General features: G+C 35.9%; 43 protein-coding genes. 18 read left to right on the plus strand and 25 right to left on the minus strand.

Annotated features, from left to right (window positions below):
* The 4 genes from QNJ66_RS23190 to QNJ66_RS23205 form a co-directional block, all read left to right on the plus strand.
* Positions 1–1,027, plus strand: a 1,027-nt coding sequence (locus QNJ66_RS23190) for a methyltransferase domain-containing protein (protein WP_300511011.1), incomplete at its 5' end; no start/stop codon positions are given.
* A 22-nt stretch (positions 1,028–1,049) separates the two neighbouring features.
* Positions 1,050–1,679, plus strand: coding sequence for an ureidoglycolate lyase (locus QNJ66_RS23195; protein WP_300511012.1), 630 nt, complete (start codon positions 1,050–1,052; stop codon positions 1,677–1,679).
* Positions 1,680–1,721: 42 nt separating this feature from the next.
* Positions 1,722–2,192, plus strand: coding sequence for an aspartate 1-decarboxylase (gene panD / locus QNJ66_RS23200; RefSeq protein ID WP_300511013.1), 471 nt, complete (start codon positions 1,722–1,724; stop codon positions 2,190–2,192).
* Positions 2,193–2,383: 191 nt separating this feature from the next.
* Complete coding sequence (locus tag QNJ66_RS23205; protein WP_300511014.1) at positions 2,384–3,022, plus strand: PKD domain-containing protein; 639 nt, start codon at positions 2,384–2,386, stop codon at positions 3,020–3,022.
* Positions 3,023–3,375: 353 nt separating this feature from the next.
* On the opposite strand, the gene QNJ66_RS23210 is transcribed toward QNJ66_RS23205, so the two are convergent.
* The 6 genes from QNJ66_RS23210 to cofG all read right to left on the minus strand — a co-directional run bounded on the left by QNJ66_RS23210 (position 3,376) and on the right by cofG (position 7,874).
* Positions 3,376–3,984: a Uma2 family endonuclease gene (locus QNJ66_RS23210; protein WP_300511015.1), complete on the minus strand. Its 609-nt coding sequence runs from the start codon at positions 3,982–3,984 to the stop codon at positions 3,376–3,378.
* Positions 3,985–4,074: 90 nt separating this feature from the next.
* Positions 4,075–4,614 carry a GIY-YIG nuclease family protein gene (locus QNJ66_RS23215; RefSeq protein ID WP_300511016.1) on the minus strand — a complete coding sequence of 180 codons (540 nt, stop codon included), beginning with the start codon at positions 4,612–4,614 and terminating at the stop codon, positions 4,075–4,077.
* Between the two features lie 49 nt (positions 4,615–4,663).
* A complete protein-coding gene (locus QNJ66_RS23220; protein ID WP_300511017.1) occupies positions 4,664–5,002 on the minus strand; it encodes a hypothetical protein in 339 nt (112 codons plus the stop codon).
* Positions 5,003–5,233: 231 nt separating this feature from the next.
* Positions 5,234–6,340 carry an alkene reductase gene (locus QNJ66_RS23225; RefSeq protein ID WP_300511018.1) on the minus strand — a complete coding sequence of 369 codons (1,107 nt, stop codon included), beginning with the start codon at positions 6,338–6,340 and terminating at the stop codon, positions 5,234–5,236.
* Positions 6,341–6,446: 106 nt separating this feature from the next.
* The gene (locus QNJ66_RS23230) at positions 6,447–6,842 is read right to left on the minus strand and encodes a DoxX family protein (RefSeq protein WP_366146314.1); all 396 of its coding nucleotides are present in this window, start codon (positions 6,840–6,842) and stop codon (positions 6,447–6,449) included.
* A gap of 57 nt (positions 6,843–6,899) precedes the next feature.
* Entirely contained in the window at positions 6,900–7,874 is a 975-nt protein-coding gene (cofG, locus tag QNJ66_RS23235; protein ID WP_300511020.1) for a 7,8-didemethyl-8-hydroxy-5-deazariboflavin synthase subunit CofG, read from the minus strand.
* A gap of 114 nt (positions 7,875–7,988) precedes the next feature.
* Between cofG and pipX the strand changes: the two genes are divergently transcribed.
* Positions 7,989–8,258: a transcriptional coactivator PipX gene (gene pipX / locus QNJ66_RS23240; RefSeq protein WP_300511021.1), complete on the plus strand. Its 270-nt coding sequence runs from the start codon at positions 7,989–7,991 to the stop codon at positions 8,256–8,258.
* A gap of 5 nt (positions 8,259–8,263) precedes the next feature.
* Positions 8,264–8,920: a YggS family pyridoxal phosphate-dependent enzyme gene (locus QNJ66_RS23245; protein ID WP_300511022.1), complete on the plus strand. Its 657-nt coding sequence runs from the start codon at positions 8,264–8,266 to the stop codon at positions 8,918–8,920.
* Here the strand turns inward: QNJ66_RS23245 and QNJ66_RS23250 are convergent.
* From QNJ66_RS23250 to QNJ66_RS23260, 3 genes are all read right to left on the minus strand, one after another.
* Positions 8,888–11,896: an FAD-binding and (Fe-S)-binding domain-containing protein gene (locus tag QNJ66_RS23250; protein ID WP_300511024.1), complete on the minus strand. Its 3,009-nt coding sequence runs from the start codon at positions 11,894–11,896 to the stop codon at positions 8,888–8,890. The genes QNJ66_RS23245 and QNJ66_RS23250 overlap by 33 nt on opposite strands.
* 361 nt (positions 11,897–12,257) lie before the next feature.
* Positions 12,258–12,551, minus strand: coding sequence for a hypothetical protein (locus tag QNJ66_RS23255; RefSeq protein ID WP_300511025.1), 294 nt, complete (start codon positions 12,549–12,551; stop codon positions 12,258–12,260).
* A 132-nt stretch (positions 12,552–12,683) separates the two neighbouring features.
* On the minus strand, positions 12,684–14,933 hold the full coding sequence (locus QNJ66_RS23260) for a ComEC/Rec2 family competence protein (protein ID WP_300511027.1): 2,250 nt from the start codon (positions 14,931–14,933) through the stop codon (positions 12,684–12,686).
* A 205-nt stretch (positions 14,934–15,138) separates the two neighbouring features.
* Between QNJ66_RS23260 and QNJ66_RS23265 the strand changes: the two genes are divergently transcribed.
* From QNJ66_RS23265 to QNJ66_RS23275, 3 genes are all read left to right on the plus strand, one after another.
* A complete protein-coding gene (locus tag QNJ66_RS23265) occupies positions 15,139–16,533 on the plus strand; it encodes a DICT sensory domain-containing protein (protein WP_300511029.1) in 1,395 nt (464 codons plus the stop codon).
* A gap of 133 nt (positions 16,534–16,666) precedes the next feature.
* On the plus strand, positions 16,667–17,005 hold the full coding sequence (locus tag QNJ66_RS23270; RefSeq protein WP_300511030.1) for a hypothetical protein: 339 nt from the start codon (positions 16,667–16,669) through the stop codon (positions 17,003–17,005).
* Positions 17,006–18,922, plus strand: coding sequence for an ABC-F family ATP-binding cassette domain-containing protein (locus QNJ66_RS23275; protein WP_300511031.1), 1,917 nt, complete (start codon positions 17,006–17,008; stop codon positions 18,920–18,922).
* An 11-nt stretch (positions 18,923–18,933) separates the two neighbouring features.
* On the opposite strand, the gene QNJ66_RS23280 is transcribed toward QNJ66_RS23275, so the two are convergent.
* On the minus strand, positions 18,934–22,167 hold the full coding sequence (locus QNJ66_RS23280; RefSeq protein WP_300511032.1) for a COR domain-containing protein: 3,234 nt from the start codon (positions 22,165–22,167) through the stop codon (positions 18,934–18,936).
* 333 nt (positions 22,168–22,500) lie between these two features.
* Positions 22,501–25,359: a phage baseplate assembly protein V gene (locus QNJ66_RS23285; RefSeq protein ID WP_300511033.1), complete on the minus strand. Its 2,859-nt coding sequence runs from the start codon at positions 25,357–25,359 to the stop codon at positions 22,501–22,503.
* A 306-nt stretch (positions 25,360–25,665) separates the two neighbouring features.
* On the opposite strand from QNJ66_RS23285, the gene QNJ66_RS23290 reads away from it, so the two are divergent.
* The 7 genes from QNJ66_RS23290 to QNJ66_RS23320 all read left to right on the plus strand — a co-directional run bounded on the left by QNJ66_RS23290 (position 25,666) and on the right by QNJ66_RS23320 (position 32,249).
* Entirely contained in the window at positions 25,666–27,171 is a 1,506-nt protein-coding gene (locus tag QNJ66_RS23290) for a hypothetical protein (RefSeq protein ID WP_300511034.1), read from the plus strand.
* Positions 27,172–27,686: 515 nt separating this feature from the next.
* Positions 27,687–28,322, plus strand: coding sequence for a hypothetical protein (locus QNJ66_RS23295; protein WP_300511035.1), 636 nt, complete (start codon positions 27,687–27,689; stop codon positions 28,320–28,322).
* Positions 28,322–29,674 (plus strand): phage portal protein, encoded by a 1,353-nt coding sequence (locus tag QNJ66_RS23300; RefSeq protein WP_300511036.1) that lies wholly within the window; start codon positions 28,322–28,324, stop codon positions 29,672–29,674. The genes QNJ66_RS23295 and QNJ66_RS23300 overlap by 1 nt, the downstream gene beginning before the upstream one ends.
* 14 nt (positions 29,675–29,688) lie before the next feature.
* Positions 29,689–29,895, plus strand: a complete 207-nt coding sequence (locus QNJ66_RS23305; RefSeq protein WP_300511037.1) for a hypothetical protein — start codon at positions 29,689–29,691, stop codon at positions 29,893–29,895.
* Positions 29,896–29,904: 9 nt separating this feature from the next.
* On the plus strand, positions 29,905–30,474 hold the full coding sequence (locus QNJ66_RS23310; protein WP_300511038.1) for a hypothetical protein: 570 nt from the start codon (positions 29,905–29,907) through the stop codon (positions 30,472–30,474).
* A 166-nt stretch (positions 30,475–30,640) separates the two neighbouring features.
* A complete protein-coding gene (locus QNJ66_RS23315; RefSeq protein ID WP_300511039.1) occupies positions 30,641–31,393 on the plus strand; it encodes a hypothetical protein in 753 nt (250 codons plus the stop codon).
* On the plus strand, positions 31,386–32,249 hold the full coding sequence (locus QNJ66_RS23320; RefSeq protein ID WP_300511040.1) for a hypothetical protein: 864 nt from the start codon (positions 31,386–31,388) through the stop codon (positions 32,247–32,249). Before QNJ66_RS23315 ends, QNJ66_RS23320 begins: the two co-directional genes overlap by 8 nt.
* Here the strand turns inward: QNJ66_RS23320 and QNJ66_RS23325 are convergent.
* From QNJ66_RS23325 to QNJ66_RS23345, 5 genes are all read right to left on the minus strand, one after another.
* Complete coding sequence (locus QNJ66_RS23325; RefSeq protein ID WP_300511041.1) at positions 32,246–32,461, minus strand: hypothetical protein; 216 nt, start codon at positions 32,459–32,461, stop codon at positions 32,246–32,248. The two genes, QNJ66_RS23320 and QNJ66_RS23325, sit on opposite strands and share 4 nt — an antisense overlap.
* Positions 32,462–32,469: 8 nt before the next feature.
* On the minus strand, positions 32,470–33,435 hold the full coding sequence (locus tag QNJ66_RS23330) for a hypothetical protein (protein ID WP_300511042.1): 966 nt from the start codon (positions 33,433–33,435) through the stop codon (positions 32,470–32,472).
* 1 nt (position 33,436) lies between these two features.
* Positions 33,437–34,942 carry a hypothetical protein gene (locus QNJ66_RS23335; RefSeq protein WP_300511043.1) on the minus strand — a complete coding sequence of 502 codons (1,506 nt, stop codon included), beginning with the start codon at positions 34,940–34,942 and terminating at the stop codon, positions 33,437–33,439.
* Positions 34,942–35,163 carry a hypothetical protein gene (locus tag QNJ66_RS23340; protein WP_300511044.1) on the minus strand — a complete coding sequence of 74 codons (222 nt, stop codon included), beginning with the start codon at positions 35,161–35,163 and terminating at the stop codon, positions 34,942–34,944. Before QNJ66_RS23340 ends, QNJ66_RS23335 begins: the two co-directional genes overlap by 1 nt.
* A 119-nt stretch (positions 35,164–35,282) precedes the next feature.
* Positions 35,283–35,588 carry an HNH endonuclease gene (locus QNJ66_RS23345; protein WP_300511045.1) on the minus strand — a complete coding sequence of 102 codons (306 nt, stop codon included), beginning with the start codon at positions 35,586–35,588 and terminating at the stop codon, positions 35,283–35,285.
* Positions 35,589–35,681: 93 nt separating this feature from the next.
* Between QNJ66_RS23345 and QNJ66_RS23350 the strand changes: the two genes are divergently transcribed.
* The gene (locus QNJ66_RS23350; protein WP_300511046.1) at positions 35,682–35,846 is read left to right on the plus strand and encodes a hypothetical protein; all 165 of its coding nucleotides are present in this window, start codon (positions 35,682–35,684) and stop codon (positions 35,844–35,846) included.
* A 203-nt stretch (positions 35,847–36,049) separates the two neighbouring features.
* Here the strand turns inward: QNJ66_RS23350 and QNJ66_RS23355 are convergent, their stop codons facing one another.
* The 8 genes from QNJ66_RS23355 to QNJ66_RS23390 all read right to left on the minus strand — a co-directional run bounded on the left by QNJ66_RS23355 (position 36,050) and on the right by QNJ66_RS23390 (position 45,241).
* A complete protein-coding gene (locus tag QNJ66_RS23355) occupies positions 36,050–36,961 on the minus strand; it encodes a formylglycine-generating enzyme family protein (RefSeq protein ID WP_300511047.1) in 912 nt (303 codons plus the stop codon).
* A gap of 479 nt (positions 36,962–37,440) precedes the next feature.
* A complete protein-coding gene (locus QNJ66_RS23360) occupies positions 37,441–37,716 on the minus strand; it encodes a hypothetical protein (RefSeq protein ID WP_300511048.1) in 276 nt (91 codons plus the stop codon).
* A gap of 3 nt (positions 37,717–37,719) precedes the next feature.
* Positions 37,720–38,085, minus strand: a complete 366-nt coding sequence (locus tag QNJ66_RS23365) for a four helix bundle protein (protein ID WP_300511049.1) — start codon at positions 38,083–38,085, stop codon at positions 37,720–37,722.
* Positions 38,086–38,123: 38 nt separating this feature from the next.
* Positions 38,124–38,771 (minus strand): reverse transcriptase domain-containing protein, encoded by a 648-nt coding sequence (locus tag QNJ66_RS23370; protein ID WP_300511050.1) that lies wholly within the window; start codon positions 38,769–38,771, stop codon positions 38,124–38,126.
* A 138-nt stretch (positions 38,772–38,909) separates the two neighbouring features.
* Positions 38,910–39,251, minus strand: coding sequence for a diversity-generating retroelement protein Avd (avd, locus tag QNJ66_RS23375; protein WP_300511051.1), 342 nt, complete (start codon positions 39,249–39,251; stop codon positions 38,910–38,912).
* A gap of 147 nt (positions 39,252–39,398) precedes the next feature.
* Positions 39,399–42,560 (minus strand): formylglycine-generating enzyme family protein, encoded by a 3,162-nt coding sequence (locus QNJ66_RS23380; RefSeq protein WP_300511052.1) that lies wholly within the window; start codon positions 42,558–42,560, stop codon positions 39,399–39,401.
* A 123-nt stretch (positions 42,561–42,683) separates the two neighbouring features.
* Complete coding sequence (locus QNJ66_RS23385; RefSeq protein WP_300511053.1) at positions 42,684–43,694, minus strand: MoxR family ATPase; 1,011 nt, start codon at positions 43,692–43,694, stop codon at positions 42,684–42,686.
* A gap of 29 nt (positions 43,695–43,723) precedes the next feature.
* Positions 43,724–45,241, minus strand: coding sequence for a hypothetical protein (locus QNJ66_RS23390; protein WP_300511054.1), 1,518 nt, complete (start codon positions 45,239–45,241; stop codon positions 43,724–43,726).
* 229 nt (positions 45,242–45,470) lie between these two features.
* Between QNJ66_RS23390 and QNJ66_RS23395 the strand changes: the two genes are divergently transcribed.
* Complete coding sequence (locus QNJ66_RS23395) at positions 45,471–45,698, plus strand: hypothetical protein (RefSeq protein ID WP_300511055.1); 228 nt, start codon at positions 45,471–45,473, stop codon at positions 45,696–45,698.
* A gap of 114 nt (positions 45,699–45,812) precedes the next feature.
* Here the strand turns inward: QNJ66_RS23395 and QNJ66_RS23400 are convergent.
* A partial coding sequence (locus QNJ66_RS23400) for a hypothetical protein (protein ID WP_366146313.1) occupies positions 45,813–46,832 on the minus strand: 1,020 nt, incomplete at its 5' end.

Genomic DNA, 46,832 nt, shown 5'->3' on the forward strand with positions numbered 1-46,832 from the left:
AGCTACAAACCTACCTTTTGCAGATAATTCTTTTACCCATGTTTGGAGTCAAGCCACAATTTATCATATTCAAGAACGGGAAAAAGCCTTACAAGAAATTCAGCGAGTTCTCCAAGAAGGGGGAACTTTTATTTTTGATGACTTGATCACACCGACTTCAGAAATTAGCCCATTAGGTCTTAAATATGTGTATGAAAGATTACTGTTTAAACCGAGTTTCAGCTTCGAGGGTTATGCCGATTTCTTGAGTCAATTAGGGTTATTAGTATCAGATAAAACTGAGTTAAGCGATCATCTCAACAAAAGCTATGAATTGTTATCAAAACTAGCTTTAGAAAAATATCCAGACTTAAGTGCGGCCTACAAAAAAATGTGTGAGGCTATTACTAAACGGGAGGTAGGATGGGCATTTTATCTATGTACAAAAGTTAGCGATCGCCTGGCTTGGATTTATGAAACCGACGATCAAGAAACCCTTCGCAATAAATATGATGCTTGGGCTACCATCTATGATAGTGAACTCGATGAACCCTATCGTTGTTCTCCCATTGAGTCTGCCCAAGCCTTAGCCCAAGTCTTACCCCAGAAAGACGCAACCATCCTCGATGCAGGTGCGGGGACAGGAATGGTGGGAGAAGCTCTGGCCGCTCTGGGATATACTCAAATTACTGGGGTTGATATTTCCGAGAAAATGCTGGAAATTGCTAAAAACAAGCAAGTTTACCAGAATCTATACCAAGGAAACTTGGGAGAGGACCTCACTTTTTTTGACAATGAAGGATTTGATGCTATTATCTCGGTGGGCGTGTTCACCTTTGGTCACGTCCATCCCCAGGCTTTAACTAAGCTATCGGGTTTATTAAAACCTCAAGGCTATTTTATCCTGACGGTGCGAAGCGACTATTACAACACCAATGAGTCCTTAAAACAGGTCTTAGATGGGTTGTCCTGGCGTTTAATTACCCAAAAGGAATTGAATATCTTTGAGAGCGAACCCGTGTGTGTTTTGGTTTGGCAAAAACCTTAACGGCTGCTATTTGGCAAAAATCATGGAAACAAAAGTTAACTACTATGAAGTTCCCTTGAAAAGACTGAACTCAGAAAATGCACAGGGTTTAGGGGTGGTTTTCCAGTCCTTAGACGAAGTGGAAATTGAGTTATGTCAGTGGCCAACCTTGGGCAAACGACCCATTGTATCTGGGAAGGGTTACGGGTCAGTCATCGAAGAAGACTTTACCGTCTATTGGCGAGGCTCTACCCAGTTTTCTGCCGGCCATCAAACTGCTCGCGGTGGGGCAACGGGGAAAATGCTCCTAGAACCCCAAACCCAGGAGAGAGCGGTGCTAGTGCATTGGCTCAGTGCGCATTTAGATGCTGGAGAAGCCTTTATTCCTAAAAATGGCCAACCGAGCATCTTCCTTTTAGCTCCTCCCAAAGAAGACGTCAGACCCGAAGATTTTGTTGCTCTCTATTCCGATGGTAGTTGTGGTATCGCTATGCATCCTGGAGTCTGGCATACCGCTCCGTTATCCCTGAGTCCAGAGGAAGTGGTTTATCGAAGAAAACAAGGCAGTATCTATGCAACAATAGATTGTCTGTTGTTGAAGGAGCAAAATATCCTACTTAAAATTCCCTTGAGACAACCGGAAGCTGTTCAAGCAACAGCAAAAGGATTTTAGATGTCAAAAATAGCAACTTTGAAAACAAAAAAAGGAGAATCTATGGCCACGATCAAACTAATGCACGCCAAGCTTCATCGAGTTCGTGTGACCGAAGCTAACCGTCACTATGTTGGCAGTGTCACCATTGACCAAGACTTGCTCAAACAAGTGGGAATTTTACCCTTAGAAGAAGTAGAAATCGTTAATATTGACAATGGAAATCGCTGGTCAACCTATGTATTGCCAGGAGAAGCGGGATCAGGACAAATTTGCCCCAATGGGGGTGGAGCTTTATTGTGTAAAGAGGGAGATATATTGATTATTTGGGCCAATGAAGAACGCGATCGCCTTGATGTTCTCCAGAATGGCCATGAAGCGCGGGTACTGATTGCCGATGAAAATAATAGCCCTCAAGAAGTTTTCTGCCAAACCTTAACCCCCAATGGGGAAACTGTGGAATATAACGGTTATCAAGCTATGGGCGACGAAGAAGCCATAAAAGCTAAGTTAGAAGGGATTTTGAAGGCTTAAAATCATCCCGAAAAGCCTGATTTATAGGTGGGCCAGTTGCCCACCTAACTCTGATGATTGAACGAATGCGCTTTCCTTCCCTAGTCTCAGCGTAGCGGACTAAAAAGGCCAAGAAAGGTAGCAAACGTAAAAAACAAAAGACAGGATTAAATCGTTCAATTCTTGATGTAGGAATTAGCAATTTAAAATCATTGATAAAAAGTAAAGTCAATGAAGCTGGTGGTTTTTATATCGAGGTTCCTACTTTGACCATTTCTGGAGATGATTCTGTTAACGAAGGTTCCCTTTATACTCTAACTTTGGGAGATGTAAATGACCCAGGAAATGATACAGTAACTAGCTACACTATTAACTGGGGTGATGGTAATATAGAAACGATTTTAGTTGAAAATCTCAACAATAATCGCACAGTAAATCATATTTATGAAGATGACAGTAACCCGACGATTATAGTTAGTTTGACAGATGAAGAAGGAACTTATAATAATGTGGCGAGTAAGTCTATAACTGTTAATAATATTGTTCCTACTTTAACCATTTCTGGAGATGATGCTATTAACGAAGGTTCGCTTTATACATTAACTTTAGGTGAGGTAAATGACCTAGGAAATGATGCAGTAACTAGCTACACTATTGACTGGGGTGATGGTAATATAGAAACTATTTTAGTTGGAGAACTTAATGAGAATCGCACTGTAACCTATACTTACGAAGATGACAGTAACCCAACAATTATAGTTAGTTTGACCGATGAAGATGGTACTTATAATAATGTGGCAAGTAAGTCTATAACAGTGAATAATATTGTTCCTATCAACAAAAATCGTTAACCTTTACTCCTGGACAAAACACTAAAACTATCAACATTCCTCTCCTTGAACCCCTAAGAGGTGATATTAATGGAGATGGTCAAGTTGACAGAACAGACTTTAGTTTATTATTAGCAACTCGTCGACAAGGGTACAATACTACTCAAAACATTACCAAAACATTCTCCCTTTCTTTAAGCAATGTTCAAGGTGCATCTCTAGTCAAGTCTTCTGGAGAAGTAACATTCTCTTATGACCCACGTGATTTGAATAATGATGGAAAAATCAGCTTGTTAGACATTAGATTATTAGGACAATTAATCTAATTGTTACTGGTTGAAGCAAAAATAATTGTTTCTAATGCGAACTATTTCTCAATCCCAAATCCGTTTTAAAGTAAGCGTAAATCTAGGTAAAACCGTTTCACCTGATAACGTCCTGGGATTTTCCAACACCTCAACTGCTTGGCCTATACGATAAATTTCCACCCGTTTATTGTGAGGATCAATTAACCATCCTAGTCTAGCCCCGTTTTCCATATACTCCTGCATCTTCTCACGCAGATCATTAAGACTGTCAGTCTCAGAGCGTAGTTCCAGTACAAAATCAGGACAAAGAGGTGCAAATCCTTTTCTTTGCTCAGGGGTCAAAGCGTCCCACCGTTCCTTCCGTATCCAAGATGCGTCCGGTGAGCGATTAGCCCCATTTGGTAACTCAAATCCTGTTGAGGAATCAAAGTATTCGCCAAGCTGCTCATTCGCTTCACCCCAAACGCCAAGTTGAGTGGCAATTTTCGCATTTCGTTTGCCTGATTCGCTACCTGTAGGTGGGTTCACAATAAGATGTCCGATTTTAGTACGTTCCAGTCTGAGATCACGATTGGCAGCAGCTAAAGCAGCAAACTGCTTTGGTGTTACGGTCAAAGCAATTTCATTGGGGATTTCAAGCAATAGGGATTTGGGTTGAAGAGGAGCAGGTATCATAGGAATTCACCTGACGGGATCTAAGTGACACTTCTATTCTACAAAACTCTATGTTTAGTTTTAAGAGTTCATTATAATTGATTCATATCTCTACTTCAAATCTAATAATCCCTGTTCTTTAAGTTTGGGATTAAAGCGTATTTTCATTGTATTTCCTCGTTGTTTTAAAGTTTCCTCAATATCAGCTTGGACTCTTCTAGAAACTATTTTTAATAGTTTAATTTGTGCTAATTCATCGCTATTTTTGTACGTTTCTTTTTCTTCTTCTGTCATATAAATTTTAGCGTCAATGGGTTGTGTCCATAGGTTCTGGTTTTCTTGATTATTGATGGATAAATCTCCATTCTCTTCAGTCCAGTTATTTTTTATTTCTTCTAAAATGGTTCGACTGGGACGGGTAATAATTTCAACTTTTAGCCAGTAACATTGCTGAGGTTGACGCACTAAATGTTGTTGTAAACTAGCATAAATATCACGGGAATACCCAATAAATCTTAATTGTTTATTCTCATCAAAAATGGCATAAACTCCGATTTTTTTCTCTAAGTTTTCGGAAATAACTCCATTTTCATCTAAGTAGGGTAAATAATTTAATGTGTTTAAACTAGGAATTTTAGTTTCAGTAATCATAGTTAATTCTCCAGACAATAATCAAGTAAAAGATAATTAAACCTCGTCGTTAACTACGGGGTTTAATGACACGATAAATAGCACAAAGACGACTGGGTTTAAAGATTTTCGCTTTGAACATAAAGTTAGGAGGAATATTAATAATAATATGCTCATCAGAATTATAATATTCCTCAAATTCCGCCGGCATTCCTTTTGGGGTTTGGGTACTGTAGGGAACGGGTTGAAATATTAATTCAGTAAATTCTATCGCTATTCCTTTATAGGATAATTGTTGAGAAATTTGTTTGAGAAATTCTGGATTTTTTAATGAGTTAAATAAGGTTTCTTTACTCTCTGGTATCAGGGTAAAATTAGTATCAAAATTTTCAATTATTTTTAGACCCATTATGATTTACATTTGGCTATATACTTGACTTTAGTTATCATACCTGAATGCCCTCAACCTTTTGCAAGCCCTAAAGCTATTTTTGTAATGAGACTTAACATTTAGGATTGGGATAAGACCCCGTCGTTAACGACGAGGTTTAAAAATATTTTAGGCGGGCAATTATTTTATATTTAATAATAGTTTTAAATGATTTGATAATTTGCCCACCACAGCATTTTAAACAATCAATTAACTATTTTGAGTTTCTTGGTAGGTAGGAAAATCAATATAACCTTCTGGCTCAAAAGAATACAAAACATTCGTATCAGCAGGGTCATTTAAAGACCAGTTATTAGCAAATCTTTCTACTAAGTCAGGGTTACTAATGAAAGGACGACCAAAGGCAATTAAGTCGGCATTTCCTGATTTAATTGTTTCATCTGCACTCTCTTTTGTATAACCACAATTTCCCATTAATAGCCCATTAAATACCTTTCTAAACTCGGATAATGTCATGGGTTCTCCCAATTCATGAAATCCGAACCCTAAACCATCTAAAAGATGAAGATACGCTAAATTATAACCATTCAATTGTTGGGCAACATAGATAAATAATTCTCTATATTCGGGAGACCCCATATCATTAAAAACACCATTAGGCGATAGTCTTACTCCTATTTTATTGGTAGGGAATACAGTAGCAACTGCTTCGATAATTTCTTGTAAAAAACGATAACGATTTTCAATACTTCCACCATATTTATCGGTTCTCTGGTTAGTTTTTGATTGTAAAAACTGATCAATTAAGTAACCATTAGCTGCATGAATTTCCACACCATCAAAACCAGCTTTTTTCGCCCTTTCAGAAGCCAAGCGATAATCTTCAACAATACGAGGTATTTCTTCGGTTTCTAAGGCGCGAGGAATTTCGTAAGGTTGTTTCCCAATAGGAGTATGAATATAGTCAGCATTGAGTTTAATAGCAGAAGCAGAAACGGGTAATTGATTATTTTCTTGAAAGCTACTATGGGATGCTCTTCCACAGTGCCAAAGTTGTAAAAAAATCGGGGTTTCTGTTTCATGAAGTGCTTGGGTTATTGGTTGCCAAGCTTCCATTTGTGCATCTGAATAAATGCCGGGACTATTTAACCAACCGCAACCTTGTGGAGAAATAACTGTTGCTTCAGTAATAATTAATCCTGCTGATTTTCTTTGGGTATAATATTGTTTCATGAGGTCATTAGGCATTCTTTCTTCTCCGGCCCTGGAACGGGTTAAAGGTGCCATAACTACTCGATTTTTTAGGGTAATATTACCGACTTGACAAGGACTCAATAATGTGTTTGATGCGGTCATTTTTTTCTTTAAATTAATGAATTAATTACCATCATAAATTTTAGCTCAAAATCTGTTGGTTTTATACAATTAAGGGACAATTAAATAATCGCCCCGATAACATAAATTAAATTTTTAGATAGTTTTCTAAACTAAATTTACCTGAACCAAAAGCAAGGATCATTAATAGTCCTCCCATTAATCCTAAGTTTTTAAAAAACGCGATTTCTTCTGCTGGTAAATTTCCATGAAAAATTAATGTAGCAGGGATTAAAAAGCCAATTAATAAACAAGCACCAATTTTAGATTTATATCCCAATAAAACGGAGAAACCTCCTAAGATTAAAACTAAAATAGTTGCCCATAGCAAAACTTCTGTTAAAGGTAATCCTTTGGAGGCCATATACGCTTGAGTTTGCGCTGGAGATAATAGTTTACTAACACCAGATTTAATAAAAATTGCCGACACAAATAAACGACCTAAAAGAGAAACATAACTTTGAAAAGTTGCTTGATTTAACATGGATAAATTACCAATATGTTGTATTTTATCTTTCATTTAAATTCTAACAACTTCTAATTAAATTGACAACATGGGCTGAAATTGAGGATTATTTATCCAGGTATTTACGACTTTTTGTAGAGAGGATGATAAGGAATTATAATAATGAGGATAGACGGGAAGACGGGGTACTAATTCCCATCCTTGAGACGCTAATAAATCAACCAAACCTTGATGAGATAAATGGGTATAGTCTGGGTTTACTTCATCTTTAGGACTTATTCCGCCTAAATCTCTGGTACCTGCTTCTAAACAGTCTAACAAACATCTGGGATCTGTGATTAAATTAGGAGGAATTTGTAGTGTAATAGAATTGGGTAAAATTTCTCTAGCTTTAGCAACCATTTTTGGTAACTTATGGATAGGAAAAGTTGATACTTCTAATGTTTGCTTGCTTCCTAGCTGATGAGGCTGTATAATAACCTCTTGGATATGATGCCATTTTTTGTGGATTTCTGCGATCACTTCTAATGTGTGCCAAGAATCTTCTTCTTTTTCCCCTATTCCTAAGAGAATACCTGTGGTGAAAGGAATTTTTAGTTGACCAGCCCATTCTAATTGTTGTAATCTTAATGAAGGTAATTTACTGGGGGAATGACGATGGACTGTTTCTAGTAGTTTTGGCGTGATTTGTTCTAGCATCAAACCCATAGACGCATTAACTTTTTTCAGGGTTTCCATTTCAGCAAAGCTTAAGATTCCGGCATTAGTATGGGGTAAAAAACCCATAGATAAAGCTAATTCACAGAGATTATAGATGTGTTGAAACCAAGCTTTTCTTCTGGGAGAATGGGGATGAACTTCACCACTTAAAATTAAAATTTCACAAACAGATTGATGTTGTAATTCTAGTAAGATACTTTGACTGTTTTCCACAGTTAACCAATTATCTTGATTAGGATCAACCCGAAAGTTACAATAGGTACAACGGTTAAAACATTCATAGGTGGGTACTAGGGTATAAGCTGGACTATAGGTAATTTGTTTTGTCATTTGTTTGTCTAATATCTAAATTAATAACAATTTTTCTCAATACTTTAGTATAATATACCTAGACTTAATGGCGTTTAGAGAGTTATTATTATCGTAACTTTTAAACTATCAAGAATGAGTAGCGAAACCTATTTTAATCATCCTATTTTCGGACTTCTTTATCGTGTTTGTCTCCTTGATGACGATCAAGAGTTGTTTACTACATTATACGCTCAACGGTTATTTTTTCTAGTTAAGATGATACCGAATAATACGGTTCTGGAACCGATTAGTCGTTCAGATGCTAGATTATTAGTGGAGAAACGTTTGCGTAATCTTCACCGTCTAGGACTCATACAAGAGTACAAAGACTTTCAAGCTATGTATAAACAAACTTTCCCTTAAATAATATGACAATTGCAGAAAATATTGATAAAATCTTGAGTAAAATTCCTTCTTCTGTTCGTTTGGTTGCTGTTAGTAAAAAAAAGTCAGTAACAGCAATTAAAGAAGCTTATAATTATGGTATTCGTGATTTTGCAGAAAGTCGCGTCCAAGAAGCACTTTTAAAGCAAGAAGAGTTACAAGAATATCAAGATATTTGCTGGCATTTTATCGGTCATATTCAAACAAATAAAGCTAAAAAAATACTAGAAAAATTTGATTATATTCATTCGGTTGATAGTCTAAAATTAGCAGAGTATTTAGATAAGTTAGCAGCTAAGAGTTCTATTTTTCCTCACGTTTGTCTACAGGTTAAACTATTACCTGATCTCAATAAGTATGGTTGGGAAATTATGGAACTTTGGCAAGATTTACCTAAATTAGAATCCTTAAACCATTTAAAAATTGAAGGATTAATGACCATTTTGCCTTTAGGATTATCTGAAAATGAATGTTTAGAGACTTTTGCGAAAACTAAGGAACTCGCTGTAACAATAACAGAAAAATCATCATTACAGTTAAAAGAATTATCTATGGGAATGTCTAATGATTATTTATTAGCAGTAGAAAAAGGTGCAACTATGATACGTTTAGGAACTATTATTTTTGGAGAAAGAAATTAGTTTATTTAATGCTTGAATGGGATGTTTTGCTTTCCATCCTGACAGTCTTTTCACTTGTGAACGACAGGAATATCCAGTGACTAAATAATAAGGTCTATCTTCAATATTTTCGGGTAAATGTTGTTGCCAACTACTTCTATAAATGTCTTTGGAATTATCATAATGCTCCCTTTCATGGCCGTACATTCCGGCCATTCCACAACAACCAACAGAGACTAAATTTAGACTAATTCCCATGTTTTTAAAAACCATTTGCCATTGCTTTTGTGAGTTAAAAACAAGGGACTTTTCATGACAATGTCCTAATAAATGATAAGGTTTAGTATGATTTATTTTTGGCAATATTTTATCTTGTTTAACTAAAAATTCTTGGATAAGTTGAACTTTCTTAAAAATGTTTTCATTCCTAGCAATTTTATCATATTCATCTCGATAAGTAAGAGTCATACTTGGTTCAATTCCAATCACAGGAATATCTAAATCTAAAACTGTTTTTAAGTGTTTTATATTTTGCTTCACTAAAGTTTTAAAAACCTTGATAAATCCTTTTAAATATAAAGGTTTTCCGTTGATAAAAAAGGGTAATATATAAACATTATAACCTAAATTTTTAAAGAATTTGTAAGTATCAACAACTAACTGTGATTCGTAGAAACTGGTAAACGCATCTTGTAATAAAATTATGCTATTTTTTCTTTCTTCTGTTGATAATTTTTTGATTTTTTCTAGATTCAATTCTATGGTTAATTCTTGTCGTAAAATGAGGGAACTTATAAGCGGAGGTTCAACTAATTTTACTCCTTTACCAATCAGTGATTTACTAAGAGGATTTTGCAGCAAATTATTAAACAAATTCGGTGCAAAAGATTGATAATAAGCTAATTGTTCTATGTTGGCCATCAAATAATCTCTGATAGGACGTAAATAACGACTATGATAACGTTCTAAAAATAGAGATTTTAAGCTAGGAATATCAACATGAATTGGACATTGACTAACACACCCTTTACAAGCAAGACATCCTTGCATCGCTTGATAAACATCATGGGAAAAATCTTCTTTTCCTTGCCATTTTTTTAAGGTGTGTAAAATTTTTCTAGGAATTGATAAATTATCTTTTTTAACCTCCAATTTTGACAGTAATCTTAACCATTCTCTTAATAACATTGCCCTTCCTTTTGGAGAGTGAATGCGATCACGGGTTTGTTTAGCAGAAGGACAAATAATTTCGTCAGGATTAAAGTTAAAACAAGCACCATTTCCATTACAATTAAAAGCTCCTTCATATTCCTTTCTAAACTGTTGAGATACTTGGCGATCAAACTGTCCCCTTAAGGTTGATTCTAGTTTAACAATTTCATCGGTACTGTTATAGGGTGTAACAATTTTTCCTGGGTTTAATTTATTATTAGGATCAAATGCTTGCTTAATTTTTCTTAAGTCTTGATACAGTTCTTCCCCAAAGAATAAAGGTGTGTATTCGCTACGAAAACCTTTACCGTGTTCTCCCCAAATAATCCCACCATATCTCCGAACTAAATTAACAACTTTATCCGATATTTCTCTAATCAATTTCTCATCTGTCGGCACTTTCATATCCAACGCCGGACGGACATGGAGACAACCTACATCCACATGACCAAAAATTGCATATTTAAGCTTATAACTGTTTAATAATGTTTTAAATTCACTGGCATAATTCGCTAAATTACTAGGAGAAACCGCAGTATCTTCTATAAAAGCAATAGGTTTTCGGTCACCTGGCATACTTCCTAATAAGGCTGCTCCTTTTTTTCTTAACAACCATAATTTCTTGATTTCGTCTAATTTATCAGTTTGATAATAGCCTAAAATGCCTGGGTTTTGTTTCTGTTGTAATTTTTCAATTAACGGACTTATTTGCTTTTCTATATCCTGATTATTATTGCCCATAAACTCAACTAAATTAATTGCTTGAGCTGAACCAATCAAGTTTTTAACCTCTTCAAAAATAGGATCATTTTTTGCTAATTCTAAAATTGTTTCATCCACTGTTTCGATAGCAACAGGAGCATAATTTAGTAACTGTGTAGCATTCTTTAAAGCAGCATCAAAATTTTGATAATGAATTGCTAATAATTTAGTATACTTAGGAATTTTGCTTAACTTTAATTTGGCCTCTGTAATAACACCTAATGTTCCTTCTGAACCGGCTAAAATTCGATTAATGTCAAAAAAATTTCTGGTTTCATCATAAACTTTAGCTAAGTTATAACCAGTCATAAATCTAGTTAATTTAGGGAATATTTTAGCAATCAATTCTGATTTTTTAGATACAATTGTATCTATTGTTTTATAAATGTCTCCTAATCTTCCTTCCTCTTGTTTTAAGCTGTTTAATCTTTCTACATTAACTTGAGAAGAATGTCCTAGAGTCCCATCAGATAGAACCCAATTTAATGCTAAAATATGATCACTTGTTTTCCCATAAATACGGGAACCTTTACCCGCAGCATCCGTATTAATCATCCCACCAATAGTTGCACGGTTACTGGGGGCAAGGGATGGGGCAAAAAAGAGATTGTGAGGGGCTAATATTTGGTTTAATTGGTCTAAAATAATACCAGGTTGCACCCTAACCCATTTTTCTTTTATATTCACTTCTAAGACTTGATTCATATACTTAGAACAGTCTATAATAATACTAGGAGAAAGTGACTGACCATTTGTGCCAGTTCCTCCCCCTCGAGGAGAAAAAGTAACCGATTTAAACTCAGTTTTATTAGCTAATTGAAAAATTTCTCTAATATCTTGAGTCGTACGAGGAAAAACAACTGCTTGGGGTAAAATTTGATAAATACTGTTATCAGTAGAAGCAATTAAACGGTTAGCCAAATCACCCTTAATATCTCCCGAAAAAGACGTTTTTTTTAAACTACGCAAAAAGTTAGCAATGGTTTTATGAATTGTTATTTCTGGTAATATTTTTGGAATCATTTTAATGAGTGATAGAACTACATATTATAGTTAGGAGAGTCCTGGTCATCTCGGAATTATAATTTAGGTTAGGAATGCGCGAATTTAGAATTAATGTTTTTTCATTGTTCATTATCCATTATTTAAAGAGATTACTCGTTACCTCGGAATGACAATTAAAGAGACAAAAATCCTACCAGAAAGTAATCGCCAAAACCACTACTTCAACACAGTTAAAAATATCTTTTGAAGAAACAGAAATATTAAAAATTATTTAATATTGCTGTTATGGCGATTAAATATAGTTCAAATCTGAAAGAAAATGTAAACTTAGTAAAAGTTGTCTCTTAATTAGTCTTAGAGATACTAGAAATATTTATACCTAAGACACGATATTTTTCCAACCCATTAACTTTTTACCCAGACGGAAAACAACGGCATTTCCTAACCCTAATGATTGAACCCCTTCAATCAAAGAAGGTTCCATATCTTTGAGAGAATCAAGTAAATGAGGACATTGGACAAAATCAAGGCAGATAACCGTTGAGTGATTCCAAGTTTCACGGAAAATTTGACATTGGGACGGGAGAAACCCGATATAGCTACGGAAGCGTTTAATGGCGGCTTTTTCTAGTTCGCTACTTGTACACTCGAAGGGTAGCTGTGAATTATTCATACAATCCTCAGATAATTTCAGGGAGATTTCCATACTTTTCTACGGTAACACTTTGGAAAGAGAAACATTGTGATTGTTTTAACTAATTTTTCTATTTGTTAAGATTTCAAAAGTATTTTAGGATACGGTAATTCAGGAACCTTCTTCTTGATTATTGAATAGGGGTTGAATTCCCTGATTTGGTATCCATTGAATTGCACCATCCTGCTGTATCCAGTACCATTGAAAGTTTTCTTTATTTAATTCTTTTTTAATAAAGTGGTGAAGAGAATTAGTAGAAATAATGACAACTTGGGGTTGATATTTTCTTAATAATTTTATCCAATCAGGTGAAAGTTTTTTTCCTGACCATAAAACAACATCGAGGGAGTGATTAAGATTAAGTGAAACCGATGGAGTTTCTTTTTTTTGTGCATCTATCCATAACCAGTATTTATCTTGTATTTGCCATTGTAGTATTCCTAATTCATGATCTATGGCTTTTATAATGGTTGATTCTTGTTCTACAGCTTGATGATTATTATTAAACTCTTTGTTATCCAACTCTTTGTTATCCAATAGATAATAAATATTATTGATTTTAATTTTATTTCTAATTATTGGTAAACCAAGTTTATCTTGATTATTAGCAATAATAACTCTGTCAATTTTGTTGATTCCTTGTTGAGATAAAAATGGTGAAATTTTGTATTTAATATCCTCTTCATTACCGATATTAATTAAAGTAACTCTGCCTCGATTTTGTATGACGATAATTGGTATTTCATTTCCTTTTAATACAGTAATTTTCAAAAAAGTAATATTTTTATAAATGATAGGAATAATAATCAAACTAATAATTACCAATGCCCCGATTTTCCAATATTTTTGTGATTTTTTATTTAGCCAAATTGTTAGCAAAATACTATAAATGATAACTAAAATAATCAAAGATATTTGTCCAACAGAAAAAGCACTAAGTTTTAATTGAGGTATTTGTTGAGCAGATTGTAATAAAATTTGCAGCGGCCAAAATAAAAATTTAGCTATGAATATTCCTAGATTAGGACTAATTAAGATAAAAATAGCACTAATAATTCCTCCAATAACTAATAACATAATCAAAGGAGTTGCCAAAATATTAAAAGGAATAATATAAAAACTAAAACTATGAAAAATATACATAATTAAAGGAGATGTCCAGATAGAAACAGCAACAGGCACCGCTATCATTCCAGCTAGTTTAGGCGGTAAAAAATCTAACTTTGTTTCAATCACAGGACTGGTTACTAATAAAGCAAAAGTTGCCAAAAAACTTAATTGAAACCCTAAGTCCCAGATCCATAATGGATTAATAAATAACAATAAAAATCCCGATACTAATAAAGCCCCTAAAGGATTAGTTTTTCTATCTAAAACTTGACCAATTAAAACAGAAAGTCCCATTAAAGTCGCCCGTAAAATAGAAGGTTTTATCCCAGTTAATCCCACATAAAACATTAAAATAATTACACCAATGATTAATTTTTTACTAGGAGATAAAGACTGAGTTATCCAAAAAATAATACCCAATAATAAAGCGACATGAAATCCTGACGCAGCTAAAACATGAGATAAACCAATATTAACAAATAAATCTCGAGTTTCTAGGGATAAATCAACCGCACTTCTCCCTAAAATCATGGAACTAATAACTAGGCCATTGTCCTTTCCTAAAGCATCCGTAAATCCGTTAATGATCCGATTTCTTATATTAGTCCATACCCACTGATTCTTGTCTCCTATAAAAACAATTTTTGCTCCTTTTAATCCTGCAAAAGAGCCTTTTTTTTCTAAATATTTTTTAAAGTTAAATGCACCTGGATTTTTGGGTGATCGCGGTTTATATAAATTCCCTTCAATGATCAAAGTTTGACCCCGAGAAATTAAAGTAACTTCCTGAGTTGGGAAAGTAACATATAATTTTCCTGTAACTGTTTTAAATGGGTCATTTTTGTCCTTAAAATTAACTTTTTGTGCTTGAAACCAAAACCTTTTACGATTATTATTTGTCGTTCTAGGTTCTGATAAAAGCTTTCCTAATACTTGAACCTGTTTCGGTCTAAAATTATCTTTAATCAAGTAACTAATATCAGTTGGTCTCGGAGAAGGGAGACGCAATTGAAAATAGATAACAGCGAAAAAAGCAACCAGAGAAACTAAAAACCAAAACCGTAATTGAGGACATCTTCGCCAACGATAATTTAAGAAAAAAAATAAACTAGGTGGAATAATACAAATTAAGGAAACAACTAAAGTCCATTGTTGCCAAGAAGGATTAGGATTAGGAAAATCCCACAATCCTGTTAGCAATAAACCCCCAACATAAGCTAAGATAAGAATAATATAACGCCAAGAATTCATGATAATTTTCTTATCCAATAAAATGAATAAATTAATAATTAACCAGCTTAAATGTGATCAGTGAATTAGAGATGATAAAAACCAGTAAAAAAAGGCTCAGTTGTGATAAGCTATAAAAAATTTTAACAAAACTCAGTCAAACAAGGCAATAATTGCCAAAATACGAGACAATATTAAAGTATAAAAAAAGAGCGATTATAAACAGATGAACCCTCCCACTACTTCAGAACTATCACTTTATCAACTAACCCAAAACAGCGACCCCGACTTAACCCCTGTAACTATCTCGGCCACTACCTTTCGGGAATGGGTTGATACTGCCGTTCAGTTTTTAATTGACCAAGAAATACAAGGGACAGTCTGGGCAAAATTACCACCCCATTCCCGTTGGTGGTCAACCCTAGAAACCTATTACCAAGAAGGAATTTCAGAGCAAATCTATCGTTGCAGCATTAGTCGTAGTGGTGGAAGCACAACCTCCCGTCATGGTTCTAGTGGCAGCTATTCATCTCAAGACGGTATAACCCCCATTGTACTCGAAACCAGTAGCCAACTCAGACGGGAGCATTTTTGTCTAATTCTCTCTCCTCAACTGTGTAGTCTAATTTTGGCACAAGAACAAATTACTGCCGAGGAAGACCCCCCATCAGGACTACTAGAACCAACTATTCTCAAAGTCATCTATAGTTTTAATCCTAACGTTATTGAAAAGGCATTAAGTACCATTAAACACCTAATTACCATAACAGACACTACTCCGGTGGAAGTTTTAGCTGATTCGATGTTACCTTTCCCTTTACCAAATCAAATCGATACCACCTTATTAACCAGGTTATGGTATCAATTTATGCCCCATATTTCTGCCGTTTCTCCTAACCGTCAGCAAGAAATATCTCAAACGTTTTCCACCAAAAGTTTCAGTTTAGGAGAGGAATTTCTTCAACCCCTAACCAGAGAATTGAGTACCCCTTTAACTAATATAAAAACTGCTCTTCAGTTGTTAGAATCTAAACAACATAAACGGGATATTAGACAAAGATATATTGACCTTTTAAAAAGAGAATGCGATCGTCAAAATACCTTACTTTTAGGATTACAAGAATTATTAGAACTTAATCAAAATTTAGAAGAATCTGAACCCACTGTTCACCTCGAAGAATTGGTTCCAGGAATTGTTAGTACCTATCAAGCGATCGCTGAAGAAAAAGGAATTAACTTAGGATATACTATCCCTCCTGGTTTCCCTGCTATTGCTTGTCCCAGTGGTTGGTTGAGACGCATTCTACAAAATATTATTCACAATAGTCTCAAATTTACTCCTGAAGGGGGACGCATTACCGTGCAAACGGACTTGAGATCAGAAGGGGTACAAATATCCGTGAGTGACACAGGAATGGGGATAGAAAGTAGCGATATTCCTAAACTTTTCGATAGTTTTTATCGGGGACGAAATAGCCTTAATTCATCGGTTGAAGGAGTGGGACTGGGATTAACTATTGTTAATTATCTAGTTGAACAATGTGGGGGAAAAATTGATATCATCTCTCAAGTAGGTAAAGGAACAATTGTTAAAGTAATCTTTCAAGAATCCACAGATTAAATTTCAGTTATCAGTGACCATTTATCAGTTAGAATAATAATAAATAATTGATTAATTGTTATTCTGAGTAACGAAGAATCTCTTTAGTTTCCTCACCACAACAACTAAACCTATAGCCATCGAAAAAACATAAATGAACCTAAAAGAACAAAGCAAAATTCTTAACCATCCGTCACTGGAATTGATCAGAAACCCAATTAAAATTTTATCTACTCTTTTAATTAGTTTAGCAATTTTATGGGAACTAGGAAATGTATACGCCAAACTCAATAACTGGGAAATATCTAGTAACCTAAACTGGATTTTTGTCTTAGATAGAATTGCTCTTATTAGTCATGCAATAGAAGGTATAATCGCAGCTTACTACGCTAGATTACAAAACAAAAATCCTCTACAGTATGGTATCTACATTTTTTTTACTGGAACTCCCGGTTTGCTAGAATTAAAAATAGGACAACAAGGAAGCGACTAAATGACCATTTTAACCTTACGATCAGTTAAAAAAGATTTCGGTATCAAAGAAATTTTAAAAGAGGCAACCTTTAGTTTAGAAGAAGGGGATAAAGTTGGTTTAATTGGTACTAATGGCTCAGGAAAATCCACCCTACTGAAAATTATAGCAGGATTGGAACCCATTGATGGAGGAGAACTATGGGTTAACTCTGGGACTAAAATTGTTTATCTACCCCAACAACCCAATTTAGACGAAAATCTAACTGTTTTAGAACAGGTTTTTGCTGACTGTGGGGAACAAATGGCATTAATTAAAGAGTACGAAGAAATCTCTCATAAATTAGCCCATAACCCCCAAGAAACTGATAGTTTAATGTCCCGTTTATCGGCAGTTACTCAAAAAATTGAAAGCTTAGACGCTTGGGCATTAGAAACCAACGCTAAAATTGTTTTAAGTCAATTAGGAATCGATAACTTTGAGGCAAAAATTGGCGATTTATCGGGAGGATATCGGAAAAGAATCGCCTTAGCGTCTGGATTATTATCAGAACCAGATGCCTTATTAATGGATGAACCTACCAACCATTTAGACGCTATGTCCGTAGAATGGTTACAAAGTTATTTAAACCGTTATTCTGGGGCATTATTATTAATTACCCATGATCGTTACTTCTTAGATAAAGTCACTAATCGTATCCTAGAAATTGATCGAGGTGACTTCTATGGTTATGCAGGAAATTACTCTTATTTTTTAGAAAAAAAAGCAGATGTAGAAGCCTCAGAAATTAGTAGTCAAAAGAAACGCGCAGGAGTATTAAGACGAGAATTAGAATGGTTAAAACGAGGACCAAAAGCCAGAAGTACCAAACAAAAAGCCCGTATTGATCGCATTCAAGATATGCAAAATAAAGAGTTTAGACAAACTCAAGGAAAAGTTGAAATTAGTACCGCTAGTCGTCGTATTGGTAAAAAAGTTATTGAACTAGAAAACATAAATAAAGCCTATAATAACCGTATTTTAATTGAAGATTTTACTTACATTTTTAGCCCTCAAGATAGGGTGGGAATTATTGGCAAAAATGGGGCCGGTAAGTCCACTTTAATGAATATTATCACAGGAAGAATTGACCCCGATTCAGGACAAGTAGATATTGGTCCAACCATTCATTTTGGTTATTTTGATCAGCACTCAGAAGATTTATTAGTTAATGAAGAACAGCGAGTTATTGATTATTTAAAAGACGTAGCCGAGTTAGTCAAAACGGCAGACGGTAGAGTTATTACTGCTTCTCAAATGTTAGAAAGATTCTTATTTCCTCCCAACCAACAATATGCACCAATTCATAAACTATCAGGAGGAGAAAAAAGAAGATTATTTCTATTACAAGTATTAATGAGTGCGCCCAATGTCTTAATATTAGACGAACCAACAAACGATTTAGATGTACAAACCTTAGCCGTTTTAGAGGAATATCTAGAAGAATTTAATGGCTGTGTTATTGTTGTTTCTCACGATCGCTACTTTTTAGACAGAACAGTTGACACTATTTTTGCCTTAGAAGAAGGAGGAAATATTAAACAATATCCTGGTAATTATTCAGTGTATCTAGACTATAAAAAAGCACAGGAAGAAAAAGAAAAAAATGAACAAAATAAAACAATTTCTCAAGATAATAAATCTTCAAAAACCATTAAAAATACTCAATCTAAACAGTCCAATAAACTCACATTTAAAGAAAAATATGAATATAAAGACCTAGAAGAAAATATACCCTTACTAGAAGCAGAAAAAGAAAAATTAGAAGCAGATTTATATAACAATCCTCCGACAGATTTTGCCCAAATGCAAACCCTAACTGAACGATTATCTAACTTAGTTGAAGAGATTGACACAGCGACAGAAAGATGGTTAGAATTAGCAGAAAAAGAGGGTTGACAAATAAGTTATTACTCATCTTGGAGATCATCAATAGCCGCAATAACGAAAGAAGCAGCAGGATGAGAAAGTAAAGAATCAAGTGCAGCAAGACTTCCTGCTTTGGCCGCACTAAGTAGTTTTTGGGTCAATGAAGAGTTCTGCTCAATCACATCGATAGCTTCGACTGCAAAAATTTTTTTCTCCTTCTTACTTTCACTAGGATAAGTTTCACTGAGTTGATCAAGAATCGTTTGAATTTGTTTAGCAGCTTCGGCAAGGTCTTGGGATGGTGCTTCGTTATATTGTTGTCCTATTGCTTGTGATTGATCATTAAGTGTGGTGTCAACCATCCCAACGGAGTCATTGAAAGTGTAGTTTTTAGTAGTGTTAGAAGCTTCAGGTTGATTAGTAGGATTAGACATATATTCTGCTTGTTGTAGATATACATTCTCAGCATTTATTATTGTAGTATCACCATTGCTAAGTTGTTCACTCGTTTGGAATGATTTCTTTTTATCTCGGTCTAATTCCTGTTGTAAGGCACTTTCAGCAATAGGTTTATTTTCTCTCAAATCTCGTTCAAAAGGTAAATTTACACCATCAATTAATCCACGAACATTGACCATTTCATAACTTAGCTGACATTCAACTTCCAATCGACCCCTATTTAACCGTCTATGCAAATCTTCCAAAGCATAAGCATAAGGTTCATCACTCCCATCACATAATGAGCAATTACAAGGCACTAGGGTTTTGTATTTTAGATATTCAAAAGAACGATGAATTTTCTCTAGTTCATAATTAACAACAGCTAATAGTTCTTTCTGGCGACTACCACTGATTCTTACCCTAATTTCCTTTTTATTATAATTTTCAATAACTTCAGCACGGGTTTGATTTTTCCATAGAACAACTCCACTTTTCCAAACTAATTGCTGCTTTTCAATCCAAGGATGTGTCTCAACAATGAAACGAGTTAAAATTCCTTTCGGCATGAAATCATATTCATAGCGTAAGATCAGATTATGAGAATTATCCCAGTGATATATTGGTGTATCCGAATTCAGTAGTTGTGGTGCGATATATTCTTGAGGACGGTTAGGGATAGGATAACAAAGCTTAAAACGCATCATTAATTGTAGTAATTCCTGTCTCATTGTTTCATATTGATTATCCTTCCAAATATCAGCTAAATCCCCTTGACTAAAACATCCTAAGTTGGCAAGAACAGCTTGATTATCTAATACTTGATAAACAGCAGTGGTTCCCCATTCAGGTTTGAGAATAATATAATGTTTGAGAGTTGGATCTTCTTGGAAATGGAGACAAATTCCTAGATCATGTAGATAACGACTCAACCTCAGCATATCTTGACGATCTCTTAGTTGATTGACTTGACAAAGTTGATAATATTCTTCCAGGGTTATATAGTTACGGGAATCATTTTCTAAAGCAGAACGAACTCTGACCCAAACTTTAGGTAAAGGAGAAGCATCACCAACATGAGGTAGATTAGTTATAGAAAATTCAATAGCTTTTTTAATCTCTTGTAAACCACGATTAGTAGCTAAATTAGTGGAAAAAACTTCTTTAAGATTAGGAAATTCAGAACGGAATTGAGGCGCATTAACTAAGCATTGACGGTCTTCTTTTTCATTTTTAATAATAAAAATCGGACTTTGACCACTGAGTAATTCAGCAACTTTAAGCCACCAATAAAAATTAGTATTTTCTTCACGAGTATCGGCAACTAACAGATAAAGAGAACGCTCAGTCAAGAAAAATTGATGAGTTTGATGATAGATTTCTTGTCCCCCAAAGTCCCAAATATTAACACGAAAGTCATGACCATTGGGGAGAGGTATTTTCCATTGAAGAACATCTATTCCTTCAGTAGACTTTTCCCGATCAACAAGCTCATAGTTTTCATCCAGAAGTTTTTTAGCTAAAGAAGTTTTTCCCGCGCCTCCTTGACCTATAATTAATAATTTAGCTTCATAAAGAGGTTCAGTTTCATTGGGATCTAGTATCCGAAAATAAAAATCAAGTATTTCTTTGACATCCCCAGGATCTTCCCATAATTCTTTTCCTCCTAAAATTTCAGGCGGAATAGGAACAGGATTATATCTTAAGTCTAATTGTTTGAGTTGTTTTAATTGTCCTATTTCTGCTGGTAAACTACTCAGTTGATTATCTGAGAGGTCAAGTTTTTGAAGAGTGGTTAATTGGACTATTCCTGCTGGTAAACTACTCAGTTGATTATATGAGAGGTCAAGTTTTTGAAGAGTGGTTAATTGGACTATTTCTGCTGGTAAACTACTCAGTTGATTATCTGAGAGGTCAAGTTTTTGAAGAGAGGTTAATTGTCCTACTTCTGCTGGTAAACTACTCAGTCTATTATATGAGAGGTAAAGTTCTTGAAGAGAGGTTAATTGTCCTACTTCTGCTGGTAAACTACTCAGTTTATTATCTGAGAGGTCAAGTTCTTGAAGAGAGGTTAATTGTCCTACTTCTGCTGGTAAACTACTCAGTTTATTATCTGAGAGGTCAAGTTTTTGAAGAGAGGTTAATTGTCCTACTTCTGCTGGTAAACTACTCAGTTTATTATCTGAGAGGTCAAATTTTTGAAGAGTGGTTAATTGGACTATTTCTGCTGGTAAACTACTCAGTTTATTATCTGAGAGGTAAAGTTCTTGAAGAGTGGTTAATTGTCCTATTTCTGCTGGTAAACTACTCAGTTTATTATATCTGAGGTCAAGTTTTTGAAGAGTGGTTAATTGTCCTATTTCTGCTGGTAAACTACTCAGTTTATTATATCTGAGGTCAAGTTTTTGAAGAGTGGTTAATTGTCCTATTTCTGCTGGTAAACTACTCAGTTGATTATATGAGAGGTTAAGTTGTTGAAGAGTGGTTAATTGGACTACTTCTGCTGGTAAACTACTCAGTTTATTAGATGAGAAGTTAAGTTTTTGAAAAGTGGTTAATTGGACTACTTCTGCTGGTAAACTACTCAGTTTATTCAATGAGAGGTCAAGTTGTTGAAGAGTGGTTAATTGTCCTATTTCTGCTGGTAAAGAAGTAAGATTATTACGTCCCCATTCTCTTGTTTCTTCATCCCATTTTCCCAAGATCAAAGTCTTGAGTTTAGTCAAGTTACCAATTTGTGGTGGTAACTCTCTTAACTCCAGTCCCGATAAGTCGAGTTCTTCCCACTCCTCTGTTGCTGCTTGCTCAATTAGACTCAGTAATTCGTTATTAGTCACAGTATCCTTCCCTGTTTTCTGGATTGCAGATTGTAGATTATCTCCACCACTGCTTTTTGTAGCAGATAATTAAATTCTAAACTCTTTGAACGGTATCGAGAAAAGGAAAAACGCAAGCAACTAAAGAAATCGGTTAAGGAGTTTCGCGTTGACAAAAAAGCATAGATGTGGTTGTGGAAGAAAAAGTATTAATTCACTTTGGGGAACGAAGTTCGTTTCCCAAAATAAATTTAGATGTAGTTCGATTTTTTGTGTTACAACGAATCCAATAGGGTTTCGATTCTTTTTTGTCGAGGATATATTCTTTTGCCATACTACAAGTCCATCTTGGATCTAAACAATAATTGGAACACCATTGCAGAAGCAACCACTCGGATTGACTTCAAAAGTTGTGATAGGAGTAAAAGTACCATTGACCCTAGTACCAACGGATAATTGAATTCTATCCCCCTCAATATTAAGTTCAGCAGCAGCCGACGATAAGCTATCCCCTCCAATCATCCGTAAATTTTTACCAAAGTCCATCAATGTTTCGTTAGAACTAATACGAAAAACGCGATCGCTAGGGACATCATCAGAAACAATCTCAAAATGTGGCCCATTAGCCGTTTTAACTTCAAAACGATCGCTTTTCGCTTTAACTGTAGTTCCAAACCCTATGCTTGCACCAGGCGATCGCAACATTGCCTCTTTAATGGTTAAAACAAGTTGTGAGCCTATATCTTGCTTACCACCAGGTGCGGACAAGGTGATCTCCTTCGGGGTCATTCGCTGGTACGTCCCTCCCCCTTTAGGGCAGCCGGCAGTTAAGTAAACTTCTTTCTGCTCTACCTTAATGCAGCTACCAGCATTACGCTTTCTGCCTGGGGATAACAACTCAATCATTTCTTGATCAATGACGACGGAACTACCCAACCCCCCACCAGCACCAGGGGCTTTGATCTCAACTTGCTTCGCATCCATCTTGACTGATGAGCCAATTCCTTTCTCGCCCCCTGGTGTTTGTAGTTTTAAATCCTCTTGAGTGACCTCAACTTTTGAACCCAGTCCGTGCTTCCCTAGTGGCCCTGCTAACACTATTTTCTTGCGATCGCCTTCTATCAAACCGCCATTATTGCCCCCTGTGGCAGACATCCTAAATCTGTCCTTATTGGCGAAGCTATTAGCTCCCTTGTAGCTAGGATTAATTTCGTCAATTAATTTGTTGAAATCCCCTGCTTTTTTCTCCCCAAAATTCCCATTCAGACTCCCAGTTATTTCTTTGATTAAGTTCGGAATAACCTCTTGCGAGACGTTGAGGATTAAAATGCTTATTTCCTGTCTCACGTTATCCATTAATACGTATTCAGGCTCTATTACCTTTGTCTCAAAATCACTGGTATCATAAAACTCTGAAATCACTTGGATATAAGATGGAATATTACTTAAATCAGGAACATCTACCACATCTTTTAAGCCGATCAAAGCCTGAATTAATAGCAATGTATCCTCAGCTTTTTCTTGCTGTCCTGTACTAAAATCGAAATCCTCAATTAGAGTATCTAGCAACTTGAATATTTCTAGCCCAAACTTCTCTTCTAAAAGTTTATTGTCTGCGATCGCCTTCAAGTTCCTGTCAATAAATGTATTAATCTCCCCCATAAATCCATTCACTTCATCCATAATATTTTCTATGAAAGTCATAACACCATCTAGACTTTCAATGAAGGTGTTAACCCCTAGCAATCCCGTGGGGGGTAGCACCCCTTCTAGTAGCTCTAAAATAGGCTGAGCGGAAGATTCTATCTCTTCAGGGATAAGTCGTTGTAGTGATTCTTCTAATCCCATTACCCCATCTAAATCCTCTAGATTCCTGATAAATTCAAGCCCAGGAATATCATCAATTCCAAAAGGTAATTGTAAGTCAGATATTGACCCAAAGGGGAGTTGATCAAATAAGTCAAAGGCAACTAAAGAAGATATAGAAGCAGCCCCACCTGGAATTAAAAGATCGGCGATCGCGTTAATATTGTCCTGTTCTGTTCCTTCTGCAAAAAAGTCTAAAAGTTGGTTTAATTTATCAACTAATGCTCCTGTATCCAAGTTCTTAATATCCAGTTCAGTTCCCTCTAATTCTTTGAGAAGAATGTTGTATAGTTCTTCCCCTTCTTTTCCTCTAACTCCTGTTTCTTTAAGAACGGTCAATAACCGCTCAATCTGACTATCTCGTATCATATCAATTTGCCCCATAACATCTTCCCCTAACTCTTGAGGGGAAAACCTTTCTCTTATCTTTTCAACATCTTTTTTCCCTTGAGGAACAACCGATAAGTTCTCGATAACCTTAAGGAGTAAATCGTTTAAATCTGAAATGAAAAGCCACGGTTGTTCTACTTCCGGCAAGATGTCTGCAATCTCAGTTAACTGTTCTATTAAAGTTTGTATCCTATTAAAAGCTCCCCCCAGATTTCTTTGTAATTGCTCAGCCAATTGACTGGATGGAGATGCTTGGCCAGTAGTCGTTAAACCGTTATGATCTAACCTAACCTCCGGCTGCCCTTTCCCCTTCATAAAAACTGCCCCATTGTCGCCCACGGTTATACTTCCTCCATCGGCGTTACGCACATCTGTTACTCCCTCTTTTGATATGGTTATGGAAGCCTTGGGGTTTCCTGTCGTTATATCCCCGTCAGGGCGAATCTGGGTAAATGCTCCTCCTCTGGTTTGGACTGTATAAGTTCCGTCGCTATCTGTGTATACAGTGGTTCCATTAGGGTAGGTTTTTACATGACGAATATTTTCATCGTCTGTCATTTCTATGATTTGATTTCTCGTATGGGTTCCATACACCTTGTTGCTAGGATCTGCTGTGGGAGAAGGACGACTTTTTCTGCTGTGTAAACAGGCGATCGCAACACATTGTGTCATGTCGTTGAAACAGGGAATAAGTAAAACTTGACTACCAACTTCAATCGGGAAATTTTGTCCTCCCGAGTCTCCTGATAAGACAAAAGGTACTGCTAATTCTACCCATCCATCCACTCCATTAGGTAATATTTCACCAGGGGCAATCTTGTCACAAATAACCTGAATTCTTCCTAGTTTTTCGGGATCATCCAATGATGCAATTCGTCCAATTAATGCAGAGAAAAAGTTTTCTATATAGCTATCAGGACTTTTTGGGTTAGTTATTTTTTCAAGTTGGTTAGCCATTTATGTTATTGATTGTTGTTAAAATCTAATTACTTTAATATTTTATATTGTTAATCTAAAAAGATAAAGTGTTGAATCTAAAGATAATGTCTTGATTTAATTGATACTAATTAACTTGAAAAAGCGAAAAGTAAGCTTGCAGAAATGTCTAGTTTACTGGGGGAAGATGACTGTGAAATCATAAGGGCAAACACAGCAATACATCTTCTAGAATCTATAAAATAGGTTAGTTTTATAACGCTAAAACATTTGTATTATGGAGTAATACAAGATATAATATAAGTATACTAAGCAGGTAAATTAGCTATGAAATTACAACAAATTCACAAACTGTTAAATCGCTTCAATCCGACTGCCGAATATGTGCAAATTTCTATTATTCCTCAAAAGGGAATGGTTTTGAAATATATGTCGGGAAAATATCAAGTTACCTCAACTTTAGACGTTGAAGTAGATGCGATCGCTCAAATGAAAGTATTGTCTTCTACTCTTAAAAAAGAAGCAGATACCTTTGCAGAAGAATTGCTTACAGAGGCAATACAAAAAGTCTCTTTAAATGAGAACATTCTGTCTTTTTCTAGTAAGAAAAAAAAGGTTTCAACCATAGAAGTTGAAATACCAGAGATGGAGTTTGAAACTCCCTATGAAGTCACGGCTGAACTAGACCAAAAGACTACTATACGGTTTGGTTATTTGCATCAAGTCTCTTGTAACAACAGCAAACTGCCTAAAGTTATTTTTGGGGAAATTGTTTCCGACACTCTGAAGTTTTATGGATGCAACGAAACAGAGGTTGCTATTATGAAGTTTGACCTTCTTAATACAAGTTTCGATCCAGATTCAGACTATTTGCATAATTTTGTTCTACCTTGTGATGTAGTTAGAAGAATTTTGGAGGAGAAAAAGCCTATTTCTATCAGCCTAAGTTCTTGGGATAAAATTAAGTTGGAAACCTCCAATCTTTCTATTGAAGTCCCAGTAGAATCTGCACATAAAGGGGTTCAAGTCAATAAAGATTTTACTGTGACCATTGATAACATCAAAGATGCGATCGCTGATTGTGGTACAGTACCCAAAAAAGTTTCAAAGACAAAAATTGAATCAATTATCAAAGAAATCGGTCGGGTTTGTGCGAAACAAAATCCGAGTTTTTATCTTACTTCAGACGCATCTGGACTCGGATGTGGATTCTGGGAAGACAGTTTGAAATATGTTGGGACAACTAAATCAGACAAGTCTAATGATCCCTTAAAAGTAGAGCTTTCTTTTCCTAAATCTAAGGCAATTCAAACCTTCTTTGAGGAAAAGAAAACAACTTTTTTCTTTCCTATGCCAGATTCAGCACAAGCATTTGTGTTAAGTGTACCTGAATGGGAAATATACTTGACTACGATTAAGAACGAAATGATTTATGATCGCCCAGTCGAGCCGGTTCCGATTATTTCTGTTCAAGAAGTCGAACCTATAGCTGGTGAAACTGAAGAACAGACAGAATTAAGAAAGATGGAGCAGTTTGCTCTTAACGTACAAGACGTGGTTCAAGAAGTTCATGAAGTCTATTGTGGTAGTGACGAAGCTGACGATGCAACAGCAGACATTTTAGAAGTTATTGAGTCTCAGCAAGAAAAGCTAGAAGAATTGGAATTGAAAAACGTTCTGACCGTCAATGACATCGAATCTGCTGTCCTGGCAATTAAAACAACATCAGGACAATATTTTCAATTTGTTTTAGGAGAACCTCAATCTTACCAAGTTCTTTTTCAACTTGGACAAGCAGAACTTGTCAACAGTGAAGTAGAAAAAGTCTCTTAAGAATAACGACACGCACAGAAATGTGCGTGTTTTTTGTTGTGTATAATCATTTTGAGCAACTTTTCTTGCTACCAAACTCCGAACATAAGGAAACCAGATCCGAACATTACCAACAAAAATAAGGGATTATTGGGGCTTAAATATCCTGCAATAAATCACGACATTAATAAGATTTTTCATAAGCAGCTATTTTATTCTATTGTTTATTGCGATCGCCCCCCAGATAAAAGAACATCGAATCTATTTCTTGAACCCACGCACATTTCTGTGCGTGGGTTTTTCTTTTGGGACACGAACTTCGCTTATCAAGATTTATCGTAAGTCTTGTTCAAGTCATCAACTACTTTGCCAGTCACTTTTGCATTAATACTTTTCACCGCTACAAGAATATCATCCAACTTAGATAAATAAGCTACTATGAGACACATCCAGACAAAGACCACAAAAACACAAAAAGAAGTTAGAATCGTAATAATCATAGCACTCTTAATATTCAAATATTTTAATTGTACCTTATGCCTAAATACCTCCCTACGGAACAGGCAGTTTCTAGGTTATCTTTAGATAAAATTGCCGTAGATACTTCGTATGAACTTGACAGCATCATTTCTCAAATAGAGCAAATTGTTGATGCTGAATTAGAGCAAAGTTTTGGACTAGAAGAATGTATTGATATTAGCCAGCCTAATTATGCAGGGGTTATTAAGTTAGAAAATAGTCCTGTTAAGACGGTTCTTACTGTAGAAAGGATTGTCTTCAAACAATTAAAGCAAACTCCAGAAGCGATCGCAGCAAGAAAGAACGGTGAAGAAACAGGGAATGATTATGTAACTGAAAATTTCACTTGGAATGAATCAAATCAGATTAAGGTACCCTCTCGTTGGAGTAAATACCGTATTGCTTACCTCGCCGGATATCCTGTTCCAGATGTTGTAATTAATGCTGTTTATGATATTCTGAAACTACATTTAATCAATAAGGAAAGTAGTTTAAATTGGTTGCATGAACCCACCAAGGATAAAACATCTTTATCTTTACCTGGGGGCATATCAGGAACAGCAAAATTAAGCGAAACTGGACATAAAACTCAGTTAGAACGCTTGCTGGCAACTGTTAAGAAAACTTATGGTAAAAACGGTTTTTATTTTTAATGGCACGTAGAAAAAGAAAAAAAAGAAGAAATACTGCTATTATTCCCAGAAATACGGAGTTGGCTTCGCCCAAAGAAACTCTTAGTTTTTTCGATACCGCATTAGTCCGGCACGTACAAACATTGCAAGAATTGAGTTTTAATTCTTGCAACTTTGAAGACGATCCTGAATGCCCTAAAAGGTTAACTCCAGAAGGATTAATTGCTCTAAGTCGCGATTTGTTGGTGAAACGGGCCGTTACGAAGATTGCTAAAGGGGTGGCCAAGATGCCTTGGATTATTAAGCCTCCTTCTGACGCTGATATCAAATCTCCTGAAGTCATAAAGACTATAAAAAAACTCACCAATAGCTTAGCTCAACCTTGGATTGGGACAGGTACTTCAACTTACTTTGGATATATTCAGTCTGTTGTGACTGATTTAGTCCAATTTGGAGAATCTGCATCAGAAAAAATCATGGATGATAAGGATGATCGCCTGTTTTGGCTTGCACCTTTCCCATACCATTTATGCCTATTCAATCGAGGTTGGCAGCCTCATAAAGCTGGTCTGTCCCCTATTCTTTGGAGTCCTCACCCAGACTTTCTAGAAAATTGTTTAATCTCTTCTGGAAACTATCCTCAAAGCAAAAGCAATTATCCCTTGGTTCCACATTACTATGGTGACACAGCCGTTGTTTACAATTCAGATTGTACTTCTTACAATATCGCTCCCGATTCTCCTTTACAAAGAGTTTATGACTTTTTGCTCCTCGGAGAATGGCACGACTTAGGCCGATTTAGAAGAAAGACAGTTCGGGATGCCACTAAGAAAGAGATAATCTCCCTATTAGGAGATATGACTGAGGAGAGATTCAAGGAATTTAAACAAGCATGGGAAGACAGGATTGAAAAACAGAAAAAACAGCCAATAGTCCGAGGGGAAGTTAAAGCTGTTAGTCTGGCAGGGAAAAATGATGCAGAGCTTTATCCCCAGTATACGGATTTTTTGATCGGTATAATTGGTCTTGGCTTCGATCTGTCAAGGCGAGATATGAACCTTATTGAACGTGACAATAGGGCAACAGCCGGAGTCGCAGCAACGGCAACCTTTCAGGACGCGATTCTTCCTTTTGCATTGGGGGTACAAGGGGTCATGAATCAACAAGTAGTGACTCCCTCTGCTCCTGGATATAAATATCAATTAGTTGACCTTGAACCTCGTTCTGAGAAAGAAGAAGCTGATCGCTCTACTACTTTGTACCAAGGTGGTATCATGACTCAAAATGAAGCTCGGGAAAGTGTTGGATTAGAACCTGTCCCAGATGGCGATCGCTTTTTTGATCAGCAAAATTATGCAGAAAATATTCAATAAAGAAAAGTAAACAAGTGGTCTATTTCAACAAATGTCGTGGGTATATTGGGCAATGGCCTTGCCCAAAAAAAGATAAATGTTATCGATATTTAGCTCCTGCTGATATATTTCAAGAATATTTAGATCCCACTCAAGAACCTTTTACCTCAAACGATGATGGTTGTCTCGCTTTTTGGGATGATCAAGATATTCCGCAAATATCAAAAGTTAATTATGAATAAGCGATCGCAATGACTAATTTAATTTTAGACCCGTCGCATACAGGGGGGTTAACTATTTCCCATCCTGACAAAATTGTTAATATTACAATACCTTTAAATGATGATGGAAGGTTCCCTATGATGTGGCAAACTATGATGGTCGTTCCCGAGGATGAAATGATTCATTTCATCCCAGAGTCTTCTGACGTGACTATTCAAGGATCAAATATTTTGACCCCAACTCAGATAGGGTTAGTTCAAAATCAAAACGGAGAAAATATTTGGAAGGTAACGGCCTTTGAAAAAGAATCAAGAACTAAAATTATTCAAGAAACTTTATCTGAAGATAAAACTTTAATTAGTGGCGATCCAACTTGGCAGTGTCTAACTCCTATCGCAGATGGAGTATCAGTTATTTTATCCAATACCCCCAACGACGAATTCATACTTTTGAATGGGAGTATTAATAGAAGTCTTAGTGTTAAAAAGTCAGACGGAACTTTGTTCTTTGATATGAACACAGATACTAAATTTGCTTGGCTTAAACGAGCAGATACAGAGTGGAAAATCTTGCTTTTACAAGGTTTTGTTACGAGCTAATTAAGGTTTAGTTATATGTATTAATATGGTTAATGGCTTAAAGTAAAAATGGTTATCTTTTTGATTGATTTTTCCAAAAGATAATCAAAAAGATAACAAATAAAGAGGGATAAAAGTTTAATAAATTCCCAATTGTAAAATCTTTTTCAGAAAAACTAATAATTCCATGTTTCGAGAATTAAACAGCCTCAATAAAAGCCCTTGGCTGGATGTTGATGACCATCTACTTTTGACTCTAACTCATTATCAAAAATGGCTAAAAGTGGACACTTCGCAAAAAGCCATTGATATCATACTTCCCATTACTCTCCCCGTAGGATTTTATGCGATCGTAGAAAATACTGGCTCTAATCGAGTTAACTTCAAGTTAGTTGTAAACGCAACCTATGAAGGGATTTTTGACTATATAGGACAACAAAATGGTGGAGTCCATATTTTGTATGAAGGAGGAGAAAACAATACTTGGCGATCGCATGGATTACAAGGGGAACTGACTCTAGACTCCTTGAGTGATGTCTTCGCGAACAAGCAGGTACTCCAACAAACCCCAGGGAATAAAATTTTTACTTATGTCCCTGGTTCTGGGTTTGTATTTTTGCCAGATGTCCCCTACAGTATCCCTAAAAATATTAATACTAATTACGCCATTGATCCGAAGGATCATGGCAAAGAGTTTTTGGTTGACACAACATCTGGACAAATTGATATTTTTGTTACTCATACCACAGATACGGGTATCATACCTGGTTGGACAGGAAGATTCAAGAATATAGGCTCCAACAAGGTTTTTTTTGATACAGTATCAGGTAACAATTTTGTTGGAAGTAACAGTCATTATTTGGAGCCAGGGAAGCACATTGATCTTCGATACTTAGATGAAGCTCAATGGGTATATTACGGAGACTTAACCGATGTTTAACTATCCAGTGGTTTTTGGGCAGAATCCATCAGGATCAGAATTGTATACTGTTTGGTATATCGACCCAGAAGGATCAATCCAGTATAGGTACTATGCGGAGCCTGTGCGTCTTGAGGTAGATAACAATACAATTACACCTATTCGACTGACTACAGGAGAATCCTTACCCAGTTTCTCTGGTAGTGGAGGGGGAGGTGGGTTTGGAAATGGTGGTAGTAGTATAGTTAGTGGGGGTAGTGGTGGGACAAGAGTTTGGCTTGATACAGGAGGGAATTGGGAAGGAATATTTACTAATATTCCCCCTATTGAATATTCAATCTTTTGTACACAATTAACTATTTTTGGAGGCCAGTCCATTGGGGTTCCTTACTATTTAAAGTTAGTAGGAGAAGCGTTAATGGTTGATTCCTCTAATGGGCAGATTGTTCGCCCTATCTTTTGGGGGACTGTGATAGAAGCACCTGGCCCATTTCGGGCGATCGCAGCTTATCCCGATGATAAACAAATCGTTACTTTTGTGAAGCATGGACTTCAAATTGATGTTGATTTATTGCCAACAGAAACAAAGTATATATCGAATACTTTCTTTTCAACGCCTCCATCTGGGACAGAAAGTTTGATTTTTGATAGCTATCCTTTAATTGTTACTGGAGATGATTATTTTCTAAAAGATATAAAAATACTTCATCAAACAATTTGGAGAAAGGATGAAAACGAAGAAACTAAGGTCGAAATAATTACGCCACCTTTATGCACAATGACTGTTAGAGATGGACTCGGAACAGTCATTGCAATTAGGCAATTTCTGGGCAGTCCAGAAATTCTTGTCAATAATGATGAGAGTCCCCCATATTAGGAAGGGGGAGGATCTCCGACATTATAAACTCCATCCACTTCTCCCCAAATTCTGTCTTCAAAATCTCCAAATAAGTCTACATCAACCCCTATTCCCTTCAGTAGATAACTTTGCCGTATTGACACACCTGAGATGTAGAAATCTCCTGTGTTTGAATTTGTGTCATTCTGTGATGCTTTCTGCTGTTTTGTTCTAATAATAATAGCTGACATAATGTCTCCTAAAACATATCTATTAACATAGCGTTATTCCCAATCCCTCCCCCTAACCAGACTCGTGTAATGCCGAAATTAGAACGCATTTCTGTCCATTGACCAATATCGACGTTATTGTGTCCTGATATGACAAAAGGATGATAACCTCTACGCCCTAAAGGGTTAGGGCATTCCTTGTTGCCTTTCATGAAAGTACCCCACTGTGAAGCTGTTCCTGCCTCGCCTTCGTAAAAAAACATAGGCAAAGCATCTGGATTATTAGTCAGCCTGTTAATCATGCCATGATATCCTCTGGAAAAGGGGTTTTGGTTTGAGACGGCATCGTAAGTCCCTCTTGGTTTGTGAACCATTAAATAGTCCATGCCGGTATGTAATCCGGCTGCATTCGCGTTGTTCTTAAAGGCAGAACTAACTGTAAATTCATCACCAGCACGAAACCAAATGTCATTAGTACCAAGATGCTTCATGACAAAATCTTCCATCGGCGCATCCCATCTGTTCAAACCGATGTACGCGCAATAAGCATCGCTTGGATGTGATTGAGTAAGAAAACCATAATGCCCCCCATCCATTGTTTCTACAGGAGAGGCAAAAGGACACCTAATGTAAAATCCTCCTGCATCCTCTTTACAACTAACCCATAAAAGAGATTCATTACCGTTATTATCGTAAGGAACCTTTTTGATCGGAGGAGATAATGTCGTGTTTGTCCCGTAAAAGTCGCCTTGGATATCAATGTTTCCAGATAGATCGTCAGAAAATTTTACCCAAGTTTTGTGGGTTGCATTGTTGGGACGAGTTCCTTCTGCTATCAAATAGTTTGCACTATTAATTTGATCATTGATTACCCATCCTCCATTTAATAGCGTTTGTGCTATGTGATTAAGAATTTCAGTTCCTGTTGTTACAGGGATGCCTGGATATCCAAACTCTCTTGTGCCATTGAGAAACTTATAGTTGTCAAATACCATTTTAATAACTCCCGTAGGTTTTAATAAGCCAATTTTCAGTAGAAACTGAGGCTTCAATCTCTGCTGCTTTTTCGGTTTTTTGGTCTAATCTTAATAGCGTATTGACGCTATTCTCTCCTTGTATTTCTTCAATAACAAGTCCATATTCACCATCACTATTATTAATGATATCCTTCTTAAATCCTGGAGTGTAAGGTGGAAGTTGTATTTTTTTATCTGCTCCGTTCGGATCTAGCATTTGCCTTTGTTTATCTGCAATTGTCAAAATCTTATCTTCATTTAAAATCTCCTCGTTGATTTCTCCTTGCCCAAAAACCTCGCTATTAAGTAATAGAATACCCCAGGTATTTGATGTTTTTATCAGTTGGTATAATTTTCCTAATCCAACCAATTTTAGCTCTGTCCCCGATAGATTAGTTACATTCCCTTGAACTTCTATTGTATGGTGATTAAGACTTAAATAAACATAATCCCCGTTGCTATAGGGGAGATCGTTGGACACGGTTAAAATTCTCGGGTCAGAATTACTAAAAAATAATATTTGTCCTTTGTCTTTTCCCTTTATTTCGTATTCATAGTTTTCCGCTAAAGTCCCATAAAATTCAATATTTCTGATAAAAAAAGTTCCGCCTTCTGTTGATTTATCGATGATTCTAAAATAACGATAATGCCCTTGATTAAAGGTCGGTGTGAGCGATCGCCAGTGATAGTTATCTTCTTGACTGCTTTCTTCATTTAGCAAGGGGAACCAGACTATTCCATTCATTGAAGCTTCTACAGATAAAAGTCTCTTGGTATTGACTTCAATTTTTATTAAGGAAGGAGACACTATTTTGTCTTCTTTTATCTCAATTTGAATATAATTCCCTTCTGCTGCTTGAAAAATAGAGCTAGACGTGGAGCGACTACTTAAATTTAATGGAGATGTTAAGGTAGTATTAGTGCTAACAGTAATCTTATTGCTTGATTGGGGATTGCTATAAGGAGTTGTATTCCCATCTGTTCCCAGATAGTAGAATATTCCGTTAGTATCTCCATCACTAACATAACCACTTAAGTCTGTTGTAGTACCTACAGACGGTTGTACAATTTCCGACTTTGCTCCTCCTCCCCCTCCACCAAAGGTGTCCAGCGTCCACTGATTATCCCCATAACTTCTGAGAACATATTTTTGTTCAGAGATTAAAGTACCAATACCGTTAAATTTTGTGATTTCTGCTAAATTTTCTGGTAAAACTTCTATGTTGCCTTGCCCCCTAAGAGCAAGGATCATGTAATCTCCGCTTTTAAAGTCCCCTGTATTGTTAGGAAGAAAAAAGTTTTTGGTGTCAGTATTAGTAAAGTTGATAATTCCATTCCTATTGGAAATATCTAAGATGTAATCGGTTGATTCCTCTTTTAAAGTTGGGGTAAAAATAGGTTGTCCGGCTGCTTCTGCTTGATCAATAAGATTGTTAGAATTGCGATCAAGTTGTTGTATTGGGTTGTAGTGAAATATTGTAGCCATCAATCAATTTTTAATAATGTGTCTGGAGACATATCAAAAGCTGAGCCTACTCGCGATCGCCTCAATAACGAGCGAAAAGCAAAAGGGTTTTTCTTGTTTTCAGCAAGAATTAAAGTTAGAGCGCGATTGTTAAATCGTACTTTGGTTCCTATTTCTGTAGCAGGGACAGGCTGCCCTTTACTGACAAGAGGAGATGATTGTATGGGGAAAATTGAAGCCATTTATTATTTAACGATTTTTTTTATGAGATTTATTATATATAAACATAATCAATTTTTTCAACAATGTTTCTAGGTGTCATTTCATTTATCATTTAATGTGTTCATATCTAGGGCAGTCTTTATACTCCTAAATCTAATTTTAACTGACCTGGACTAATATTTCCTCGTTTTCCTGTGTGCTTATGAAGATGACAAGCACTGCACAAAGCTATGAGGTTAGATAGATCGTTATTGGAAGGATCGTAATCGCTATGGTGTACAGTCAAGGTTAATTTAGCTTTTAGAGATTTGTCTTTTATGATGTGTTTAAGATAGTTGGGAGGGAAACATTCTAGCCCACACCGTTGACAAGTCCATTCAGCTTTTTCTTTAACCTCTAAGGCTATTTCCTCCCAATTATCAGGATATCTATCTCGGTTTCTCATTTTCAGGTTAAATGTAAATATTATTCTCTTAAAACTTATTCCTATTTTATCTTTTTTTGAGTAAAATGTATACAAAATAAAGAGGGAATCAATATGGAAATAAATTTAACATCGGAACAAATCCATTATTTAAAATTTTTAGTATTAAAAGGGATTGCTGATGCCAAACAAGCAGAAGAAAAGGATATCCAACACATATATGAGGAAATTCTTCTGGAGTTAGATAAGGGAGTTAAAGAAGGAAATCATCTCAATTAAAGTTGTTATAGCCGTACACAAATTAGTTAGGACATTTTTCATATCTTTAGGTCATTGCGAGGTACGAGAAATCTCTTTAACGTCGTAACCATAATGCGTACTGCTATAGTTTGAAGCAAAAATATAGCGACCCGCCTTTGGCGGGAAAACAAAGGGAAAAGGAGAAAATAGGATAGAGGGCAAGAGAGGAAGAGGGTAAAGGGTCATTGAGTTCTCCCGAACACACATACTACACGAAAACCGAGATCGTTGTTGAGGTTGCCGCGCCTATAGTTGTAGTAGCGGATCGCAGAACGGCAGTTATTAGGATTGTAGAGCCAAGAACCGCCCCGCAACACGGAATATGAATCATTTTGCTTATTTTTAGCTAAATATGAGGCTTCATGTTCCATCCAAGCACTGCCATCGGTAGGCGCACCTTCATAATTATCATGCCAGTCGTCGGCACACCATTCCCAGACTAACCCGTGCATATCACTCAGGCCGAAAGCATTAGCCACATCAAAATAGCCGACTGGGGTGGTTTGTTCTCGATACTCTCCTTTGGGACCTTTTCCATAAGCTCCATATTTTTCGTTTGTACCATTATAGTTAGCCAATTTTGTTGTGATGGTATCTCCAAAATGAAACGGTGGATAGGTTTCTTCGGCAGAAAGGTCTAGGGGTTTTGTCACTCCACGACAAGCATATTCCCATTGAGCTTCACTAGGGAGTCTATAGTCCCTTCCTGTGAGCTTAGAGAGTCGTTGACAGAATTCTACTGCTTCATACCAGTTAACTTGTTCAACCGGTCTAAGCCATCGATCTATACCTTCGTAAGGGTCTTTAAAACGAGAGGGATCTTCCTCTAAGTGGATGTTTACTTTTAAGTCTGTACGAAGAGCGATCACTTTCCATTGAGCTTGGGTGACAGGGTAACGTCCCATGAGAAAAGAGGAAAGGGTTACGTCATGTTGAGGTCTTTCATTATCACGACTACCTTCTTCATCTTCTGGTGCGCCCATTGTAAAGGTACCATCGGGGATTAAAGCCAGTTCAAGGGAAATATTATCAATATAATCTCGATAAAAGCGAAGTGTTTGACGGGGACGTTTAATTATTAGTTTTTCAGCCATAGACTCATCTCAAAAAGACGAATGAGGGTCGGGAAACTCTTCGGTTTTACCCTACCAAGATCCCCCACCCAGTTTTATTTTTGGATACCGTTACCAGCATCACAGGAGTCGGCTGAACTCTTCGGCGCACTCTTGACAGATTCCCACCTGCCAACTCTGACTATGAGGAGTTATCCCGAACACACATACTACCCGAAAACCGTTATTGTTGTTACGATTCTCGCGCCCGTTGATGTTGTTGTTGCGGTACGCAGAACGGCAGTTATTAGGATTGTTGTTCCAAGAACCGCCCCGCTTTTTGGAAGTCAGAAGTTTGAAGTTCCTCGCTCCGCTCCGGCTCTAGCGAACAGAAGTCAGAAGTGACTCACTACGTTCCGGCCTTGTTGCACAGAAGTAATAAATTCTTTTTGCCTTTTGCCTTTTGCCTTTTGCCTTCCCCTTCGGGGTCGCCTTCCCCTTCGGGGTCGCCTTCCCCTTCTTCAATTCCTTGTAAAAACAAGGGAATTGAATATCTGTTTTCTTAATCGCCAGGTGTCACCATGTTTCAAGTGAGCTTCCCAACTATTAAGCGATCGCTTGATATCTTGAATATCAATGTTACCTTGTGCATAGTTTTTTTGCAATTTTTTAAGCCGTTTTTTAGCACGGGTTAAGTTCTGGTTTCTAACTTTAATGTTGTTGGTAAAAATGCGAAATCCTAAAAAACTAGCCCCATGCGCCCTTCGGGAAGGCAAAAGGCAAAAGGCAAAAGGCAAAAATTAATTCTTTAAGTTATCTTTTCTAGTCACAATTGATTTAGCAATTATTTTAATTAACTGTTCACATTCATTAAGAATACTAGAAACTTTTTCTTCAGGAATTAATTCAGATTTAATTAATAGTTTTAGCCAGTATCTTGTTTCCCTTGCTTCCTTTAAAGCTATTGATTGTTTACTTATAAAATCTTTTCCACTTTCAGCCGATTGTGATTCTTCTATATTAGCTCCGATTGAAGTCCCTGATCTAAACAATTGAGAAGCTAATAAACGTGGAGTCCCAGGCTGTTGATCTAAATAGTTACATAATCTAGTAATCCTAACAGCAAATTTAAAAGTTCGTTCAGTGATTGGGATATAATTACTCATTGAATTAAACTCAAGAATTCTAACACTATTATAACTATTTATAAAAACTTTTTGCCTTTTGCCTTTTGCCTTTTGCCTTTGCCCAAAGGGCGTGGTAAACCATGTCTGCGTTGAATAGGGGTTAATAAATCATCTCCAGGAAAGTAATGGATAACTTGTTCTTGTTCATTACTGTTATCAATGATTTTATCAATTAACCAGAGGGTATCTTGACATTTAATTTTTCGTCTGATTAATTGTTTAAGAATTTGATGGTCAATACTAGGGAAATATTTTCTAATATCACATTGTAAAACATAACGACTGGAACGGGCAAAATCAGTAAATCTTCTTAAGGCTTTATGGGTTCCATATCCTTCTCTATTTGCATAAGTATCACTAATAAAGGTTCGCTCGAAAATAGGGACAATAATATTACATAAAGCATGGTGAACTACTCGATCTCGATAAGGTGCTGCGGAAATTAAGCGAGTTTTGATGTCTCTAAGGTGAAAAGTTCGATAACTTCCGGGTTGATAAGTTTTATCTTTTAGTTCTTGCTGTATTTTTAAGAGTTCTGTTTCTAAATTATAGTTAAATTGTAAAACATTATGTTGAAACCGTTTCCCTTTCTGCGCTTTTCTGGCTGCCAGGTAAATATTATCAAAGTCAATAATCTGAGGATATAAGTTACCGTAACGTTTCATGGTGATTATAGTTGATTTGCAAAAAATGATACACAATTTACTTCTTTTATTATTAGCACAGTGAGCAATTGTGCTGAGGAAGGAAGTATGCTGACACGACCTTATCTAAAACTTGTTTGAAACGACTATAATATAAATTTATTCTTTTTGACGTTGTTTTTTAATCCATCCTCCTAATTCTACACCAATTGAATCAATTTGCTTACTGATATACTGATAACGTTTGAGAGCAATTAATTGAAAATCTAATAACAATCTGGTTTGATGCCTTAAGATATCTAGTTGAACGTTTAAGTTAATCAGATGGTTTAATTTTCGGTTAGAATATTTAGCTTTGATTAAACCTTCTAATAAATCATACAACTGATTAATGATTCTGTCCCCTACGGTAAATTTGTGAACTTTGGGGAATCGCTCGATAATAGGTACATAATACTTGATTAGATCATAGGTCTTTTGAATAATTGATAATTCTTTCATTTTTTAAGGGTAAGGTTAATAAGTTGAGGCATTCATCATTAATGTCAACATACCTTGATATTTAAAAAATATGGCGATCCGCCGAAGGCGGAAAAAAGGGTAAAGGAGAAAATAGGATAGAGAGCAAGAGGGAAAGAGAGTAAAGGGTTAGAGAGTTCTCCCGAACACACATACTACACGAAAACCGTTATTGAGGTTGAGGTAGTCGCGCCTAAGGTCGTTGTCGCGGTACGCAGAACGGCAGTAATTAGGATTGCAGTACCAAGAACCGCCCCGCAGCACGGAATATGAATCATTATCGTCATTTTTGTTTAAATCTTCCATATTTTCGTCAGTCAAATTATCAGATTCGTCGTCATCAATCCAAGCACTACCATCAGTGGGTGCATATCCATAATTATCATGCCAGTCGTCAGCACACCATTCCCAGACGTTCCCGTGCATATCGTACAATCCAAAGGCATTGGCAGGGAATTGACCAACCGGGGTGGTTTCTTCTCTATAGTCACCCTTGGGTTCATCTGCATAAGTTTCAGAAGCATTATAATTGGCTAACTCTCCTGTGATGGTTTCTCCAAAGGAAAAAGGTTGACAATATTTACTGTTCCATTCTGAGATAGTTAACTGATGACTGATCACTGATGACTGATCACTGATAATTGCCCGACAAGCGTATTCCCATTGAGCTTCAGAGGGTAGCTGATAATCCCTTCCTGTGAGCTTAGAGAGCCGTTGACAGAATTCTACGGCTTCGTACCAGTTAACTTGTTCAACAGGTCTAAGCCATCTTTCTATGGTTTCTTGGTCTTTTTGATAAGGGTCTTTGAAATTAGAGGGTTCTTCGTCTAAGTCGATATTAACTTTTAAATCTGTTCGAGAGGCGATCGCTTTCCATTGGCCTTGAGTAATGGGATATTTACCCATGAAGAAGGGGGAAAGAGTGACATTATGTTGAGGCCGTTCATCGTCATATTCAGATTCACTTTCAGGGGAACCCATTGTAAAGGTGCCACCAGGGATAGCGACCATTTCGAGAATAACGTTATCCGTCAAGGTTTCGGTGAAGTAAGAGGCGGTATGAGTGGTGGTTTTGATGGTTTCACCACGACTGTTTACTGTGGGGGTTTGAAATGTCCATTGTTGTAATGGTTCTTCTTCTTCAGAAACAATGATGGCGGCTTTTGCTTCAAATTCAAAGGTTTCTAAGGAAGAAATTTCAAGAGTTGGAGGGTTTTGATATTGAGATTGTAAATGTTTTTGTAAAGTTTTTAGTTTATTTCGGGGAGAATCAACAAATAAGTTAGGGTTTTTAGCTTCAAATTTTCGATAAATTTTACTACTAAGACGATGGGATAAAGTATGATAATGAATCTTTAAATTTTCCGCAGCTTTTTGGATGGAATTTAGCCTATCTAATTCTGGAAGCAAAGCCGTTAAAGATTCAGTCTCTCGTCTAGTTAGTTGATGGTGTTCAGCAATTGTTTCTAAGAAAACTATCCAGTCACTTTTCTGTATATGTTCAGGTAAAATATCATCCCATGTCATTTGTTGCCCAGAGGCTTTTAGTGTTTCGGCTAATTGTTGGAATTCGTCTCCCAATTGACTAAATACTTCAGCCGATATTAAAGCAAAGGCACGAATTAAAGAACTGCCCTCTTTTTGTTTCAATTCTTGAGGATTTGTTAATAATAAAGCTTGAAAATCCCTGGTACTTAACCCAATTTTTTGAGCAATATAATCAGAGAGCTTGGCGATTACTTCAATAGCTCTTGTTTTCCCTAGTTCTTCAAGTAAAAGTTGTCTAATATTACTAATAAATTCAAATTCTAATTGATTAGTATTTACAAAAAAATTAAAAGGAGTTTTGGGTTGAAGAAGATTACTAAGGAGAACTTCGGCTATATCTGAAGGGGTTGAATAGGAAATTAATTCTTGTTGAATGAGACGAATAACTGATAAATTTATGGGAACTGCTGATAATTTTTTCATCAGTTCCCAAGCATAATAAGAAGCTGTATTTTCAAAAATTTTAATAGCTTTTTCTGCCTGAGTTTCTGAAGATGGTATATCAGAGAATGGGGAATTATTACTATTACCATTAGGCTCAATTTCAAGTAATCTTCCAGCACAAAAAGCATCATAATTACCATCAATTACTTGAGACCAAGCTGCGGTTGAATGAGGCGTTAAAGATAAAATAGGTAAAGAAAAATAATTAGATTCAATTTCTTGTTTAATATATTGATTAAAAGTATTTTTTACTTCTTTTTCTTCATATTCCATCTCTAATTTTATGGAGAGTAAATCAGGAAGGTTTCTCATTTTCCACTGTTTGGGTGGACGGCGGGGATATTCATTTTGTAATTGAACTCGCCATCCTTGACTTAAGGCGGTTCTGTGCCATAATTTTTCTGGAAAAGGTGAAAGCAGGGTGACAATTTGTTTAGTACCCCATTCTTTTAAGACTTTATTGTAACGACCTTCATACCATGCAGGGGAGGTACAATCACTAAAAAAGAGGATCAATCTTTCCCCTCTGGGATGATTTAAGTCTTTAGGAGATAAAGTCTGAACTTGACTAAAAAAAGGATTAATTTTAACTTTATTAACTGTTTCTTCCCATCCCATTCGATATAATTTTACGTCCCTAAATGCACCTAATCGTTCTAACCAATCCCTGACTTCACTAGCCATGTCTTTCCAGATTACCATTGAAGAACATTCTTCAATAATTAAAATGGCATCAAGAGCGCGAACTTTTTGGTGTTTATAGTTAGGAATAATAGTTAATTTTCTTTGTTTATTTGCTTTTTTAATTCCTAAACTATACTCTGATGTATCATTAATAGTACGTCTAATATCGAGTTCTTTTCGTGTTATATCCTCAATTTTTTTGATAAGTGGTTTTGCTAGTCTTCCTAACAATAATGTATTTCGTAAAAAAGCCGTATCAGGGGGAGAAATAGGTAAGCCTTTTATTTCATCCTTATATTCATCTTTATTTTGATTGGTTTCTTCTGAGTTATTTTCGGTTTCTTCTTGAGAATTTGCTGAAAGAGTAAGGGGTAAACTAGAAGGCAAAACAGTTGAAGATAATTGTTCAGGAATGGTGTTGGGAGTAAGGATTTTAGACTTTTCTTTTCGATTTCCATCAGACTCATCTTTTATATCAGTTCCTATGGGCTGTTTTTGATACCATAACCAAAGACTTTCTGCTATTTGATAACTATCTAAATCATATTTTTCTGCTTGGAAAGCAGTGATGATTTTTCCTAAATTTTCTAACGGTTTTGATGATGGTGATGTCATAAATTCACCTTTATCCAGAGGTGCATATCCTAGTTACAATAACAAACTTCTGCGCGATAGCGCGCCCTAGGTTGTAAGGAACTTCTGTTCGCTAGAGCCGGAACAACGTTTACGGAACTTAATTTAAAAGTCCCCAGTTTCGGTTAATGGTGTAAATAAAAGATTCATCAAGCGTTCTTTTTCTTGTTTAGTTGGTTTTCTTTGTTCTCCTGATAACATAAAAACAGCGTTTAATAGTTGATCGGTGGCTAATTCTTTTTTATCATCATCTCGTAATTCTAAAAATTTAGCAATTAAAGTTTCAATGTCTTTATGTAACTTCTTTTTGGGATCTAATTGAAAGTGAGACTGTATGATTTTTGTTAATTGTGTCCTTTCAGGTTGTTTCATAGTTAAGGACAAACACCTACGCTTAAAAGGAATAGGAAAATCTCGTTCTGCATTACTGGTCATAATAACAATAGGAAATTGACGACAAATAATTTCACCTCTAGGAACTTGCTTCCAATCTCCATCATGGGTTTGAACTTCAACTATCTCCTGGATTCTGTTTTTTTCTTCCTGATTTTTGTTTTTTTTATTTTTCACTAATCTAGATAATTCAGGAATCTCAAACTTTCCTTCCTCAAATAAATTTAACAAATCATTGGGTAAATCCATATCACTTTTATCGATTTCATCAATTAATAAGACACGAGGTTTATCACTAGGATACATAGCGGTTCCTAATGCACCTAAACGAATATAATGACCAATATCGGGCTGAGCATTTTCTAGTTGAGCATCTTGTAAACGAGCGATCGCATCATAGTAATAGAGTCCGTCTTGTAGGGTAGTACGGGTATTAATCGGCCAGACTAATACTTCTTCTAACTCCAATTCATAGGCGATGGCATAAGCAAGGGAAGTTTTCCCTGTCCCGGGTTTTCCGGTAAGAAGAATAGGACGACGTAAATGTATGGCAGCGTTGACGGTTTCAATCACGTTATCATCAGTAATAACAAAGGATGTTCCTTTTTCATTACTCTGTTGTTGTTGATGATTAGAAAAGCGTCGCCAAGGAGGGGTATCTGGCCATTCAGGTACCGAATGGGGTTTAGTTTTATTACCGTGAAAAATTTTCCATGAACACATAAAGATTACTCTCAATAAAGAATTAAGTATTACTGACTCAGATGACCAGAAGTTAAAGAAACAAAAGGAGGAATTAGATTAGGATCTTCCCACAATAATGATAGGTGATGACCTAAGTTTTCGAGATCGTCATCGTCGTCTGAATCAATTTTTCTTCTATCTCCAATTATTTCTGGAAGGTTCTGAACATTTCCCTCACAGTTTAGGACAAGGTTATTAATCTCTTGAGAATGGTCTTCATATTTTTGATCATATCGTGACCAAATAGCAATAGGAATTCCAAGCTTTAGTAGTTTTAAAAACAAAGGATTCAAATCTACTGAGTTAGATCGACATAAATTTTTCCAAGTTTTTCCTTCATCTGAAGGATTAAATTGTTGCTTAACTAGATTCCATTTATCATCCCATTGTTTTTTACATTTTGTCTGAAGATATCCAGGGTTTAAACGGTCAATACATCGAACACGAATTTGATATAAATCCTTGAGTGTAGAATCATCACCAAAAAATTCGCATTGCCAACAATCGAAGTTGGTTGATAATAATTCCTTTTCACAAAAAAAATAAATTGTCAAAACACTTCTTATATTAATAGGAATTTGAGAAGTTATTTCAATTAATTGAGTTAAAAGAGGTTTAATTTCTTCAATTGAATAATATTCTTTTTGTTGTTTTTGTTCTGTTTTTTTATTTTTATACTCTTGTATTTCTTTATTCAAATGGATATAATCCTCCTTCGTAGGAGGATAAGGAACATCAGGTAAAAAATGGGCATCTTCTATTGCATACTGACCACTATTAATTGATTTATTATCACTCGCTTTTATTTTTAAAATTAGACAGTGTTCTGTATAAGTCAAGGTAGTAGATATATTAGAAGTATGTACCATATCTATTCTTTCTGGTCTAATAGGGTTAACTGTCCAATCCTGAAACTCCTCTTCAGAAATAGTGAATACCTGTTTTAGCTCTTCTATGATAGTTTCAAACCAATTTCTTATATATCTTTCAACTCGCTTATCTTGAGCAATAGAAGTCAAAAGATGAATTATTGTTGATGTTTCCTGATCAATCAACAATTCAAAAATTTTTTCAAGGTTTTTATTATATATTTTCTTTGATGCTTCTTTATTTAATTCATTTAATTCTAACCAGTAAACTTTTATCAGTTCGGCATAGTTATCTTTTTGTTCAACCTCCCATTGCTTAATCTCATTCTCTAACTTGTTTAAAATTCCTAATTTTAGATTATTAATTTGTAGGAGATTAGCTAAAGGGGCTGATTGTTCCTCTTTATTATATTGTTTATAGTAAGAGTCAAGAATTGAAACCAAATTTCTTTTTCCAACTTTTATCGAACTTCCATATTTTTTTCTTAGTGCATTTGTTAAAACAGGGTAAACTTTTTTGCTCATGTTCTTCTTTATATTAGTAAGATTCATATAGATTTTTTCATTATTTAAAATTTCCTCATAGGTTTGTCCTTTTAAAACTCCTTTGATTATTTCTCTTTGGTGAGTTTTTAAACATTCCTTTTCTTGTTTCATCAAAGCATCAATAAATTCTAAATATTGTTCATTAGTCATTTTTAATTAGTTTTTTTCTCAACATAAAAATTTATTAAGTAACGACTTCACCTAAAGATACTTTGAGATACTTAAGAATACTTTTGAAAATTGACTACCGAAAGATACCTAAAGAAACTGACATTAAACAAGATTATTTTTAGGATAAAAGTGTCATGAAAAATAGATAACGACAACAGGAGTTCAGACTATGTTTAATCTCTTTTCTAAAAAGAAATCTCTCAACGAGAACTTAGAAAAACCAGCGTTTTCGGCCACAACGACAATAAGCATTAACCTTTCCACCAAAGTGTTAATGACCATTCTGGGAATCATCGCAACTTTCTTAGGAGTGGGTTCGACTTTAAATCCCCAACAAATTTTACCTCAACCACCAGAGATTCAGATTGAGAGTCGAGTGGAGTTAGAGAAGCAATAAAAACTCACTAACTCTCAATCAATCTCAAACGAGAACTAAAAGTAAATTTTACACGGCTCAAAGGAAGTCGTGTTTTTTCTTGTTAACTATAGTAAATCAATATAGTCTGATTATTTAATCATCTTCTTCAATAAACGTTAATAACCTCTCCTCAAACTCGGTCAACCAAGGCCGGTCTATTCTCCCTAAACTAGCCAATACAGCTTTAGCAGTATCCTCCATCTCAGGATCATACAATTTTGAGAGGCGATCGCATAATTTCCGCACCTCCTGCTGCTGCTCATTGGAATAAGGTAACTCCTTTAGATTCTCAGGTTTCACTTGATAATTGCCGTCCCATAAGCGGACAGTACAAGAAAAGTCATGGACTTCGGTGATAACGCACCAACACCCTCCTTTACCCCGTAAATCAGGATTATCTTTAACCATAATCATAGCGACTTCACCTTTGTGCCAAGAATTAGGAACTGGATTACCAAGACGAATTTGGTCTACAATGTTTTTCACAACACGGGCTGGAGGAACTTTACCTCCGACTTGGGAGACGGCTTCATTCCAGGCTTCTGCTTGTTCGTCAGGGTTAAGCTTTGACAATGGGCGAACTTGTCTCTCGTTGGTTGGGAGAATTTGTCTCCCAATGGGAGACATTTGAGATGAGTCTATACTATTGGATGGAATGTCCCCCAATGGGAGACACTTTTCTTCAAGATTTTTGACAATAACGGCCGCATCCATTAATCGATAAGAATGGGCCCGTTGCATCCCAAAACGCTCACGCACATAATCGTCAAAAGTAGAATGTGTTGAGCGAAATAATTTTCTTTGACGTAGTTCTAAGAGTGCTTTACCAGCTTCGTAGAAAGCTCGTTCAACCTTACGTTCTAAGTGTAAGCGATCGCGTTCTTCCTCATGAGTTAATTCATCAGTATTAGTTAAGGTTTGGTTGTCATTATTTTCCACCACTTCAACGGTGACAGAAGTTTCTTGAGGTTGATTAGGGGTAAATTCAAAGCATATTACCCAAACTGGTTGATTTTTCCCCTCAAAGAACTCATTAATGAATTGCTCAAAGGTATAGTTAGGGAAACCTTCGGCTTTTAAGTCAGCTTGGGTCATTTCCACCAATGGTTGCTG

Source organism: Crocosphaera sp. (genome assembly GCF_030064895.1).
GTDB lineage: Bacteria > Cyanobacteriota > Cyanobacteriia > Cyanobacteriales > Microcystaceae > Crocosphaera.

Bases quoted from the DNA above. Each gene is read 5' to 3' on its own strand.
- QNJ66_RS23290 (WP_300511034.1), top strand. From the start codon at position 25,666: ATGAAATTACAACAAATTCACAAACTGTTAAATCGCTTCAATCCGACT.
- QNJ66_RS23350 (WP_300511046.1), top strand. From the start codon at position 35,682: ATGGAAATAAATTTAACATCGGAACAAATCCATTATTTAAAATTTTTA.
- QNJ66_RS23300 (WP_300511036.1), top strand. From the start codon at position 28,322: ATGGCACGTAGAAAAAGAAAAAAAAGAAGAAATACTGCTATTATTCCC.
- QNJ66_RS23225 (WP_300511018.1), bottom strand. From the start codon at position 6,340: ATGACCGCATCAAACACATTATTGAGTCCTTGTCAAGTCGGTAATATT.
- QNJ66_RS23380 (WP_300511052.1), bottom strand. From the start codon at position 42,560: ATGACATCACCATCATCAAAACCGTTAGAAAATTTAGGAAAAATCATC.
- QNJ66_RS23250 (WP_300511024.1), bottom strand. From the start codon at position 11,896: ATGATTCCAAAAATATTACCAGAAATAACAATTCATAAAACCATTGCT.
- QNJ66_RS23310 (WP_300511038.1), top strand. From the start codon at position 29,905: ATGACTAATTTAATTTTAGACCCGTCGCATACAGGGGGGTTAACTATT.
- QNJ66_RS23390 (WP_300511054.1), bottom strand. From the start codon at position 45,241: ATGAAACAAGAAAAGGAATGTTTAAAAACTCACCAAAGAGAAATAATC.
- QNJ66_RS23285 (WP_300511033.1), bottom strand. From the start codon at position 25,359: ATGGCTAACCAACTTGAAAAAATAACTAACCCAAAAAGTCCTGATAGC.
- QNJ66_RS23345 (WP_300511045.1), bottom strand. From the start codon at position 35,588: ATGAGAAACCGAGATAGATATCCTGATAATTGGGAGGAAATAGCCTTA.
- QNJ66_RS23365 (WP_300511049.1), bottom strand. From the start codon at position 38,085: ATGAGTAATTATATCCCAATCACTGAACGAACTTTTAAATTTGCTGTT.
- QNJ66_RS23335 (WP_300511043.1), bottom strand. From the start codon at position 34,942: ATGGCTACAATATTTCACTACAACCCAATACAACAACTTGATCGCAAT.
- QNJ66_RS23275 (WP_300511031.1), top strand. From the start codon at position 17,006: ATGACCATTTTAACCTTACGATCAGTTAAAAAAGATTTCGGTATCAAA.
- avd (WP_300511051.1), bottom strand. From the start codon at position 39,251: ATGAAAGAATTATCAATTATTCAAAAGACCTATGATCTAATCAAGTAT.
- QNJ66_RS23355 (WP_300511047.1), bottom strand. From the start codon at position 36,961: ATGGCTGAAAAACTAATAATTAAACGTCCCCGTCAAACACTTCGCTTT.
- QNJ66_RS23385 (WP_300511053.1), bottom strand. From the start codon at position 43,694: ATGTGTTCATGGAAAATTTTTCACGGTAATAAAACTAAACCCCATTCG.
- pipX (WP_300511021.1), top strand. From the start codon at position 7,989: ATGAGTAGCGAAACCTATTTTAATCATCCTATTTTCGGACTTCTTTAT.
- QNJ66_RS23330 (WP_300511042.1), bottom strand. From the start codon at position 33,435: ATGGTATTTGACAACTATAAGTTTCTCAATGGCACAAGAGAGTTTGGA.
- QNJ66_RS23195 (WP_300511012.1), top strand. From the start codon at position 1,050: ATGGAAACAAAAGTTAACTACTATGAAGTTCCCTTGAAAAGACTGAAC.
- QNJ66_RS23245 (WP_300511022.1), top strand. From the start codon at position 8,264: ATGACAATTGCAGAAAATATTGATAAAATCTTGAGTAAAATTCCTTCT.
- QNJ66_RS23215 (WP_300511016.1), bottom strand. From the start codon at position 4,614: ATGATTACTGAAACTAAAATTCCTAGTTTAAACACATTAAATTATTTA.
- QNJ66_RS23210 (WP_300511015.1), bottom strand. From the start codon at position 3,984: ATGATACCTGCTCCTCTTCAACCCAAATCCCTATTGCTTGAAATCCCC.
- QNJ66_RS23255 (WP_300511025.1), bottom strand. From the start codon at position 12,551: ATGAATAATTCACAGCTACCCTTCGAGTGTACAAGTAGCGAACTAGAA.
- QNJ66_RS23315 (WP_300511039.1), top strand. From the start codon at position 30,641: ATGTTTCGAGAATTAAACAGCCTCAATAAAAGCCCTTGGCTGGATGTT.
- QNJ66_RS23370 (WP_300511050.1), bottom strand. From the start codon at position 38,771: ATGAAACGTTACGGTAACTTATATCCTCAGATTATTGACTTTGATAAT.
- panD (WP_300511013.1), top strand. From the start codon at position 1,722: ATGGCCACGATCAAACTAATGCACGCCAAGCTTCATCGAGTTCGTGTG.
- QNJ66_RS23325 (WP_300511041.1), bottom strand. From the start codon at position 32,461: ATGTCAGCTATTATTATTAGAACAAAACAGCAGAAAGCATCACAGAAT.
- QNJ66_RS23340 (WP_300511044.1), bottom strand. From the start codon at position 35,163: ATGGCTTCAATTTTCCCCATACAATCATCTCCTCTTGTCAGTAAAGGG.
- QNJ66_RS23395 (WP_300511055.1), top strand. From the start codon at position 45,471: ATGTTTAATCTCTTTTCTAAAAAGAAATCTCTCAACGAGAACTTAGAA.
- QNJ66_RS23320 (WP_300511040.1), top strand. From the start codon at position 31,386: ATGTTTAACTATCCAGTGGTTTTTGGGCAGAATCCATCAGGATCAGAA.
- QNJ66_RS23265 (WP_300511029.1), top strand. From the start codon at position 15,139: ATGAACCCTCCCACTACTTCAGAACTATCACTTTATCAACTAACCCAA.
- QNJ66_RS23295 (WP_300511035.1), top strand. From the start codon at position 27,687: ATGCCTAAATACCTCCCTACGGAACAGGCAGTTTCTAGGTTATCTTTA.
- cofG (WP_300511020.1), bottom strand. From the start codon at position 7,874: ATGACAAAACAAATTACCTATAGTCCAGCTTATACCCTAGTACCCACC.
- QNJ66_RS23270 (WP_300511030.1), top strand. From the start codon at position 16,667: ATGAACCTAAAAGAACAAAGCAAAATTCTTAACCATCCGTCACTGGAA.
- QNJ66_RS23230 (WP_366146314.1), bottom strand. From the start codon at position 6,842: ATGTTAAATCAAGCAACTTTTCAAAGTTATGTTTCTCTTTTAGGTCGT.
- QNJ66_RS23220 (WP_300511017.1), bottom strand. From the start codon at position 5,002: ATGGGTCTAAAAATAATTGAAAATTTTGATACTAATTTTACCCTGATA.
- QNJ66_RS23260 (WP_300511027.1), bottom strand. From the start codon at position 14,933: ATGAATTCTTGGCGTTATATTATTCTTATCTTAGCTTATGTTGGGGGT.